General features: G+C 60.1%; 52 protein-coding genes and 5 pseudogenes (1 of these 57 cut by a window edge). 35 read left to right on the forward strand and 22 right to left on the reverse strand.

Annotated elements, in window-relative coordinates:
* Window positions 1-930 precede the first annotated feature (930 nt).
* Complete coding sequence (locus J4G43_RS12200; RefSeq protein ID WP_208089298.1) at window positions 931-1,194, forward strand: hypothetical protein; 264 nt, start codon at window positions 931-933, stop codon at window positions 1,192-1,194.
* Window positions 1,195-1,390: 196 nt separating this feature from the next.
* Here J4G43_RS12200 and J4G43_RS12205 read toward each other — a convergent pair whose 3' ends face one another.
* Together J4G43_RS12205 and J4G43_RS12210 are read right to left on the reverse strand one after the other, a co-directional pair.
* Window positions 1,391-1,585: a hypothetical protein gene (locus J4G43_RS12205; RefSeq protein WP_208084945.1), complete on the reverse strand. Its 195-nt coding sequence runs from the start codon at window positions 1,583-1,585 to the stop codon at window positions 1,391-1,393.
* A 194-nt stretch (window positions 1,586-1,779) separates the two neighbouring features.
* Window positions 1,780-2,277 (reverse strand): hypothetical protein, encoded by a 498-nt coding sequence (locus J4G43_RS12210; protein ID WP_225004817.1) that lies wholly within the window; start codon window positions 2,275-2,277, stop codon window positions 1,780-1,782.
* Between the two features lie 323 nt (window positions 2,278-2,600).
* Here J4G43_RS12210 and tnpC point away from each other — a divergent pair, with 323 nt between their 5' ends.
* Window positions 2,601-4,145 carry an IS66 family transposase gene (tnpC, locus tag J4G43_RS12215; protein ID WP_224517700.1) on the forward strand — a complete coding sequence of 515 codons (1,545 nt, stop codon included), beginning with the start codon at window positions 2,601-2,603 and terminating at the stop codon, window positions 4,143-4,145.
* 185 nt (window positions 4,146-4,330) lie between these two features.
* On the opposite strand, the gene J4G43_RS12220 is transcribed toward tnpC, so the two are convergent.
* The 3 genes from J4G43_RS12220 to lpxD form a co-directional block, all read right to left on the reverse strand.
* Window positions 4,331-4,657 (reverse strand): DUF7884 domain-containing protein, encoded by a 327-nt coding sequence (locus J4G43_RS12220; RefSeq protein WP_208084946.1) that lies wholly within the window; start codon window positions 4,655-4,657, stop codon window positions 4,331-4,333.
* Between the two features lie 569 nt (window positions 4,658-5,226).
* Window positions 5,227-6,570 carry an IS1380-like element ISBdi2 family transposase gene (locus J4G43_RS12225; protein WP_208084195.1) on the reverse strand — a complete coding sequence of 448 codons (1,344 nt, stop codon included), beginning with the start codon at window positions 6,568-6,570 and terminating at the stop codon, window positions 5,227-5,229.
* A 406-nt stretch (window positions 6,571-6,976) separates the two neighbouring features.
* On the reverse strand, window positions 6,977-7,852 hold the full coding sequence (gene lpxD / locus J4G43_RS12230; RefSeq protein ID WP_208084947.1) for a UDP-3-O-(3-hydroxymyristoyl)glucosamine N-acyltransferase: 876 nt from the start codon (window positions 7,850-7,852) through the stop codon (window positions 6,977-6,979).
* Between the two features lie 1,161 nt (window positions 7,853-9,013).
* Here lpxD and J4G43_RS12235 point away from each other — a divergent pair.
* Window positions 9,014-9,358, forward strand: coding sequence for a hypothetical protein (locus J4G43_RS12235; protein WP_208084948.1), 345 nt, complete (start codon window positions 9,014-9,016; stop codon window positions 9,356-9,358).
* Between the two features lie 423 nt (window positions 9,359-9,781).
* Here J4G43_RS12235 and J4G43_RS12240 read toward each other — a convergent pair.
* A pseudogene (locus J4G43_RS12240) lies at window positions 9,782-9,940 on the reverse strand (transposase); the annotation flags it as partial.
* A gap of 259 nt (window positions 9,941-10,199) precedes the next feature.
* Between J4G43_RS12240 and J4G43_RS12245 the strand changes: the two are divergent.
* Window positions 10,200-10,592, forward strand: a complete 393-nt coding sequence (locus tag J4G43_RS12245) for a type 2 periplasmic-binding domain-containing protein (RefSeq protein WP_225004819.1) — start codon at window positions 10,200-10,202, stop codon at window positions 10,590-10,592.
* 782 nt (window positions 10,593-11,374) lie between these two features.
* Here the strand turns inward: J4G43_RS12245 and J4G43_RS12250 are convergent.
* The 4 genes from J4G43_RS12250 to J4G43_RS12265 form a co-directional block, all read right to left on the reverse strand.
* Window positions 11,375-11,557, reverse strand: coding sequence for a hypothetical protein (locus J4G43_RS12250; RefSeq protein WP_208084949.1), 183 nt, complete (start codon window positions 11,555-11,557; stop codon window positions 11,375-11,377).
* Window positions 11,558-12,045: 488 nt separating this feature from the next.
* The gene (locus J4G43_RS12255; protein WP_208084950.1) at window positions 12,046-12,558 is read right to left on the reverse strand and encodes an Hsp20/alpha crystallin family protein; all 513 of its coding nucleotides are present in this window, start codon (window positions 12,556-12,558) and stop codon (window positions 12,046-12,048) included.
* Between the two features lie 219 nt (window positions 12,559-12,777).
* The gene (locus J4G43_RS12260) at window positions 12,778-13,449 is read right to left on the reverse strand and encodes an exopolysaccharide biosynthesis protein (RefSeq protein WP_208084951.1); all 672 of its coding nucleotides are present in this window, start codon (window positions 13,447-13,449) and stop codon (window positions 12,778-12,780) included.
* 183 nt (window positions 13,450-13,632) lie between these two features.
* A complete protein-coding gene (locus J4G43_RS12265) occupies window positions 13,633-15,387 on the reverse strand; it encodes an ABC transporter ATP-binding protein/permease (protein WP_208084952.1) in 1,755 nt (584 codons plus the stop codon).
* 388 nt (window positions 15,388-15,775) lie between these two features.
* On the opposite strand from J4G43_RS12265, the gene J4G43_RS12270 reads away from it, so the two are divergent.
* Both J4G43_RS12270 and J4G43_RS12275 read left to right on the forward strand, forming a co-directional pair.
* The gene (locus tag J4G43_RS12270) at window positions 15,776-16,825 is read left to right on the forward strand and encodes an HWE histidine kinase domain-containing protein (RefSeq protein WP_208084953.1); all 1,050 of its coding nucleotides are present in this window, start codon (window positions 15,776-15,778) and stop codon (window positions 16,823-16,825) included.
* On the forward strand, window positions 16,818-17,192 hold the full coding sequence (locus J4G43_RS12275) for a response regulator (protein ID WP_208084954.1): 375 nt from the start codon (window positions 16,818-16,820) through the stop codon (window positions 17,190-17,192). Before J4G43_RS12270 ends, J4G43_RS12275 begins: the two co-directional genes overlap by 8 nt.
* Before the next feature lie 78 nt (window positions 17,193-17,270).
* Here J4G43_RS12275 and J4G43_RS12280 read toward each other — a convergent pair whose 3' ends face one another.
* On the reverse strand, window positions 17,271-18,134 hold the full coding sequence (locus tag J4G43_RS12280; protein WP_208084955.1) for a transglutaminase family protein: 864 nt from the start codon (window positions 18,132-18,134) through the stop codon (window positions 17,271-17,273).
* Between the two features lie 136 nt (window positions 18,135-18,270).
* Between J4G43_RS12280 and ppk2 the strand changes: the two genes are divergently transcribed.
* The 3 genes and pseudogenes from ppk2 (at window position 18,271) to J4G43_RS12295 (ending at window position 20,298) form a co-directional block, all read left to right on the forward strand.
* The gene (gene ppk2, locus J4G43_RS12285) at window positions 18,271-19,059 is read left to right on the forward strand and encodes a polyphosphate kinase 2 (protein WP_208084956.1); all 789 of its coding nucleotides are present in this window, start codon (window positions 18,271-18,273) and stop codon (window positions 19,057-19,059) included.
* 404 nt (window positions 19,060-19,463) lie between these two features.
* A pseudogene (locus J4G43_RS12290) lies at window positions 19,464-20,119 on the forward strand (VIT1/CCC1 transporter family protein).
* Window positions 20,120-20,139: 20 nt separating this feature from the next.
* The gene (locus J4G43_RS12295) at window positions 20,140-20,298 is read left to right on the forward strand and encodes a baeRF12 domain-containing protein (protein ID WP_321576322.1); all 159 of its coding nucleotides are present in this window, start codon (window positions 20,140-20,142) and stop codon (window positions 20,296-20,298) included.
* Window positions 20,299-21,282: 984 nt separating this feature from the next.
* Here the strand turns inward: J4G43_RS12295 and J4G43_RS12300 are convergent.
* Window positions 21,283-22,122, reverse strand: coding sequence for a hypothetical protein (locus J4G43_RS12300; RefSeq protein ID WP_208084957.1), 840 nt, complete (start codon window positions 22,120-22,122; stop codon window positions 21,283-21,285).
* 490 nt (window positions 22,123-22,612) lie between these two features.
* Between J4G43_RS12300 and J4G43_RS12305 the strand changes: the two genes are divergently transcribed.
* Complete coding sequence (locus J4G43_RS12305) at window positions 22,613-23,083, forward strand: hypothetical protein (protein ID WP_208084958.1); 471 nt, start codon at window positions 22,613-22,615, stop codon at window positions 23,081-23,083.
* A gap of 271 nt (window positions 23,084-23,354) precedes the next feature.
* A complete protein-coding gene (locus J4G43_RS55920) occupies window positions 23,355-23,615 on the forward strand; it encodes an ABC transporter substrate binding protein (RefSeq protein WP_225005683.1) in 261 nt (86 codons plus the stop codon).
* 150 nt (window positions 23,616-23,765) lie between these two features.
* On the opposite strand, the gene J4G43_RS12310 is transcribed toward J4G43_RS55920, so the two are convergent.
* Both J4G43_RS12310 and J4G43_RS12315 read right to left on the reverse strand, forming a co-directional pair.
* Window positions 23,766-23,984, reverse strand: a complete 219-nt coding sequence (locus tag J4G43_RS12310) for a hypothetical protein (protein ID WP_166349897.1) — start codon at window positions 23,982-23,984, stop codon at window positions 23,766-23,768.
* A 430-nt stretch (window positions 23,985-24,414) separates the two neighbouring features.
* Window positions 24,415-25,692, reverse strand: a complete 1,278-nt coding sequence (locus J4G43_RS12315) for a complex I NDUFA9 subunit family protein (protein WP_225004821.1) — start codon at window positions 25,690-25,692, stop codon at window positions 24,415-24,417.
* An 802-nt stretch (window positions 25,693-26,494) separates the two neighbouring features.
* Here J4G43_RS12315 and J4G43_RS12320 point away from each other — a divergent pair.
* From J4G43_RS12320 to J4G43_RS12340, 5 genes are all read left to right on the forward strand, one after another.
* Window positions 26,495-27,226 carry an amino acid kinase family protein gene (locus J4G43_RS12320; protein ID WP_225004823.1) on the forward strand — a complete coding sequence of 244 codons (732 nt, stop codon included), beginning with the start codon at window positions 26,495-26,497 and terminating at the stop codon, window positions 27,224-27,226.
* Window positions 27,227-27,243: 17 nt separating this feature from the next.
* Window positions 27,244-27,684 (forward strand): hypothetical protein, encoded by a 441-nt coding sequence (locus tag J4G43_RS12325; RefSeq protein ID WP_225004825.1) that lies wholly within the window; start codon window positions 27,244-27,246, stop codon window positions 27,682-27,684.
* A gap of 162 nt (window positions 27,685-27,846) precedes the next feature.
* The gene (locus J4G43_RS12330; protein ID WP_208084960.1) at window positions 27,847-28,683 is read left to right on the forward strand and encodes a glycosyltransferase; all 837 of its coding nucleotides are present in this window, start codon (window positions 27,847-27,849) and stop codon (window positions 28,681-28,683) included.
* A 368-nt stretch (window positions 28,684-29,051) separates the two neighbouring features.
* Window positions 29,052-29,267 carry a hypothetical protein gene (locus tag J4G43_RS12335; protein ID WP_208084961.1) on the forward strand — a complete coding sequence of 72 codons (216 nt, stop codon included), beginning with the start codon at window positions 29,052-29,054 and terminating at the stop codon, window positions 29,265-29,267.
* A 648-nt stretch (window positions 29,268-29,915) separates the two neighbouring features.
* Window positions 29,916-31,214 (forward strand): c-type cytochrome, encoded by a 1,299-nt coding sequence (locus tag J4G43_RS12340; RefSeq protein WP_208084962.1) that lies wholly within the window; start codon window positions 29,916-29,918, stop codon window positions 31,212-31,214.
* Here the strand turns inward: J4G43_RS12340 and J4G43_RS12345 are convergent, their stop codons facing one another.
* Window positions 31,215-33,185: a 4Fe-4S binding protein gene (locus J4G43_RS12345; RefSeq protein ID WP_208089301.1), complete on the reverse strand. Its 1,971-nt coding sequence runs from the start codon at window positions 33,183-33,185 to the stop codon at window positions 31,215-31,217.
* Window positions 33,186-33,417: 232 nt separating this feature from the next.
* Here J4G43_RS12345 and J4G43_RS12350 point away from each other — a divergent pair, with 232 nt between their 5' ends.
* From J4G43_RS12350 to J4G43_RS12395, 10 genes are all read left to right on the forward strand, one after another.
* Complete coding sequence (locus J4G43_RS12350; protein WP_249814770.1) at window positions 33,418-34,104, forward strand: biotin/lipoate--protein ligase family protein; 687 nt, start codon at window positions 33,418-33,420, stop codon at window positions 34,102-34,104.
* On the forward strand, window positions 34,101-34,640 hold the full coding sequence (locus J4G43_RS12355; RefSeq protein WP_063985312.1) for a DUF6505 family protein: 540 nt from the start codon (window positions 34,101-34,103) through the stop codon (window positions 34,638-34,640). The genes J4G43_RS12350 and J4G43_RS12355 overlap by 4 nt, the downstream gene beginning before the upstream one ends.
* On the forward strand, window positions 34,637-35,644 hold the full coding sequence (locus J4G43_RS12360) for a DUF6352 family protein (protein ID WP_208084964.1): 1,008 nt from the start codon (window positions 34,637-34,639) through the stop codon (window positions 35,642-35,644). The genes J4G43_RS12355 and J4G43_RS12360 overlap by 4 nt, the downstream gene beginning before the upstream one ends.
* Window positions 35,641-36,156 carry a DUF3305 domain-containing protein gene (locus J4G43_RS12365; RefSeq protein WP_071916335.1) on the forward strand — a complete coding sequence of 172 codons (516 nt, stop codon included), beginning with the start codon at window positions 35,641-35,643 and terminating at the stop codon, window positions 36,154-36,156. Before J4G43_RS12360 ends, J4G43_RS12365 begins: the two co-directional genes overlap by 4 nt.
* Window positions 36,153-36,806, forward strand: a complete 654-nt coding sequence (locus J4G43_RS12370; protein WP_208084965.1) for a DUF3306 domain-containing protein — start codon at window positions 36,153-36,155, stop codon at window positions 36,804-36,806. Before J4G43_RS12365 ends, J4G43_RS12370 begins: the two co-directional genes overlap by 4 nt.
* 119 nt (window positions 36,807-36,925) lie before the next feature.
* Window positions 36,926-37,705, forward strand: coding sequence for a molecular chaperone TorD family protein (locus J4G43_RS12375; protein WP_063985308.1), 780 nt, complete (start codon window positions 36,926-36,928; stop codon window positions 37,703-37,705).
* A 28-nt stretch (window positions 37,706-37,733) separates the two neighbouring features.
* A complete protein-coding gene (locus tag J4G43_RS12380; RefSeq protein WP_208084966.1) occupies window positions 37,734-37,943 on the forward strand; it encodes a twin-arginine translocation signal domain-containing protein in 210 nt (69 codons plus the stop codon).
* 12 nt (window positions 37,944-37,955) lie between these two features.
* Entirely contained in the window at window positions 37,956-40,904 is a 2,949-nt protein-coding gene (locus tag J4G43_RS12385; RefSeq protein ID WP_208084967.1) for a formate dehydrogenase subunit alpha, read from the forward strand.
* Window positions 40,905-40,916: 12 nt separating this feature from the next.
* Window positions 40,917-41,513, forward strand: coding sequence for a formate dehydrogenase FDH3 subunit beta (fdh3B, locus tag J4G43_RS12390; protein ID WP_063985305.1), 597 nt, complete (start codon window positions 40,917-40,919; stop codon window positions 41,511-41,513).
* A 42-nt stretch (window positions 41,514-41,555) separates the two neighbouring features.
* Window positions 41,556-42,560, forward strand: a complete 1,005-nt coding sequence (locus J4G43_RS12395) for a formate dehydrogenase subunit gamma (protein ID WP_208084968.1) — start codon at window positions 41,556-41,558, stop codon at window positions 42,558-42,560.
* A gap of 35 nt (window positions 42,561-42,595) precedes the next feature.
* Here J4G43_RS12395 and J4G43_RS55290 read toward each other — a convergent pair whose 3' ends face one another.
* Window positions 42,596-42,718: a hypothetical protein gene (locus J4G43_RS55290; protein WP_256376430.1), complete on the reverse strand. Its 123-nt coding sequence runs from the start codon at window positions 42,716-42,718 to the stop codon at window positions 42,596-42,598.
* Between the two features lie 305 nt (window positions 42,719-43,023).
* Between J4G43_RS55290 and J4G43_RS12400 the strand changes: the two are divergent.
* Window positions 43,024-43,167 (forward strand): annotated as a pseudogene (locus J4G43_RS12400) (SUMF1/EgtB/PvdO family nonheme iron enzyme); the annotation flags it as partial.
* A gap of 130 nt (window positions 43,168-43,297) precedes the next feature.
* Window positions 43,298-46,081, forward strand: a complete 2,784-nt coding sequence (locus J4G43_RS12405; RefSeq protein ID WP_208084969.1) for a UPF0182 family membrane protein — start codon at window positions 43,298-43,300, stop codon at window positions 46,079-46,081.
* 203 nt (window positions 46,082-46,284) lie between these two features.
* On the opposite strand, the gene J4G43_RS12410 is transcribed toward J4G43_RS12405, so the two are convergent.
* A complete protein-coding gene (locus J4G43_RS12410; protein WP_063985301.1) occupies window positions 46,285-46,497 on the reverse strand; it encodes a hypothetical protein in 213 nt (70 codons plus the stop codon).
* Between the two features lie 311 nt (window positions 46,498-46,808).
* Here J4G43_RS12410 and J4G43_RS12415 point away from each other — a divergent pair, with 311 nt between their 5' ends.
* A complete protein-coding gene (locus tag J4G43_RS12415; protein ID WP_038945713.1) occupies window positions 46,809-47,018 on the forward strand; it encodes a cold-shock protein in 210 nt (69 codons plus the stop codon).
* A gap of 836 nt (window positions 47,019-47,854) precedes the next feature.
* On the opposite strand, the gene J4G43_RS12420 is transcribed toward J4G43_RS12415, so the two are convergent.
* From J4G43_RS12420 to J4G43_RS55595, 4 genes are all read right to left on the reverse strand, one after another.
* Window positions 47,855-48,586, reverse strand: coding sequence for a protein-L-isoaspartate(D-aspartate) O-methyltransferase (locus J4G43_RS12420; RefSeq protein WP_084795290.1), 732 nt, complete (start codon window positions 48,584-48,586; stop codon window positions 47,855-47,857).
* Between the two features lie 97 nt (window positions 48,587-48,683).
* Window positions 48,684-49,871, reverse strand: a complete 1,188-nt coding sequence (locus J4G43_RS12425) for a 6-phosphofructokinase (RefSeq protein WP_208084970.1) — start codon at window positions 49,869-49,871, stop codon at window positions 48,684-48,686.
* A 50-nt stretch (window positions 49,872-49,921) separates the two neighbouring features.
* Window positions 49,922-50,677, reverse strand: coding sequence for a fructose 1,6-bisphosphatase (locus J4G43_RS12430; protein WP_321576323.1), 756 nt, complete (start codon window positions 50,675-50,677; stop codon window positions 49,922-49,924).
* Complete coding sequence (locus tag J4G43_RS55595; RefSeq protein ID WP_321576324.1) at window positions 50,587-51,066, reverse strand: fructose 1,6-bisphosphatase; 480 nt, start codon at window positions 51,064-51,066, stop codon at window positions 50,587-50,589. Before J4G43_RS55595 ends, J4G43_RS12430 begins: the two co-directional genes overlap by 91 nt.
* A gap of 688 nt (window positions 51,067-51,754) precedes the next feature.
* Here J4G43_RS55595 and J4G43_RS55925 point away from each other — a divergent pair.
* Window positions 51,755-52,156 (forward strand): Arm DNA-binding domain-containing protein, encoded by a 402-nt coding sequence (locus tag J4G43_RS55925; RefSeq protein WP_408581442.1) that lies wholly within the window; start codon window positions 51,755-51,757, stop codon window positions 52,154-52,156.
* A 242-nt stretch (window positions 52,157-52,398) separates the two neighbouring features.
* On the opposite strand, the gene J4G43_RS12435 is transcribed toward J4G43_RS55925, so the two are convergent.
* Window positions 52,399-52,902, reverse strand: coding sequence for a MarR family transcriptional regulator (locus J4G43_RS12435; protein WP_085403308.1), 504 nt, complete (start codon window positions 52,900-52,902; stop codon window positions 52,399-52,401).
* 144 nt (window positions 52,903-53,046) lie between these two features.
* Between J4G43_RS12435 and J4G43_RS12440 the strand changes: the two genes are divergently transcribed.
* The 5 genes and pseudogenes from J4G43_RS12440 to J4G43_RS12460 form a co-directional block, all read left to right on the forward strand.
* A complete protein-coding gene (locus J4G43_RS12440; RefSeq protein ID WP_208084971.1) occupies window positions 53,047-54,177 on the forward strand; it encodes an amidohydrolase family protein in 1,131 nt (376 codons plus the stop codon).
* Window positions 54,174-55,277, forward strand: a complete 1,104-nt coding sequence (locus J4G43_RS12445; protein WP_208084972.1) for an amidohydrolase family protein — start codon at window positions 54,174-54,176, stop codon at window positions 55,275-55,277. Before J4G43_RS12440 ends, J4G43_RS12445 begins: the two co-directional genes overlap by 4 nt.
* On the forward strand, window positions 55,277-55,690 hold the full coding sequence (locus J4G43_RS12450; RefSeq protein WP_208084973.1) for a Rieske (2Fe-2S) protein: 414 nt from the start codon (window positions 55,277-55,279) through the stop codon (window positions 55,688-55,690). The genes J4G43_RS12445 and J4G43_RS12450 overlap by 1 nt, the downstream gene beginning before the upstream one ends.
* 182 nt (window positions 55,691-55,872) lie before the next feature.
* Window positions 55,873-56,613 (forward strand): annotated as a pseudogene (locus J4G43_RS12455) (ABC transporter substrate-binding protein); the annotation flags it as partial.
* Window positions 56,614-56,962: 349 nt separating this feature from the next.
* Window positions 56,963-56,964: pseudogene (locus tag J4G43_RS12460) on the forward strand (ABC transporter permease); its annotated part runs 640 nt beyond the window's last position; the annotation flags it as partial.

Raw genomic sequence — 56,964 nt, forward strand, 5'->3', positions numbered from 1 at the left:
CAAGCGCAGGGCGTGAGGAACCGCTGTTAACGGCTTGCCTGTGTCCAGCATTGGCGGGCGGATGCCTATAGGTTGATTTAGATCAACATCCACTCTCCGGAATTTGGGCGACCTGCAAGAGGGCGGGAGACACGGAGTTTGAGATATGGGTGAACGATCGGAATCGATGGTCAGCCGTCGAGGCGCTCTTGCTGTTTGTGGATACGCAGCCGTCTTCGGGTTCCTGGCCTCGCCTGCAATTCTGATGGTGTCAGATGCTGACGCCCAGACCTCAACCGCACCGGCCACGCCCGCAGCGCCTTCCACTGAGACACCGCAGTCGGGCACGGAGCGACGTCAGGAACGACGCACAGGGCGCACAGAACGGCGTCAGGATCGACGGACGGGGCGAACAGAACAGCGTCAGGAGCGACGGACGGGGCGCACAGAGCGGCGCGAAGAGCGGCATGACGGTGCTGCCGAAGAGAAAAAGTAGCCGCGCGTCCACCAAGCACGCCCCAACCAATTAAGAGCAAGTACATGAAAAGTACAACGGTGCTCGGGGCGGCCCTCGGGGCAGCGATGTTGTGCTTGGCGCCCGTGTCGTTTCATTGGTCACCAGCCGGGACTATCGTTATCTCCCTCGACAAAGCTGACGCTCGTGTCGGTCGTCCGCTCACACCTGGCAGCGTTGCGGGGGTTCATAGGCGAGTGCATCGGCGCGCGTATCGTGGCGCGGGTGCTATGGAGCTGCTGTAGGCGCAGCTGCCGTCGGAGCAGGGCCACGGGAGCGTACCACCGGCAATGCGGTTATTATCCAAATCGTCCGAGCTATTGAGCGCGACGTCGCATCCAGCGTTGATCTACGTCAACATCACCCACTCTACTTTCCACCCACAAGTGCTTGCCGCGATGCATCTCTATCGGTTCGCGGCGAAAGGGAGGATCACCATGCATCGGACAAAGAGTTTGTCGATCGAGTCAGCGACAGTTGCCGGGATTGCCGCCAGCGTCCTGCTGGGGTTGGGGGGTCTCACGCTCAATCCAACGCCAGCCAAGGCGGTCGTGTATTGCCAGTACGTTGAATATCCGGTGGGGTGCGTTGCAAGGGCTGGCGTCGTGCTCAGGCCTCGTCCGGTGGCGCGCGCTGCCGTCCGTCATAACGCAGGGGGCAATGCAAACGGCGGCGTCAATCGCGTTGGGGTGCGGCGGTAGGGCAGTGTGTCTGTGCCGCATTGTTGAAAAGATGCAGCCGCCTCAATTGCGGCACGGGACTCAGCCATTGATTCGCTCGGTAATCCAGCGTTCGTCGGCTTGTCCACGATCCCTTAGAACTCACACCTGGATCGGCCAACGATGGGGGTGCAAGGGCGCTTGGTCCCCATCCGGGCGCCCTTGTGCTGCGAGAGGCCTAGGCTCCGCGCCAGACGCGCAACACGCCCTCGCGAAAGCCGCCGACGAAATGATCGGACGTATCCGATGGCAGAATTTGGCTGAGATCATCGAACGAGCCGCTCACCATGGTCGCAAGCTCATGTGCTGAAGCATGCTCCGCCCATCGGCGCCCCAGCTCTAAACCCCGTTGGCGATCTTCCTCTGCGTCCATCGTCTCGGCTATCTTGCGCGTTAGCCGGCCCCGACGAAGTTGCTGACCGCGCCGGGGCCTTCTACGTTCTCGCCAAGCTTAGGAAGCTTGGGGGCTGGAAAGATCGGCGAGGCGTATCGTAGGGAAGCACAAACCCGGTGCGTGGCTAGTGCACTTTGTGCCAATGCGAAGCGGATGACCGGCATCCGTCGTTTCTATTGGCTGCCTCCAAGGGCACGCCCCAGTCGTTCCAGTTTGACGCAGAATAGCGCGAACAGCGACGCCATGAGTTGCAGCCCGCGACGGAACATGAGCCAGAGATCGGCGCCGTGATTGATCTCGGGCAAATGTCTGAAGAACACGACGCCGAACAGTGAGCCACCGAAAATGAAAGCAAGGCGCCCCAGAAACAGAAACAGGTGGCTCAGGATTGGGTTCGAGCGCTGAGGGGGAAGCGGAACGCATCGAAGGCGATACCAATAGGCGACTTGCATCGCAACGATCATGATTGGCGCTGCAAGATTGTCAGACCGTTCGAAAGGTAGCTGCTCACCGGGATAGGTCATCAAGTGCCTAAATTCGGGCAGACCGTCCAAGATTATAAATAGCGCTCCCGTCAGTTGACCCAGGAGAAGAAGCAAATAGAGGGCTCTCGATTTCAAGTTCGTCATGCCAAACACCCGTGAAAGCTTGCTGTCAGCGCGGCTGTGCACGAAGGCGTCCTGTATTGGGTCTGGTGACGGCCCGCCGCGTTAAATTGGCACAAACTGCATAGCGCAAAGTCACATAGCTGCATCGCGGCTTCCCCTGATTGTATCGTAAGCGGAGCTTTTCTCCCATTTGATCTGAACTGGAAGCGAGTGGGCGAACGGATTGTCGCGACGCCAGCTGCGGCGAACTGACTCAGACCCGACAACCTGTTTCGCGCGGGGCTTTGGGATGATAGCTTGCGGATGTGCCGCCGTCCCCCATTGATCCCGCCCGTCTTGCAGCGCTGCCCGCCGATGTGCGCGCGCTCTTCCGCGCGCAGGAAGCGATGATTGAAGCCGAGCGTCGTCGCGCAGACGATGAATGCTCGGCGCGCCTTCATGTCGAGAGTGAACTGGCTGCGTCCAAAGAGAGCGTCGAACGCCTCGAACTGCTCGTGAAGGAGTACGAGCGCGCACGTTTCGGTAAACGCTCGGAGAAGTTCAATCCCGATCAGATGCAACTGGTTCTCGAGGACATCGAGATTGCCATCGCCGAAGTCCAGGAACGCCAGGACGATCGTGCGCGCCGCGCCGGCACGGCGCCGTCCAGCCGCCGGACCAGGCGCGCTGCCCGTGCCTTTCCCGCGCACCTGCCGCGCATCGAGCAGGTGATCGAACCCGAGAACCTCGAGTGTCCCTGCGGCTGCGGCCGGATGGTCCAGATCGGCGAGGATCGCTCCCGCCGTCTCGATGTCATGGCCGCCCAGTATCGTGTGATCGAGACGGTGCGACCGCGCTACGCCTGCGCAAAGGGCTGCACCGGTGTTGCTCAGGCGCCGGCGCCCGCCCATCTCGTGGAGGGTGGCATCCCCACCGAGGCGCTGCTGGCGCAGGTGGCGGTCGCCAAGTTCAGCGAGCACATGCCACTCTATCGTCAGTCGCAGGTTCTGGCTCGGCATGGCATCTTCATCGATCGCGCCGTTCTGGCAGACTGGATGGGAACGGTCGCCTTCCACCTCGCGCCGCTGGTCGAGCGCATGAGCGTCGTGATGAAGCAATCGGGCCGCTTGTTCATAGACGAGACCAGGGCGCCTGTGCTCGATCCGGGCCGGGGCCGAACGAAGACCGGCTATCTGTGGGCTGTCCTGCGCGACGATCGCGGCCACGGCGGCGCTGATCCACCAATCGTGGTCTACCACTACGCGCCAGGACGCGGTGGTGACCATGCTGAGCGCATCCTCGAGGGCTTCGACGGCATCCTTCAGGTCGACGGATACCAGGGCTATCATCGGCTCGCACGGCCCAAGCGCAAAGGCGGCGTGCCGCTGCGGCTGGCCGCATGTTGGTCCCACTCAAGGCGCAAGATCATCGCAGCGACTCCGAAAGCCGGCTCACCCATCGCCGAAGCCGTTCTCGCGCGCATCGCCGCACTCTATGCGATCGAGAAGGAGATCCGTGGCGCCGACGCCCCGGCTCGGCAAACGACCCGTAACGAGCGATCACGGCCGCTCGTCGCTGAACTCGAGAGGTTTCTGCGCGAGCAAGCCGCTCGCCTGTCGCCGGGCAGCGAGATGGGCAAGGCGATCGCCTATCTCCTGAACCATTGGGATGGCCTCACCTTGTTTCTCGACGATGGTTGCGTTGAGATGGACACCAATCCCGTCGAAAATCAAATCAGGCCGCTGACTCTGACGCGTAAAAATAGTTTATTTGCTGGTCACGACGAAGGTGGTCGTTCATGGGCGCGCATAGCTTCGCTCATCGCCACCTGCAAAATCAACAGCGTGGAGCCCTACGTCTGGATGAAAGCGACGCTCAAGGCGATCGCAACCGGTCACCCGCAGTCCCGGATCGACGAGCTCCTGCCCTGGTCGTTCGGCCGCACCTCGTAATTCTCCGTCGTTGCCGCCTCCATACCCCCCGCCAACGATTTGCAAACACGTTGATCAACAGACTGCAATCCCCACGCCAAACCTTTGCGAGTGGGACGCGAACGTCGCTTACGATAAAGTTCGGTCGAGATGTCGTAGTGGTGGCGGGCGTGGGCGGCGGCAAGCCCGATCGGATTGGCTTGATGTCAGCGGCGCAGACCACGCCACACCCGTCGCATCAGCTTCTGTGAGCTGTACGAATAAAGCCCGGCCCGGTTGACCGAGAACAGCAGCAGAAAATCTTGGATTTCGTTACTGTCCTCCAACGTCAGTTTGCCGTCCATATAGGCTTCGGCGGCGTATAATTCCGGATTGATGAACAGTTTGTAGTAGAGCTTGCGATCGTGGAGACGGATGGCGACCTCGGGGCCGGGCTGGCATTCGCCGAAGACATGGACCGTGCCCTCAGCGTCACGGACTCGCAGAGTGCCTTGTCGTATGAAGCGTCGGAGCAGATCGGACAACAAACGCACGTGACAGCCTCCGTGGCCCCCGCAGGTCTATTCAATAAGGTACGCGAAACAGCGCACGGCGATCCGATTCAAACGGATCTTGGTTGTTGTCCAAGTCCAGTCCGTTCGTCGGGGACACGCGGGTACTGCGGCATTGCTAACGAAAATCGCAAGGGATAATCGCCTCCACGTCTAAAGCCATGCTTGCAGTACAGGCATTCCTCTCCCTTTACCTTGCGATTTTTTTGAGGGTGGCAAGTTGTCGGAAGAAGTCCAGCTTTGGCTGAGCAGGGCTTCCAAGCACTTTGGCGCCTGGGGCCACATCCGATATTACGCCCGCTTGCGCTCCAATCTCTGCACCCTGACCGATCCGGACATGGCCCGCCATACCGGCTTGTCCCCCGACGCGGACAAAATCCTCTAGCCCGTCCTATTCGTGAGAGTGCGGCTTTTGGGCCCGATTGATGCGGCCGCACATCTTGTCTGACGAGGCGCACAGGATTGCCTTCGGCTTTTCGCCGCCTGACGACCGGTACTTTGCAACGCGCTTGAGGGATGGGTTGGGCGAACGGGGGCGGACGCCCCGCCGGTCAAGGACCGAGCGGCAGCAGCGCGCCGGGCAAGCCGCAGATCAGGTCGGCTTCGGGACATGCCGCGGCAAACGCAAGGCGAATGCGGCTCGTGGTCTCGACGACACGGGCGGCGATTTTCAAGAGCCGAAGACGCAGCGTCGCGAACTCGGCAGCGGCCAATTCCCGGGCTTTGGGAATGGCGTCGCGCACGGTCAGCATCAGCCAATAAGCGGCCGTATGGAGCACGAGACGGACCTGGTTGGCGAGCGCCGAACGGCAGCTGGTGCGATCGGAGGCGAGCTGCGTCTTATGCAGCTTGATCAGATTCTCGGCTTGGCCGCGCGCGCAATACAGGCTGTCGTAGATCCACTCGGCCGAGCCGACATCGAGGCTGGTGACGACGAAGCGGATGTCGAGGCCGAGCATCGTCGCCTCAATACGGGCGACAGTGCGCCGTTCGCGATCCCAGGACTTTGCCTTGTGGCGCGTCTCGGTATAGCCACGCAGAACCGGCAGGTTCTCGATGGCGCGTCGCGTGCGGATGTCGTCGGCGACCTCGTCGACTTTTCTGGCGAGAGGCTTGGTGCCGGACAGACCGAAGATGTAGTCGATGCCGTTGGTCTCGCACCACGCCATGGCCTCCGGCCGGGCATAGTGCCCGTCGCCACGGAACGTAATTTGCGTGTTGTGCCATCGCGTCCGGATATGCCGTACCAGGCGGCGCAGATGGGCACGCACCTCGACGCCGCCCGGCGTCTTGCCGGGCCGCAGCACGACGGCCACGGGCCGGCTCTTCTCCGTGTCGTAGACGTGGATCGGCAGGAAGCAGCGTTCGTCATAATGAGCGTTGAACAGCGAGAGCTGCTGATGGCCGTGGACGACGTCGCAGGTATCATCGATGTCGAGCGTGACGGATGCCGGCTCGTGGGGGTAGCTATCCATCCATGCGTCGACCAAAATGTAGGTCAGCCGGATCACGTCGCGCAGGCGCGGAGCATTCTCCAGCCGCGACAGCGTCGGCTGGGAACACAAATCCCGGCCCGTGTCCGGCAGCCGTCCGCAGGCCAGTTTGAATGCCGGATCGGACCTCAGATGATCGAGGTCGTCGGCGTCCTCGTAGCCGCAGCAGATCGCGAACATGCGAGCGCGGAGCATATCGACCAGGCTGTGCACGACCCGCGTCGGATCGCGCCGATCCGGGAACACCCGGGCCAGATTGTTGGCCAAACCGAGACGCCGCTCGGCCATCGCCAGAAGCATCACGCCCCCGTTCGAGGTTAGGCGCCCACCATCGAAGGCAGCTGTGACTTTCTTGGCGTGAACGGCTGGAAACGAGAAGGGCGGAATCGTATCGTCGGTCATGGCGGGCGTGGCGTTCGCGGTTGGAGGTGATGGGGTTGGCTTCGCAACCGAATCCTACGCCGCATCAGCGCTTTACCCCTCAGGCGCACTCTTACGAATAAGACGGGTTAAGTTGAAGAAAGATTGAGTGACTCCCGATCATTTCTGTGCCGAAACGTGGAGTCGCGGTCGTGCCGCGTCCAAAGAAACCGGCGCGAGCGGCCTATTAGACGCGGTAGGTGATCAGCCTCCGAAACGAGACTATCAAGCATGAAGAGATCGAGCGCGAGGCAGAGGTTTTATTTGTGTTGAATTCTTGCTTCTCGATAGTGGTCTGAAATCGTATCATCGGTCATGGCGGGCGTGGCGTTCGCGGTTGAAGGTGATGGGGTGGCTTCGCAACCGAATCCTACGCCGCATCAGCGCTTTACACCACGCTCGCCAGCCTCTCAGGCGCCCTCTCGCGAATAAGACGGGCTAGCACGGTGGAGCCCGAAATGCCGACCTGAGCGACAATGACACAACACCGGCCGAGGATCACGTTGTGGCCGATCTGCACCAGGTTATCGAGACGGGATCCAGCGCCGATCACTGTGTCGCGCGATGATCCTCGATCAATCGTGGTATTGGCACCGACCTCAACATCGTCTTCCAGAATTGCCCGGCCAAGCTGGGGGATCGAAAGAAATCCATCTCCGGTGCAGGCGAATCCAAACCCTTCCTGCCCGATGCGGGCGCCGGGATGGACGTAGACGCGCGACCCCAGCATCGCGTGACTCAAGCTCACATGCGCGCCTATGCGACAATCTCGCCCGACGATCACGCCGCTTCCGATAACCGCGCAAGGACCGATCCGAGCGCGAGGTCCTATCTCTGCTCCTGCCTCAATCACAGACAACGGCCCGACCTCCGCCGACGGATCGACGAGAGCCTCCTCCGCGACGATTGCAGAACGGTGGATGCCGGGAGAAACCGGCGGTACGGGATAGAACAGCGCAGCGACACGCGCCCACGCAGCGTACGGCTCGGCCGTTACGATCGCTACCGTCCTAAAAGGCACTCGCGCTGCCATATCAGGATGCACGATCACAGCACCGGCGAGTGTCTGTTTGAGCGCCGATGCATAACGTCGGTTATCCAGAAAGCTCACTTCATTGGGGCCAGCTGTTTGCAGGGGAGCCACGCCTTCGAACAGCAGATCGCGCTCGTCAGCAATCCCACGTGCCTCTCCCGCAACGGCTGCCAGAGAATGCGGCCCACTTCGGCGAAAGAACCTCGCGTTTCCCGTGGTTGCTTCGACCATATCCCGCTCCCCGCCCAAGGCTTGGGACTATCTCTAAAGCTGCAAACTAGGCAATCGCCGATCTATCGCCGAGGCCGGCGAGCGTGAGACCCATTCAAGCTAAAACCCTCAGCGTGAGGTCGCTGGACGACATCCGCGCAGACTTTCGCACTCGCGCATTCTCGAACGAATTCAATGTTCCCAAAAGCGGCAGCCTGATGTCCGAAACGGGGTTTCGCAGACCAGATCTTAGCTTCGTCAAACGCTTCTGCCACGAAGCCAAGCAGACTTTAAGTGAACGAACGTTAGATTCACGTGACTAGGTCAGGCGGAGTTGGTCGCGTGAACCTGCATCGAAGGTACAATGCGGTTCATGATCAGAGGACGGACACAACATCTCGGCAATGCCGGATTCATAAAATTCTCTTGCAAGCTTTGATCTGGATCAGCCCAGCTAAGAGCGTGCGAAACGAGCGTATCGTGGCAGGTTGTACAAAAGGAGAAAGTCGATGACCTACGTAAGTAAGGCTGCCCTTGCTGCTTCCGCCTTCGTATGTGCGGCAATGTTCTCCCTCGGCTGGTCTGAGCAAGGCGGGGTTTCGCTCTCAGTTGAGAGCGCTCAGGCGCGGGTCGGTCGTCCGCTGACCCCCGTGAGCGTTGCGGGTGTTGCGCGTCGCCATAATCGGCGAGCTATGTACGGATACGGGTATGGCGCGGGTGTCGCAGGTGCCGCCGCGGTCGGCACGGCTACCGCTGTCGCCGCTTCCTCAAACTGGGGATGGGGCAACAACAATTGGGGCAACGCTTACGCGGCTCAAACTGATCCTCACTTTGGGCAACCGCTCTACCCTCACAGAGCCTACTATGGACATAGTCCTTACTACGGTTACGCCGGATGGGACGACTATTCGACGCGCAACAGCCTTAAGTGCCACCCGGGAGGCATGATCAAGCTTGACGACGGCCAGATGTACTACTGCCAGTAGGAGCTGTTGGCAGTTGCACAGTACGGACAATGAGACAGTCGATCTCGCCAAGCAAACGGCCCCGGACCATGCCGGGGCCGAGGTTTGCGGAGCTGATCGTCCTGCCAGCGTTGATGCGCAGATGGTAAGTCGTTCGCATCTTGCCTTGGCTGAGTTGATCCGGACATCGCCAAGGGGCGCGACTGAGGAGGAGAGAATGAAACGCGTCATGCTAACCACGATCATTCTCGTGTTTGGGACAGATGGGGCTCGCGCCGAGGTCCCGGCTGCCCAGTGTTCGTCGTACTACATTTCGGAAATCAATCTCGTATCGACGGCCGATACCGAAGCCGGGCATGTTCAGACCTTCGTCGCATTCGGCCTCTCGAGAGAGGAGGCGGAGAAGAACGCCTTAGGGTCCTGCTCGCGCATCAGCTTTGACTTGCAGACTTGCCTGGATTCAGATCGCATTTCAGGTCTTAATGTCGCTTCGGATGCCCCAGGCAATTCGCTTCATCTGAAATACATGAAGGCCGTAAAGCGCATCACCGGTTGCAGCTAGGAGCAGCCTCGCTAAAGCCTCAATTTGGACATCCGACTCAGGCCCGACGGCACAGCCGGGCTGCCGCGTGGTGCTGCGGATGCAGAAGCCGAAGCTATTGCGCCACTGGCGAGCGCGACTGAGGGCACGGCGGCAGGCTGATGTGACTTGCCCGACCAACAGGTGCCAGCAATGCAAGTGCTGGCGAAGCTTCCTGATGATCTCCCGCAGATCGTCCGCGTACTCCTCGATCAACCGGCGTCCATTCCGAGAATGGGAGAGTTTGGCGCCAGCCCTTCCCGGCGGATCAACTCGTCACTGGTGCCATAGGGCCGATTTAGAAAGAAATCTCGGTTGCCGAGAGCTGACTCGGTGTTGGAGAATTTTTCGGCGAGCTACTTCTCTCCGACGTTTGTTTCAGGCTCAAGTACGTGATGTATCGTATTAGGGCGCGGACTCATTAACGCGCAGCCAGAGCCTTATTGACGCAAGCTGGACCAAGGCCAGGTAGTTAACGGCAAGCTTGTCGTAGCGCGTTGCCACCCGGCGACATTGTTTGATCTTGCTGAAGAACCGTTCGACGCGGTTGCGAGCACGGTAGACCGAGACGACCGGAGAGCGCGTCGTCTGTATGTCACAAGGCGGGGAACTGACTTGCGCCGCCGGCTGCGCCCGGTCCTGCTTGCCGCTCAGGAACGCTTATTGGCCCCACTCTCAAAATCGGAGCGTGTTGCTCTGATGGATATGCTCGTCCGGGTAATCGAAGCCAACGATTCCTACGCCCGTCCCGGCAACGGTCGACGAAAGCCGCGCCGCAAATCAGGTGCATAATCGATGGCATAGGAGCCAAAGCGATGACTATTTGGCGACAACTGACGACGATCTTGCTTTCCGCGTCCCGGCCTTCAGATCAGCAAATGTGTCCGCCGGCAGATTGTGGGGCTACGGCTTTGCTCATTTGCTCTTGGCATTTGCTTTTCTAGTTCTTGTCTTCCCCGTTGCCGCTCATGCAGGCTGGCCTGAGCATCCGGTGAAACTAATCGTCACGTTTCCGCCAGGCAGCGCCAATGATGCCGCGGCTCGAATATTTGCCGATGGGCTTTCCAGGAAATGGGGCAAGCCAGTTGTAGTCGAGGACAGGCCGGGCGGCGAAGGCACTATTGGAGTCGGCGCTTTCGTCGCGGCCCAAGATGACCATACCTTGCTCTATACCGTTGCCGGATCAGTTAGCGTCGCGCCATTGTCGACAACCTGACCTACGACGTCGATCGGGATTTGGTGCCCATCGCGGCCACGACGGCGATCGTTCTGACCCTTGCTATCAACGCATTCGAAATACTTCGGGTTGACCAGTGCCGCACATCGGGCCGCCACCTCGGCCCTCTGATTCACCACCAGCATTGGAGCCGACCTCAAGCCCGCGTTTCGACTGGCGGGTGAGCTGTCATGTATGATGTCGTAATGGTCAGAAGATGGACTGCGCGGTACCAAGCTGCTGCATATCAAGATCGAGCGTGTATTCGCCTCCGGCAAGCCGATAGGCCATCGTCACTGTGGCGTATGCATCTGTGATGAATATCGCCAAATGATCTTTGCCGTCATTTGGATGCGCCGCTTCACAACGCCGAACGCAGTCTGCGCAGTAGCTCCGGCGAGCTGCGCGTCTTCCGCAAACAGGTCTATGGCCGATCGGCAAGCGACGGACGCGCCTTCAAGGGCTTCATAAAATCGCGGCTTGCCAGCCGCCTCTGATAATAGATAGCTCTGCAGAAAACGCCGTGCTCGGCCAACAACGTATTTTCGATCCTCTCGGATTATCTTCCGTCGGGGGTCCGTTTGTATCCAGTCAAACATGTTCGATCTCACTGATTGCTGGTCTGCTAATGCCCATTTGGCTCCAAATGGTGGATTCCCCAATGGACTGACTTCTTCCGAGGATTGCATCTCGCGAGAGCGACTGTCCGATCCACGCTGCTACAGTCGATCGTCGTCGAAAGTGCGAGCGATCCAGCGAGCAGCTATCCTAGCGAAGGATAGCTAGCGAGTCGGCGGCGCCAAATCGACCGGGGCAACACGAAGACCCGCCTCGTTCAGCGCTTGAACGATCTGCTTCGCAAGGAGCTTCGCTTCTTCAATTCCACACTGCGCGTCGGGATGTCCTTTGAAGAATTCGGAAATCGCGGTCGCAATGATGGAGTTCACCTGATGCGGATCGTCCATTTTATCTCGCAGTCGACTTCCTCAAGCACGCGAGGAGACTTTTGGGCGTGCGCGGCATAGCGGCGTTCGCTTGATTAAGCGCGGCCATGCCTCGTAGTTCCGAGTCTCGCGCTCGGGGGATACCGCGGGCGCAGTTCCATTCCTGCAGGCCGTCCAACATCTCAGGAAATAAATAGGCGTTCGATTCCGGCTTGTCGGCCAGCCAAGTCGCCAAGTATTTGCATACACTGAGTTTATCTCGAGGCTAAGCCAAGCGGTCCCATCAAGCGTACTCGAAATTCACGCCCGACCGGGAAAAATCTCTGGAAGAGAGTGGGGCCGGTCCGCGACTGGGAAAGCGTTGAGGAATTGACCACCCCCACCACTCGCTTCGCCTGCCATTGTCAGTGGCTTTTTGTATTTAATTCCAAAATGTCGCATACGAACCAGGAGACCGCGACCAGCTTATCTGGTTCGGGTCTCCGGCTTTCGACGACGACCGCACAGGGCTAGGCAGCTTTGCCAGGTGCAGCGGCCTTGTTCGGTACGGGGCTCGCGCTCGGGGGAGCGCCTGTCTTGATATCGATTGTCTTGGTAGTCTTCACGGCTTTGGCGGGCTTCTTGATAGCGAGATGCAGCACGCCCTTGTCGAAATGAGCTTCGACGGCTCCGTCTTCCGGCTCGAAAGGAAGAGACATCGATCGATAGAAAGAACCATAGCTGCGCTCCTCGACGTGCCAGTCCTTTTCATCTTTCGTGCTCTCCGCCTTCTTCTCGCCGGAGATAACCAGCTGGTTGCCGTCGAGGCTGACTTTGATGTCTTTGTCGTCCACGCCGGGAAGTTCGGCTGTCACAGCATCCTTGGTTTCCGCTACATTGATTGCCGGTGCGCCCGCCCCAATGCTGGGAGACGGCGAACCCTGATCGAAAGCGCGAAATGCGTTTTCCATTTCACGCCGCATGGCTCTGATCGGGTCGAATGCAGGCTCCAGGCTGGTGGTCCACAATCTCGGAAGGCTCATCTGGTTTCTCCAAAGGTTGAAGAAATATCGGATAGAGCCTGCTCCTTGCGCACCCGGCGGCCTTGATTTAGCGCAAAATCGGCGGGTTATTTCGAAGCGAAAAGGCGGGCAATGATGATGAATCCCGCAAGCAAGGGAGCGCGTCAACTAAGTTGACCTAATGATACTTGCATCGGTGCACTGAAAGCGGGCAGGCCGAGCGCATTCAGTCGCAGGGGGCTAATGCCAGAGGGCAAAGATCCATTTCGCGCCGAGGATGGTCTCCCAGACTACGGCCAATTCGACCGCCAGCACAACGACGCTGGCCAGCAGTGCGATCGAGAGCAGGAGTCCGTCCTCTTCGAGATAGGCTAGCGAGATCAGCGCGATCACCAGGGCGGGGACGACATTGCTGAGAGGGACTGGCGTGAAGAGCAGGGTGATGTTCAGGAGCACGACAACGGCGCCGACGAGACGCTTGGTCGCATCGAACGGAGTCGGCCAGCGGGGATGAATGAGTTTCTCGAGAGACCTCAGCACGGGCACGGCGCGCTGCACCAGAGCGGCAAGGTGCCGTGTCGGCAATGGACGGGCGGCGACGCGACGTGGGAACACCGGCATGTTGTGGCCCAGGATCATCTGGAACGCGGGGATCATGAGCAGCAGGCCCGCAACGATCGAGACACCCGGTGCAACTGCAACCACACCGAGCAATAGCATGATGAGGCCGAAGGAGCGCTTGTGCATGCGGCTCATCAGCCAGCCGAGGGTAAAATGATCCGCGGGCGCCTCGTCGTGCAGCCGCTGCAGCAAGACCGAGGCGGGGGCGAGCGCGGTGTCATCAGTGGGTAGCTTCAGGTTCGGCCTCCTCCCTTCGTTGGCGTCTCGGTCGAGCGCAATGGATGAAATCAACGAACTCCAATGCGCCACGACGAACAGACGCGGCAGAACTAATCCCCTATGGAATGAGCGGCATTTTAATATGGAATGAGCGGCATTTTAACCGGGCTCATCACCTGCTCCCGACTGCCGCTTGGTCAAAGTTGCTAGGCGAAAGCAAGATCAGCAGAATAACAATCACGGGGTGCACCCGGATCATGGCCGGATAGTCATCAACCAGTCGTCGAGCCGCTGCAGCCAGCGTCGAGACGGAGGTGGCGCAGGCGGCGGTTTGAGTTTGAGGCGGTCACCGTCACGTCCATGAACGAGCTGAAGCGTTCGAGTGTGATAGACGGCCAGATCCGGGCGGTGACCAATGCTCAACACGGTGGTCTGCTTCAGCTCATCGTCGAACAGAGCCATAACGCGGTGCTGGCTGTCTTCGTCGAGCGCGGCCGTCGCTTCGTCCAGAAAGACCCATGCCGGCTTGTGCAGGAGAAGGCGCGCAAAAGCGAGGCGCTCCTGCTCGCCAAGCGAAAGCTCCTTGTCCCAGCGCTCGATCGTGTCGAGCTTTGGAACGAGATCGCCGAGATCGCAGCGGCCAAGTGCTTGGCGAACATTCGCTTCGGGGAAGGCGTCGACGGGGCTCGGATAGCTGAGGGCGTTGCGCAATGTACCCAGCGGCAGATAAGGGCGCTGCGGCAGAAATGCCATCGACTCGAGCGGAGGCGTGAGGATTGATCCGGAACCCCGTGGCCAAAGGCCTGCCACGGCGCGAAACAGTGTCGATTTTCCTCTTCCGGTGTCACCGACAATCAGGACACGCTCGCCAGGGGTGATATGGACCGTCGCGTCATCGATGACGATATGTCCGTCGGGCAAGAGGATGCGGACGGCCTCGAAAGCGAGATGTCCCTCCGGATGCAGAGCGCGTTTGATCTCCTCCGCGCCCGCGTCGATCGCGGGGAGATTGTCGAGCGCTTCGCGAAAGCGCGCGACCCGATGGATCGCCGCGCGCCAATCGGCGAGGCGCGAGAAATTATCGACGAACCATCGCAGCGCCAGCTGTACCTGGGTGAACGCGCCCGCCACCATGATCAGGCCGCCGAGCGTCAGGCTGCCGCCGAAATAGGCCGGTGCCGCCACCAGTATCGGAACGACGAGCGACAGCCAGCCAATGCCCGATGTAATCCACGTCAGGTGAGCGAGCGAGGAGGATATCCGTCGCATCGTGTCCACAACGGCCGCGAGCGCGGCCTCGAGATGCCGTCGTTCGTCCGTTTCCCCGCCATGCAACGCAATGCTCTCGCCGGATTCGTTGACCCGAACGAGCGCGAAGCGGAATTCCGCCTCACGCGCATATCGCTGGCCGTTCAGGGCAATCAGCGGCCGCCCTACGATCCAGGTCAGTGCGGACCCGGTCAAGGCGTAAGCGAGCGCACACCAGACCATGTAACCGGGAATGGCGATCTCGTAGCCCGCGACCTGAAACGTGACTTGCGCCGATAGTGTCCAAAGCATGCCGACGAAAGCGATGAGCTGAAGCAGGGAATAGACGATGCCGCATCCGAGGTCGGCGGTGTAGTCGCCCAAGAGGCGCGTATCCTCCTGGATGCGCTGGTCCGGGTTGTGTCCATATTCGCCAGCAAAGCCGAGCTGATAGACGCGCAATGGCTTGAGCCATTCGGCCAGGAGGTGACGGGTAATCCATTCCCGCAGTCGAAACTTTAGGCGCTCCTGGAGAAAGGTGTTTGCGACCGTGAGCGCCAGCAAAATCACGACGATGACAACGAACGTCCAGAGGTCATGGAGGAAGCCCGACAGGTCCTTGCGGCCGACGGCGTCGAAGAACCGGCCGTTCCAGTCATTGAGCTGGACTTGTCCAAACATATTGGCAATGGTGATGACCGTCGAGGCAGCGAAGATCGCTACCACGCGCCGTCCGCCTTCGGCGCGAACACGCGCGAACACGCCCAGGTCCCGGACAAGATTGAAATCTTGTACTGGCGCAGCTTTGATGAGCGCGTCCGCGAGAGGAGGTCTCGCCGTCGCGCCCGGCATGATTGGCAACAGAGGATCTGCGGCCTGCGGCAGCTTCGGAATTGCCTCCGCCGGTTGGGGAACGGCCTCGGGAGCCGTAGGTGATGCAACGTCAGCCTTCATGCGCCGGCGTCACCCTGTTTCATCAGCCGGGAGTTACTGAATTAGCTAAGCAGGCCCGGGCGATCGGGATCTTGACCCACCGCAAATGACTTCCCCGGCGGCATGACTATTATGCTATCATCAAAACGCTTGATTCAGGAAGAAGCAGGACCGTGATCACGGCATTGCCTGCAAAGCGCATTGATCGACCGGGGACATGCCAGAGATAACGGAAAAGTCTGACCGGCAGAAAGGTGCCGAAGCCGAAGTCGAAGGCTTTCGGAAAGACCTCGGCCCGTTTGTCGTCGCCGCTGAAACAACCCGAATGCCCATGCTGTTCACGGATGCGGCAAAACCCGACAACCCGATCATCTTCGCCAACGACAGTCTTCTCGCTCTGACCGGGTATGACCGGGAGGAAGTGCTCGGAAATGACTTCAACTTTCTGATGGCCAGCGGTTCGGATGTCGAGGCCTTGACGCGAGCCAAGGCCGAGTTCGAGGGTTCGTCTAACGGCGCCGAAGTGTTCTGCCGCCGCAAGGATGGCAGCGAATTCTGGGCCGCGCTCTTCGTCAGTCCGGTGCGCGATGAAGGTGGCGACATCGTTCAATATTTTGCATCCCTGATTGATCTCACCAAGCTCAAGGAAGATGAAGCTCGATCCAGGATGCTGATCGACGAGCTGAACCATCGCGTCAAGAATACCCTTTCCACGGTGCAATCGATCGTCTGGCAGACGTTGCGAACGACGACCGATCCCGAGCAGATTCGACAATCCATCGGATCCCGGTTGTCCGCGCTTTCCCGGTCGCACGACCTGCTGACCCGCGAGAAATGGGAGAGTGCCGGCCTGCTCGATATCGTTCACGATGCGCTGGAACCGTTCGGGGTCTCCGGCGGACGGGCGGATCGTATTGTGATCACGGGGGAGAACGTTCGCTTTCCACCGAAATCAGCTTTGGCCCTTGGTATTGCGTTCAACGAACTTGCGACCAATGCCGTGAAATACGGTGCGTTGTCCAACGCGGTCGGATCAGTCCAGATCTCGTGGACGGCGGAGACGCCGGCCGGGAAAAGGCTCGTGCTGAGCTGGAGCGAGAGAGGCGGTCCCCCCGTCGCGCCGCCGGCACACAAGGGATTTGGCTCGCGGGTGCTCGAGCGCGGCCTCGCTCATGAGCTGGAAGGTGAGGTGCAACTGGACTATCGGCCGAGCGGGCTTATCTGCACGATGGACATTCCGTTACCAAGAGGTGCCCCTGGTGGATAAGTTGCTCTGCGGCCGGCGCGCCCTCGTGGTCGAGGATGAGATGCTGATTGTCATGATGATTGAAGACATGCTTGCCGACCTCGGCTGCAATTCGGTGACTTCGGCCGCGACGGTCGACAAGGCGCTCGCGCTGATCGATGCGCAGGCCTTCGACGTCGCGCTGCTCGACATGAACCTGAACGGCGACGATAGCTATCCGGTAGCGGAGGCGCTCTTTGCGCGCGGAGTTCCGTTCGCCTATTCCACCGGCAACACCGGTCAAAGCGTCAGAGACAGCAACCCCGACAGGGTTGTGCTGAAGAAGCCCTTCAAACTTGAAGACCTGGTCGCGATACTTAACCGCCTCAAGCTCGCGCCGATCGAGTGAAAGGCTCGATGATTGTCAGGTTGCCGTTGGCGGGGATCAATTTGGCTGTGGCCGACCGGCAATCCGCCCAAGGTCGATCTAGGACGTGACAAAAACTTCTACGAACATCCCGGCGAAAGCGCCGGTGCTACCGACGAAGCTGCCGGACACCGGGATCGTCTGGCGGATATCGCGCGCGACCGCGACCGGGATCAGATTGAAGCCGCCGAGGCTGCGATTCGTCGGGTCGAAGGTGATCCAGCCGGCGCCCGGTACGAAGACTTCCGCCCACGCATGGGTTGAACCCGCACCGCTCGATCCGATGCTCTGTTGTTCCGGATTGTAAAGATAGCCGGAAACGATTCTGGCTCCGAACCCGAGCATGCGTGCTGCTTCGGTGAATAAGACCGCGAAATCCCGGCATGACCCCCAACCACGATTCAGGGTCTCTACCGGCGTTTGGGTGCCCTCATCCTCCCGGCTCTGATACCGGATAGCTTCGGAAACGCCGACGCTGAGGTCCTTTAGGAGCGACAACGTGTCGGTCCGACTTCCTCGAACGAACATTTGTGCCCAGTTTCGCAGGACCCCCGCCGTGTCCGAGAACTGGGGGACGGCCAGGGCGCCGAGATCGGTCCAATCGTCATCGGAATAGCGGAATGGATAAGATAGGGCCGAAACAGCGATGTCGAACACCGGCCATGCAACCGCGTCGAGCTGAAGCTCCGCGACGCTGGTGATCACCAGGTCGGAGGCTGTCATCTGAAACGTGGCTGTCGCGATCGCATTGCCAAACACATCGTGCGCCCAGGTCAAGGCAGCCTGCGGCGTCACCGTGACGTTGCTCGAAATCAAGCGAAGCTCGCGGCTTTCGCGCGGACGAAGCATCAAGCGGTGCGGCAACAGGTGCACGTGTTCGTTGAAGCGATAAGTCGTCGTGTGAAGAACCTTCAGCGTAATCAACGAAAGCTCCGATCGGTCAGCCTCTGGCCATGCCCCTTGTCCGGCGGTCCCCTTCGGGAAGTGTGGCCGAGTTGACGAGCCCATGCAATTGTCGCTCCAGATGACTGAAACCAGAGGCGACTAGGAGGAGCACACCATGAAGAACCGGCCGCCGCTTCCGAAGCATTTGAGCCGCCATAGATACCACACGCTGCTGGTCCGTCTGCAGATCGAGCTCGTCAAGCTGCAGCGCAGTGTGATTGAGCGCGGCCAGCGTATCCTTGTCATCGTCGAAGGTCGTGACGCCGCCGGCAAGGATGGCACCATCAAGTCGATTGTCGAACATCTAAGCCCGCGCGATACCCGCGTCGTGGCGCTGGGGCCGCCAAGCAATCGGGAGCAGAGTTCATGGTATTTCCAGCGTCACGTTTCGCACTTGCCCGCGGCAGGAGAGATCGTGCTGTTCAATCGCAGCTGGTACAACCGGGCCGGAGTTGAGCGTGTCATGGGCTTTTGCACCAAGGAGGAAACCGAGGAATTTTTCGAGACCGTGCCGGCGTTCGAGGCAATGATCGAGCGTTCAGGTATCACCCTGCTCAAGTACTACCTGGATATTTCGAAACAGGAACAGAAGCGACGGCTCGCTGACCGCCAAAGGGATCCCCTGAAGCAATGGAAGTTGAGCCCCATCGATGCCAAGGCGCAGAAGTATTGGAAGGCCTATTCCGAAGCACGGGACAAGATGCTGGAGCGGACGCACACCGTCACCTCACCCTGGACCTTGGTCCGAGCCGATGACAAGGAACATGCGCGACTTAACATTATTCGCGATGTGCTGTGGCGGCTGAATTATCCGGGCAAGCACCGTCGCCTCCACAGGCCGGATCCGGCGGTGGTGTTTCCCTACGATAAGGCCTGTCATGAGCGCGGCCTGATCGAGGCTTAGACGGAATGCTGCCATCAGGGAATTGCAGGTCTTAGCAGCTGAGCACGGCTCTCAGCGGCTTCTGCCGTTCGTGCTTTCGTCTGGAAGACCAGTTGTCAGAAAATATGCCGCACCCGACGGGTGATCTCTGAGCGCCTAGTTCGCTCAGAACCGCCGTTATGCAGTACCTTGTTGATTTAGATCATTACGGGTGGCTCCCGGTTCCAGAGATTAAGATCAAGGAATCGATCGTGATGCACCTGCGGGGTGGTCGTGACCGAAAATCACGAAGTGTGAAAGAAAGTATCACGTCGGCTGTTTACCGTTAGCAAGCTCTTCAACCGGCCTCCGCAGGGCAGGAAAGGGCGGTTGAGAGAGTATTTGACAGAAGCCGCCTCCACAAAGAGACCCACCTCGTTGCGCGCATCGGCTGGTTGAGAGCGGCTGTGCTTGGCGCCAATGACGGAATCATATCAACCGCAAGTCTTATCCTGGGAGTGGCGTCGGCTGCCGTCTCCCGAAGCGATGTTCTCTTGACTGGGATCGCCGGGCTGGTTGCCGGCGCCATGTCCATGGCGGCTGGCGAATATGTTTCAGTCATTCGCAGTCGGATACGGAGCATGCCGACCTCGCGCGAGAGAGGCGCGAACTGGCAGACGACCCGGTGTTTGAGAGGGGGGAACTCGCGCAGATTTATGTCGCGCGAGGCGTCGAGGCCGGCCTCGCTCGCGAGGTTTCTAAGCAATTGATGGCAAAGGACGCCTTGAGCGCGCACGCCCGGGACGAGCTTGGCATTTCGGAAATCAGCACCGCTCGTCCCGTACAGGCCGCGTTGGCATCGGCCGCGACCTTCTCCGTCGGAGCGGTAGGGCCGCTTGCGCTTGTCCTGGTCTCCCCGTCCAACGTGTTGATCCCGGCCGTCGCTGCAGGTTCGTTGCTCTTCCTGTCACTGCTCGGCGCGATCGGTGCCAAGGCAGGAGGCGCCGGCCTGTTAAGGCCAACCATACGAGTGGCATTCTGGGGCGCCTGTGCGATGGCACTGACGGCCGGAATTGGCGCAGTTGTTGGCAAGGTTGTGTGAGCGCCCCTTTGCGGGAGCCCTTGCCACAGCAGGGCAGCGACCTGCGACGCCTCACGCTGGCGGAGCTTCGCTCGGCCGTTCATGCCGACGTGAGGCATCGGATCGTCGCCGAACTCGACAAGGACCTCACCAAGCACCCTGTGCGCGATATCGAAAAGCATCTGCGAGACGCGGTCTGAAAACAAATGCCCGCATCCAATAGAGATTTGCCGGGCGACAGCCCGCCTTTCTCGGTGTAGGCATTTGAGATATCGAATCTTTTTCTAGAGGGCGGCGCCATAGCTTCTTTCGATCGAGCCGAAATTCGCGCTGCGCGAAAAAAAATCCGTGAATGAGAGTGGGGCCGGTCCGCGACTGAGGAAGCGATGAGGAATTGACCACCCCCACCCCCTCGCTTCGCCTGCCCTTGCCAGTTGCTTTTTGTATTCAATTCCACAATTTTGCATATGAACTAGGGACACCGGTCCCGGTCAATCCATAGAGTTTTGACTACCCCCTCCGTCGATAACGTCTTTTCCTCTACTTCCTCCGTGGCGAGCTCTAGCAGCGCGGGCGATCGAGTGGTGGTGGTGCCGGCTGCGGCTGCCGCCGTAAAGCCGAACTCCGACGCAATGGAATTGGCCAAGGCGCTTTCGCAGGTGGAAGGTGGCCTGACGGACGAGGACGAGATCCCGAGGTAGCCGAAAGCGCCGTGTCGCAGCCAGGCGATATCTGGCAGTTGGGTACCCATCGGATTGCATGTGGCGACAGCAGCTCCGCTGCACCGCGCGCACAAAAAAATAATCTCGCGGAATTTTGCGGCAAAAAATCCGTCACTGGACTACCGGTCCGTGGGGAGATTTTAGACTTTGACGTGCTCCCACCTACCTTTCTCTTCGATCGTCCCTAGGTTCATCCGACCATGCACGGGTTCCGTGAGGAACGGCCGATGAACAAGTCGGGGCATGCTCGAGTTATCACCCCATTTCGCTTACGTGATGCGGCTCAGATTCGAAGGCGTCGTTCTCGGCCTTGTCGCGGCCGCTCATCGATGTTGAAGCCGCTTCGTTGCGACAATTGCGGTCCGCGCTGCCAAGCGAGAACCCGGCACACTGCATCGGTGCCGTTCCACAGTCAGACGTCGCTCCGTCAGCCTCATCCAATGCGGAGACTTGCAATACTCGTCAGAAGGCATTTCGGTCCCTTTTCCGTACTGCTTGCTGTCGGTGGTGTTCCGCAGCATCTCCGCGTGTTGCCCGCATAGCCCTGACGTGCCAGCCGGCTGGCACCCGGGCCAACTGGTTTGCACCGTCTTCTTCTATTTTTATATCTGTATTCTTTGAGGTACTCATATTTGCGGACGATTTGGACCCTGTGCCGACAGCGAGGGTGCCCGCCGGTCGGCATCCCGTGGCCGCCGACGGTCCGCGCTTGATCCAGACCAGCCACTCGGTCGAGATCACCCGGACAACATTGGTCAGGTGCTTCGCTCCTCGTTGCGGCCTCTCCTTGATCTGGATGTGGCCAAGAAGCCGAGCTTGGTGCATTGCGTTCTGTACCGTGGTTCTCCCGACGCCGGCACGATCGCCGATCTCGTCGATCGAGAGGTCACAGATGCCGTGACGTTTGACCTCGCCGGCAACGATGCAGAGCACGGCGCGCTCACCCTCGGTGTAGTGATGGCGTAGCTTGTCGGGCATTGCGCTAGAGCCGCCGAGCATCCGTTTTCGCTGCCGGCGCCTGGTCCGCTCTTCGTCGGTTAGCCGCTTACGGCATGGGCGCGGGACAAATCGCGACAGCTGGCGAGCGACCCTTGCGATCGGAACTCCAGTCGTGAAGCTGGTTGCACGCTGCGGCCGGCGCTTTTCGATCGCTTGGCTCAGGAACGTCGCGTCGTCATCGCCGATGGCGCCTTGGCCCAGGAGGTGCCAAACCGAGCGACTGAGGCTATCGAGCTGGTCGGGCGACAGGGCTGCGTTGATGCCGTTATAGAGGGTCGCTGCGGCGGGTGTCAGGATGTGCATCACGCACCGCCAGTGCGAGCTACCGCAGCATAGGCGGCTCGTATTGCCTCGAATTCGCCGAGCGGACGATTGTCGGCGTCGTAGGCTGCGTATAACCGCTCTCCGACGCGACTGTAATGCCCCAGTCTTTCGCGGCCAAAGTAGACAGAACGTTCGAGCGGTTCGAAATCCGGTTTGGGGGCAGAGCCAGAAACACTTTGAGTTTCAATGACCGAACTTTGCCCCAAATTGTCCGCTAAGCCGTTGGTCTTGCAGATATGACGCTCTCCCCTAGGGAGCGCCAGCAAGTATTTTCAGTCACTTACATCAACAAATAGCGGCGCTAGCGGCATTCGATAGCGACAATTCGCGTGGGCGTCATGCTCGCCGGGCGAGTGCTTCGTGAAGTTGAATTTGGATATGGAAATCGACGAAAACCTGATCCGCCGCGACCTGTCGTCGGCGCAACGGGCGAAGCTGATCCCCAAGCGGAAGGCGGCTTGACGGCCTTATGGACAGTTTCGCTAAGGACACGGCGGCAAAATCTGGCAAGTCCGAGCGATCGATTGAGCGCGACGTAACCCGCGCCAAAGCGCTAGGCTCCGACCTTGATCGCGTGGCCGGGACGTCGCTGGAGAAGGAGCGCTTAACTGGACGCGCGGGCGTGCTGCAGACCACAGTAGCGCTTGTTCCAGATTTAACCTTCCGCGACGACATCAAGCTTAATCCGCGTCTTCGATTGCACCCGAGCTGCGGAGCGCTAACCTCTCTGCACCGGACATTGCCCCGTCCGGGTTCACCATGGCGAGGTCGTCGCGCCAAGATATTCGGCGCGGCGGCTTCGTTTATCTACCGCAACGGTATGAGCTTCATTTGGCGAATAAGCCCGACGATGACCGGTTCGATCTCGTTGAGATGCGACGACAGATCACGAACTTACGCTCGCAACACTCTGACAATCTTCTCGTCACATCGCGATTGAACCGCTTCTTCGTGAAGATTGCATTTTTATCTGAGCCGAAGGATGCAGCACACGCGCAGCACCTGCGGTCAGAATTCGCGCGGACGCTGCAAGGTATTGAAACGATCGTCACCCGGAGGCCATCTGCGAAGCGATCTGGTATCGTTAAGCGGCCCAAGTAATACTAACGCGGGTGCGCTCTTGCGCTCGCCGGGTCCGGGGCCGATGGTCGATGGAGTCGCGAAGTCGTCCTCGTTTCGCGTATCGAAGCCGCATCGCCGCGTTGGCGTTGATGCACCGCATTCCGAGCTTCGCGACATCGCCGGATTTCGTCGGGGAAGGTGGTCTACTCGCTTACGGTGCGTCGAGACGGCGTCTTTTTATTCGATCAGATTACTACGTCAAAAGAATCCTTGAGGGTGCACGAGCCAGCGACTTGCCCGTCGAACAGCCGACGCGGGTCGAGTTATGGATCAACGTTAGAACTGCAAAAGCGCTCAAGCTCGTAGTTCCGACGACACTACTCGCACAAGCTGACCAAATAATTGAGTAGACGCAAAAGACGTCTATTGGCACGAGCCCGACCAGTCGCGTTGGTCTGGCAAATTCCGTTCACGCGAGTAGACCGGAAGTCACCGGCTCAAAGGTAGACCGGTGCGTACGACCCGGACATTGGCGCGGGACTTCTGTCCTGGGCTTTTCGTTAGGACCACGGCGGCTCTTCGCTCGCCCCGATTGCCTCGTGGTGGATTGTGAAGCCCGCCGAACGCAGACCTGTCAGCAACACAGTTCTTACAGAGGCAGGATCGAAACCAATATCCTTGGCGTTTGGTGGATGTGCCTCGCTGCCCTTCAATCGGAGCGTCAAGTGCAATTGCTCGCAAAGGTGCCGAACCACGAGATTGACCTGATCGTCAGTCATGATCTGCTTTTCCCGCTACCATCTTGCGACCCAACTGGTAGCACATCTGATAGCCCTACACACAGCGACGCCGCCTCGCGAGTCGCGTGGTAGGGCCGCCTGCCGTCCGGACTTGGGCTGGATGAGTCGAGCCGGCCAACTCAATTTATTCCCGGTCAAAGTGAATAGGTGACTGCGCAAAAGGAGCACTCCGTTGGGTATCCTAATGTGACAGATCGATTGTCCTAATTCGGACAGCTCCAGGCGGCTGGCCGCACGCTAAGGGTTCACTCGGGAGTGTCATTCCCCTTCGGCTCTTGTAAAAACTTTGGCGGATGAACTGACCCCTGAGCTGCGACCATCGATCTATCGGGCCTAGTGCGCGACCTCGGAGGTAAGCCGCTTCCCGACATCAGTAGTCACATCGTGACACGGTAACGAAGTCTCAACCCTACCTGGCTCGACCCTTATTTGTGTTTTGAGTTTCCTCGTTTGTATGCTCGAGCATCGCTTTGAGTTCTTCTTCGAGCGATCGCGGCGAAATTCCGAGTGAACCGAATCCCGGCCGGCTGCCCGAGACCATCGTGTCGATCTGCATAAGCTCAACCTGATTGCGCGTGAGCGGCGGGTGCGGCAGGATCTCAGCGAGGCCGGCGGCGGTATTCCAGAAAGCAAAGGGTACTCGCACCAGCATTGGCCGCAATCCGGCGGTGCGCGCAATGGTCCGCAACAGCTCGCCGTATGAGTAAACGCGCGGGCCGGCCAGTTCGTAGATTGGAAACGGTCTTTGTGTTTGCCGCAGGACCTGTGCGATCGCCGCGGCGACGTCGTCCACGTACACCGGCTGAAGCATCGTCCTGCCGTCGCCGAATAGCGGATAAGCCGGCAGGGTCCGAAGCAGCCCAAGAATTGTCGTGAGAAAGGCGTCGTCCGGCGCGAACATTACCGCCGGGCGGATAACGACTGCGCCAGGGAATGCCGCTTGCACAGCCACCTCGCCCTCGCCGCGATTGCGAATATAGGGCGAAGGCGATGTGGGGTCAGCGCCTATGCCTGATAGGTGCACAAACCGTTTGACCCCGGCCCGCCGTGCCACTCCAGCGATCCTGGCGGCCGCTTCGACGTGCACCGAATGAAATGTGTCGCCTCCATGCTCGGTGTAAAGGCTGATCGCGTTGACGACGCCGTCGGCACCCATAACGGCGGCCTCTACAGAGCGCTCGTCATGGGCATCAGCGATGACCTGTTCCGCGTTGTCGCCCTCGGCCCGCGCAGGATGCCGTGAGGCTATACGCACCGTAACGGTGGAGGCGCTCAAATGGCGTACAACGCGACAACCAACGAAGCCGGTCCCCCCAAACACGGTCACGCGGTTCATTCCCCGGTCCATCCCACGATCCTGCGCAACGTTCTGTATTGACCCGCCGAGCGCCGCGCGCACTGCCTCAGTGGCCTCCGCCGGCGAACTGCCTTTGTTGAGATGATGTGAGATCACATCAATCAAAATGTGCGCTGCAGGGCCGACCGTTTGCCACTCTTTCCTAGCTTGATCGATCAGCGGCTGCGCCTCATTATAGAGCGTTTCCGCCTGTTCGATGATCGGATGTGCCTTACTGAGAAGATCGATCAGCGCCTTGGTCGCGGGCAATGACCGCTCAATTTGTTCAAGCTGCGCGTCGCTGAGACCGGAAACGTGACCAATGACTTCAATGAGCAAGTGTTTCAGCATAGCGCAACCTTGCTGGTAGCGACGCACTAACTCAGGGCAACCAAGCGAAAGTAGGCACGGGCTCGGGGGGCGTCAGTTGTTGTCTCAGCCGACAGGGCCCGGCCGCCAAGCTCTCGGAGCTTGGAACAATCGCGCGCAATGGTGGATGATATTTGATCCACATCGATTATGTCCAGCATTTGGACCCAAAATTTCGTTAGCTGCCTTGGGCAAGGCCTTTGGGGAGTGCAAGGCTGACAAGTCTTGGTACGTCCTAGAAAACACGATGTCGGGCCACTCTGTTAGGACACATCCGGCGGGGCCGCCTTGCCGAAAGAGGCGCGGTATTGAGAACTGTCCTGATGGACGGTGATGGGCTCAGTGCCCAAGTCGAACGGCTTGAAGCGGTGGAGACGGGTCGGCGGCACCGCTGGTCCGAGGACGTGCGTGTGGCCATTTCCCGGCGAAACCGGTACGACACTTTCATTCAGGGATTATTTTTCGGGTCGACAGAACCTTTAGCGTTACCCAGCCGATCTTGTCGTGACCGCCAATCTTCCGCCAAGAAAAACGATTCTTGTATCGAATACTTGGAGAGCTGTGAAAGGCGATGAGCGGAGAGGTACGTGGGCAACCGCGTGCACTGGCCTAATCTCTGAACCTCAGAGACGCGCTGGCGCGTGGAAAAAACGTCGCGAAATTCGATAGGGGTGATCCAATCTTTGCGCGGACCGCAAGCAGTTCTGGAGCTAGATGCATGAAACTATCCGACGGAGCGAAGCGAACATCAAGCCACCGCTCATACAGCTGCCGTCGCACGTAAATGCGCAACAATCCGACCATCGTGCAAAAATACGGCGGCGTCTGTCTAGAAACCCCGGAAAAAATCCGCGCGGTTGCGAGGAGCCTCGCCGATTTGCACAGCCGTGGTCATCGCGTCGTGGCGATCGTTTCAGCGATGGGTAAGACGACCGACGAATTAATTAAGGCGGCTTATCAAGTAAGCCCGCATCCCAACCGCCGCGAACTGGATATATTGCTAACGACCGGTGAGCGCATCAGCATGTCGTTGATGAGCATGGCCCTGTCTGATCTCGGTGCGCCAGCCATTAGTTTTACCGGGAGTCAGGCCGGTGTAATGACAGACGAATCTCATTCTTCCGCGCGAATTTTAGATGTGCGGCCTGCGCGCGTGCTCGAAGAACTCGGTCGCGGACGCATCGTGGTTTTAGCGGGCTTTCAAGGCGTGAATCCGCGAACCAAAGAGATCACCACACTAGGCAGGGGCGGCAGCGACACCACTGCAGTCGCCATGGCTGCGGCGCTAAAGGCCGAGCGCTGTGAAATTATCAAAGAGGTCGACGGAATTTGCTCGGCCGATCCGCGCGTCGTGGCGACGCAAAGCCATTGCGCCGGCTGGATTTTGCATCCTTATCCGAAATGTGTTTTTGGGGCGCCAAGGTTTTGCATTTTCGGAGCGTGGAGCTGGCACAAAGCCAAAATATCCCTTTGTATTTGCGAAAATGGGGCAATTCCGAACACAGCACGCGAGTGATGAAAGAGATTATCGGAATGGAAAGCAAAGTCTTGGCCGTCAACTCGATGGCTCGTATTGAGCATGTGGAGATCGCTTCGACGAATCTCAGTCACGGTTTTGAGAAATTTGCGCAGCATCTCAAGCAAAACGGCCTATCTTGGCCGCAAGTCCTCGCCTCGGCTTTCACCGCCGGAAAAACGCGCATCATGATGACTTGCGAGTCGGAATCGCTCGATACTCTGCTGCGCACGCTGGAAAGGAGCAAGGACTTGCGCAAAGAGCGTGAGACTTTAAGTTCGGTGAGCCTTACTTGCTTCGGCGGCGTTTCTTCAGACTTGCCATTTCGGGCGATACAAATTCTGCAATCCCGCGGGATTGTCGTTGAAAAATACGTTCTATCACCACATTCGATAAATTTGTTCGTTCCTGTGGAGACCCGCGAGGCCGCGGTCACGGCCTTACATTCGCTGATCTAACAACCTCTTCGAGAAGATGTCACGAAATCGCGTAAGGGGAGGGATGGTCAAGAGGGGCGGCTCGCCGGCTCGATGCGGCGACAACGAGAGTTCTTAATCTTGCTGATACGCGCCCGTCCGCCATCGTTGGTGTCAATTTTTTAAAGTCGGGAGGCGTCGATCATGCCGGGCACCATTGGTTGGCTACTTCGCGAGGGCGAACGAATCATTGCTTGCAACACAGGTCTATTGGGTGACAAGCACCTTCTAATCGGCGCTACCCGCGTTCGTAACGAAGCGCTTATTCTCAGAGACACAATGGATTACGTGGGCAAGCAGGTCGATGCGATTGTCGCTTATGATGACGCGAGCACGGATCGTACGCTGGAGATTCTATGCGAACATCCGAAAGTCGCTCTGATTGTGACAAATCGGTCGTGGGAAGCTGACATCGAGGCGCGCCGGATTGCTGAGGGTCGGCATCGCGGCCTCTTGTTGCAGACGGCGCGCGAGCATTTGCAGTTCGACTGGATGTTTTGCTTCGATGCGGATGAGCGCGTTACCGGGGATTTACGCGGATTCATAAAAGGAACGCATTCTAGCGAATGCGACGGCGTGCGGGTTCAACTGTTCGATGCCTATATGACTCCTGGGGACCACGCACCCTATCAGGCCGATCGCGAACTGTTGGACTTTCGTCGTTTCTTTGGTCCGGAAAGGCGAGACATTCTGATGTTGTGGCGAAACCGGTTGCAGGTCACCTTCGCAGAGCACCATGCGCGCGAGCCGGGTGGCGTTGAACGCGTGGCGACTGGCCTCTATTGCCAGCACTACGGCAAATCGTTGTCGGTCGACCATTGGGAAGATACCTGCGACTACTACATGCGACACTTTCCGTTCGATACCTACGGACGAAAATGGCGTGAACGCAAAGGTCGAGCAATCCACACCCAATCGGACTTCATGCGGCCGTTGTACGAGTGGGGTGACAGGCTCTTCGCGAATGCGATCAAGATGTGATTGTCCGAAAACTGAGCCGCCCCCGTGCCAATGCGGCCGCTTCGAAGTCGGCTTCGTTGATCTGGACGCGTTTTGGTCTGCGTTCGGTCGTGTTCGTTGTGTTCCGGTGAGATCGTTTCTGGTGCGAAACTGGTGCGGTAGATGGTCTGAGAGCGCGCCAAACAAATCGCGCCCAACAAGCCTTGCCGCCCCGCGCGGTCGACGAACCTCGCTCCGGGGGATGAAGTCGGCTCTGACGGTTCCAAACTAGGAACCTGACAGGCGCTGAGCGCAAGAATCCCGGGAGGTGTGAGGCGGCTCACACCCCCACGTCAGGCTTCGCGCTAATCAGATCGCTGCGGGGATTTCTGGCGGACAGGAGATTTCGCATGAAGCCTTTGATCATTTGTTCCATCGCCGCTGTTGGTCTGCTTGCTGCTGTGACCGGCATCCCGCGATCACACTCGAACGCAACGGTCGGGCGCGCCGGAACATCAAGCACGTCGACATTGCAGGGCATGCAAGGCGGTCGAAGCGCAGACAAGCTGCCGGTCGACGATTTTGACGATCGGTCATTGGTCTTTCCGCGGGATTCCAAGCGCTAAAGCATGATCCGGAAAAGTGCGCAGCGGTTCTCCGAAAAGATCATGCTCAAACAACAACCTAAAGCGCGATGACGATTCATCCCAATCTCATCGCGCTTTAGGCAGAAGGCCGCGCAGCAGACCGTTCAGCCAGGGCTCGCAAATTGATGCGCTTGAGCCTGCGAGGTCGAACGAAATCGTGGTCGAGAGGCGGGGCTACGGGCCCAGGAAAGCGGGCGGAATCGGGTAGTCGTTCCCCAAAAGGCCGAGCAATTCCAGTTCGCCTCGATGAGCGTCCAGTTCCAGAATGGCCAAGAGAAGCATCAGTACGGCCGCGGTATAGATGAGGAGCGGTGACGTTTCAGCGGGCACATCGTCATGGTGTGGCGGTATCGCATTGCGAAGTGATCGCCACAACGAAATGAAATGCAGATACGTTTTAGGTCGTATTTGCATGACGTCGTCCTCGACGTGTCAGATCAAGCATAGGTTCAGGCTATGCCCGGTTCAAGCCGACAACAGCCGTTGCGGCATTGAGTAGCGGAGCCATGCCCGTCCTGCGGTGCAGCATGGAAACCGGATAACGGCTTCAATCATTGACGAGACCGAGCGAGTGCACGTACGCCGTGTCAACACCGACGACATGCTCGAACGACCTGTAAGCCGCAGATGAATTGGGTCCCACGTCTCAGCACCAGTCTCTGCATCGTTGCCGCTCTGTTGGCGATGCATTCAGCGCCGGCGCCAGCGCAATTGACAGGTCACGGTGGGCCCGTGCGGGCGATTGCGATTTCCAGTGATGGCAACAATGTTCTGTCGGGCAGCTTCGACACCGCCGCCATCCGATGGTCGCTCAAGACCGAATCCGCCGAGCAGGTCCTTCGCTTTCACTCCGATGCGGTGAACGCGGTGTCCTTCCTGAAGGATGGGCGGATGGTGACTGCCGGAGCGGATGCGAAGGTAGCGATCTGGACGCCTGGCCGGCAGCAGCCGGATCAGGTTTTCGAGGGCCATGGCGCGCCGATCGCTTCACTTGCAGTCTCGCCGGATGGCGCAAGATTGGCTTCTGCCTCCTGGGACCATACAGTTCGTATCTGGTCGCTCGGCGATGGCGCGCAGCAGGTGCTGGAAGGGCATGCGCAGAACGTCAACGGCGTCGCATTCACGCCGGATGGACGATCGCTGGTGAGCGTGGGTTACGATCGTGAACTGAGGATCTGGCCATTGGCGGGTGGCACCCCAAATGTCATCACGCTGGGCTCACCCCTTAATGCCGTGGCAGTCGCGTCTGACGGCGAGATCGTAACGGGTGGTGCGGATGGCAAGCTACGCTTTCTGATGTCGGAGGGCCGGGAAAGCGGCGAGGTGCAAGCTGGCCAGACGCCGATTGTCGCGTTGTCGATCTCTCCAGACGGCACGTCGGTCGCTGCTGCAGGAATTGGCGGTGTCGTGGCGGTCATCGACCGAAAGGCGCGAAGCATCGCGCGAAGCCTGTTCGATACAGGTTCGCCCGTGTGGTCGGTCGCTTTCCTGCCGGACAACGCAACATTGCTGACGGGTGGCGTCGAAGGCAGGATCCGGCGTTGGAATGCGCTGACCGGCGCCCCCATCGGCTCATCGTTGCAAGCCACGCCGCGCGATCCGCTTGCAGCCTATACGGGAGATCACGGGGCCGAGGTGTTCAGGGCGTGCGTTGCCTGTCATACCCTGTCCGAGCAGGACGCACAGCGCGCCGGCCCCACGCTTGCGGGCTTGTACGGCCGCAGGATCGCGTCGCTGCCTGGTTATCGCTTCTCCGACGCACTCAAAGCGATGGACATCGTGTGGACGCCCGAGACCGTGTCAAAATTGTTCGAACTCGGTCCGAACGCCTATACGCCTGGCACAAAAATGCCAGAGCAGCGGATTGGATCCGCGAAGGATCGCAAGGCGCTTACGGATTTCCTGGCGCGCGCCACCGCCAAGTAGCTAACGCTTGGTCTCACGCTCACGGAGATAATCATCGGTCGCGCGAGGCGAAGCGCGTTCGGGCACGCCGGCGAACGGGTCGAACTGTTGTTCACTCATGGCGGTGACGCGGCAGTCCGCGCACATTCTGACCACGTCCAGCCGCTTGTCGCCCGCAGGATACATCCAGTGTCGGCCCTCGAGTTTCGCAGCGATCTTCTCGATCGTGCTCTTTACCCCAAAGGGCTTATTGCAGCGGATGCAAAGCGCCGGCTCTTCCTCCTTGATGATCCGTGCCGGAGCCCTTGCGGCCCGGAAATCGATCTGCGGCCTCAGAGTGATCACCTTTTCCGGGCAGGTGCTCTGGCATAATCCGCACTGCACGCACGCATCTTCGACGAATTTAAGCACGGGACGTTCGGGATCGTCGCGGAGAGCCCCGGTGGGACAGGCCGACACGCAGGCCAGGCACAAAGTGCATCCGTCCGTATTGACGGTAACCGTACCAAGCGGCGCGCCCTGGGACAGCGCAATGACGTCGGTCGGCACAGGCGCAACGCGGTGCAGTTCGTGAAGAGCGAAGCGAAGCAGGTCGCGCCGCTTGCCTACCGTCTTGAAGGTTGCGGGACGCTCCACGGCCGGCGCGGGTTCAATCGACCGCAGCACTTCGTCCAGCACGTCCGGGTCGTCCGTTTCGATAGTCGCAACCCGGCGCCCCGAAAAACCTAATCCGGAAACAATGGCATCAGCCATCGTTATGGTTTGAGAAAGCCCGGAGATGTCGTGCAGAGGTCTCGCGCGGAGGAGAAAGCGTATCCCCGCTGCGCCATAGGCGAAGGATGCCACGACCGCTTCCAATCCAACCTGTGTCACCTCGTTGACGGCGAACGGCAGCACATTGGCGGGAAGCCCGTCGCCGTGGCGGGCGAGCGCATCGATCAGCGTGCTGCCATGTTGGGTGTCGTGCAGCAGCACGACCGCACCGGAGCCGCCGGCTTCGCGGTAGGTCAAAAGCATTGCGCGCAATTTGTGCAGCAGCGCATCGGGCGGCGGAAGGGCATAGGTTGCTGCACCCGTCGGACAGGCCGCGGCGCACTGGCCGCATCCGGCGCAGACCTCGGCGTTGATCTTGACGTGATCGCCATGTGGCGTGATCGCTCCGGTCGGGCAGAGATCGAGACAGCGATGGCAACCCGTCAGCCTCGAGCGCGAATGGACGCAGATCTCTGCGGTGAAATTGACGTATTTCGGCTTGTCGAAGTTGCCGACGAGGTCGCGTGCCCTGAGCACCGCACGCAGCATCGCGGCCGGGTCCCGCGGATCCGCGCGGAGATAGCCGTCGCGCAAGTCATGCGCAGGAAAAAGCGGCTTCCCGCCGGAGAGATCAAGGACGATGTCGCAGCGCGAAGTCAGGCCGTCGCACGGAGCCTCGAAGACGAGCGTATCGCGCGAGGAGGGGCGGGGGGCCGCATAGTCGTCGACCGTCAACTCGAAGGCCCCCAAATGGCCCTTGGCGTTACGGATCGTTCCTTGGACGATCGGAAAGGATGTCGTCGCCGGCGGCATAATCTGTGACGGCTTTGTGATCATGATCGTCACGTCGAGATGATCGGCAAGCAATCGACCAGCTTCGACCGCAAGTTCGTCGCGGCCATAGATCAGGATCACCCCTTCGCTCGATAGGGTGACAAACGGAAAAGCAGGCGCAGCCTCGGACACAGCGGCGAGCAGTGCTGCCATTTTTGGGCCTGCCTTGGTTCCCTCCACCGACCAGCCGGCCGTCTCGCGAAGGTTGATGAAATCCAGTTTCCCCGAACGCCCCTTCGCCTCGTCGCCAAACAGTGGGGCCTCCTGGGTGCAGCCGACGATGAGCGGTCCTTCCGCCTTCGCCGCGTTGCGAAAATGATCGAGCTCGGCCCTGCAGAGCTGGCGGAACTCGGCGATTTCGCTTTTGCGGCATCCTCGCTTCACGGCGGCCGTATCGAGGCGCATCGTGTCTTCGCACGAGCAGATCAGGATCGTGTTCGGCGGATCAGGCATGCGCAGCCCTTCACCTCCTGAAGAGGTCCGGGAACGACGGCGAGCGGACTCGCGTCGCCCCTCCTGGTCGATTAAGTTATTCTCACGAGAGAAGAAAAGAAAGCTGGAGGTCCGCCTGAAACCGACAGCCCCTGGGCACTCATCGGTCACGGAGCCAATCAATCTGCCTCCGCCATTCACGCTGGTGAGGCTGCGCGAAAGTCGTGACTCTTTCGCCCATGCCATGCATATCGCCGAAGAGAGTGGGGCAGGTACGCTGACCTACGTGGGGCGGTTCGATCTTGCCGAGTTCGCAGTCGTCCTTGAACCTGGCGAGCCCTTGCGTACCGCGCGCCGCGCTTTCTATGCGGGGATGGTGGCGCTGACCGACGCCTTGCGCGCGTATGCGCCGCCGAACAAGGAGATTGCGATCGACTGGCCGGACGCGATCCGTGTTGACGGCGGCCTCGTTGGTGGCGGGCGGCTCGGCTGGCCTTCGTCCGCAAAGGAGGACGAGTCGCCGCGCTGGCTGGTGTTCGGTGCCATGATCCGGACGGTTGCGATGAGCGACAGGGAAGCCGGCGTTTATCCGCTCGCTTCCGCCCTGGATCAGGAGGGTTTTGGTGAGGCCGGCGCGATTCAGGTGACGGAGAGCTTTGTGCGGCATCTGATGCGCGCTCTCGACGCCTGGCAAGCCTATGGATTCGACGGCATCGCACGCGAGTTTCTAAGTCGGTTGCCGCGTGCGCGGCAAACCACATATGTGATCGCTGACAACGGTGACCTTATTGCTCGCCGGATTGGGACAAACAGGACCGATCGGCACGACCTGAAGAAGGGCTTGCTATCGCCGTCATGGTTCGATTCAATACTCGGAGGACCGCGTCTGTGAAGCTCTTGCGCACCATCGCGCTCGATCCATCCGACACGTTCGTGTTCGACGTGCCGGCGCAGCCCGGCGATTGGGCGGTGTCGGGCGCCTTCCGCTTTTGTAATCGGGATGCAGCGAAGCTGAGCGGCAAGGACCGTTCGGCGTTTCGAAGCGGTTTCCTCGGCGTGCAATCCTGGGGCTGGTCGACACTGGTGCAAATCGTCCCCGCGACTGAAGGCGATCGCCGGACGTTGGTGGAGCTCCTTGCGAAACAACTGGTCGAACGGTTCGGGGCGCCGGACCTTGCAACCGCGCGCCTTGCCGCTGAAGAGGAAGTCGCCTTTGCGCAATCACTCTGCACGCATCCCATCAGCGCGCTGATCGCGGTCCACCGCTCGGCGAGCAATGGCGAGGTCCGCGAGTCATTCCGCAGATTGCAACTGCGCGAGGGCCAGCGTCACGGCAAGGCGTTCTCGTTCATGGAAGTGGAGGACGACACCGAGCCCGACAAGGATCTCAATCTTGCGAATATGAGCGAGGAGCCGTCGCGCCGATGAGGGATTTCTGGATCGCCTGCGGCCACCATCTGCTCGATCACAATGCGAGCGGCGGGCTCGTGGTCACGGATGAGTTCCTGAAGGCCTACTTCGTGCGCCCCGAGTTGATGCCGCCGGACGACGCTTGCGCGGTCGAACGCAGGTTGCACCAGGAGCTGCTCGCTGACCCGGGCCGAGCAGTCGCTGCGGAGGAGGTAGCTGCGATCGCCGATGCAGATGCGCGGGAGAACTGGCAATTCGTACTGGCATTTCGGAAGCTTCTGCTGCGTGAACCCACGTTGGAAGCGGCCTACCTTGCATTGGTTCGCTCACGTCACGTCAACCTGCCGCCGCTGTTTGTGAACCACCTTGTTCACGTGATCCTGCGAAATGCGCTTGACGGCTGCGAGGACCCGTTCGTGCTGCGCGCGGCCGAACTGTTCTTCCGGCCGCAGCGTATCGTGCGGCACGAACACTTGCTGCTGTTGGGCGACGAGGAAATCATTGGCGGGCCAAGCCAAACGCCCGTGTTGTCGCTGATGTCCATGTTGGGGGCAACAACCGGCGCGGAGGTCGACGTCCTCAGCGAGGGGAATGCCGACAGCTACTGGCAGCGCAGCGATCAGTTCGATCTTGCGCTCGATTTCACCGGCGGAACGCGGGGCCCCGCTGCGCTGGCAGAGGCCATGGGGCGCTGGATTACTCATTTGCTTGGATTTGCCGTCGGAATTGAGCCGCTCACCGCCCTGCGCGATGCGAAGCTCACCTGGTATGTTGGGCTCGATGCTGAAGCCACCCGGATGGGCGACCAGCTTTGGCATGGAGAGGCGCTGGACGACCGCACCGCAAGCCGTGTGCTGGCGCTGTTCCGGCTCGCTTTTCCAGATTCCAACCTGGTCGTTGATGCGGTCGGGCGCGAGCCGGTCTACCTGATCCTTGCAACGACCTCCGATCAGCTGGTGCAGATGAAGCCGCAGAATCTGTTGACGGGGTTGCCGATCAAGCACCTGGAGGCTGCAACGTGAGCCCCGGCGCGCTGCCATTGTTGCGCATTCCGGTCGGCGTTGTCGTCGAGCGCCGCAAGGCGGATTCCCCATGGATTGATTTTGTCTGGCGCGGCATCGGCGTCTTGCCGGATGAGTCGGAGATGATGCCGTGGACTGTCCTACGGGCGCAGGAGGGATTGACGCTCTTTTATGCCGGGAACGCCATGGTCGATCTCTATCGCTCGGAAACCGAGCGCTACCGCGACAATCTTGCCACGGGCGCTCCCCGCATCTGGATCGTATTGACTCCCTCCGAGGGCGCCTGGCCCTATGCCGTTTCGGCCGTCACCGCAGATCCAGCGGAAGGCGAGGCATTCACGGAAGCGGGTGCCAATCTGGTCGAAGCGGTGCCAATGCCTGAGATACTGCATAAGGCGATTGAAAATTTCATCGCCGAGCACCACGTCGAGAGGGAATTCGTCAAGCGCGAGCGACGCCGCGCCGATCCTGAGGCGCTTGCGCGGCGTCACCACGACGGTGAGCACGAATGAGCGACGAGCAATTCCTGGCGCGCTGGGCGCGCCGCAAGCTAGAGGCGAAGGCCGGTCACGCTGAACCAGCCCCTGAAGAAGCCGCTGAGGCGCATGGGCCGGCGCTGTCCAACCGGGCCACGGCAGAGCCGGCTCCCCCGGAGACGGAGCTGTCGAACTTGCCCCCGATTGAATCGATCGATGCTGCCACCGACATCAGGGCTTTCCTGCGCAAAGGCATTCCGCAGGAGTTGAGCCGGGCGGCGCTCCGTCGCGCCTGGAGCGCCGATCCCACCATCCGCGATTTCGTGGGGTTGGCGGAAAACGCCTGGGACTTCAACGACCCGAACGCCATGGCTGGCTTCGGTCCGCTGGACTATTCGGCCGAGCAAATTGACGCTCTCGTCCGCCGCGTCGTCGGGGGCGTGGTAGAGGCCGCCGAGGGCCTCCCCAATCCGCGCGAGGCTGCTGAAGACGCCGCGCGATCGGCTCCCGCGGAGGCCGGTTTCGAGCAATCATCAAATCCGGTGAAGGCGATCACGGAACCTCGACCACTCGGCGAGTTCGCAGCCGCGGAATTGCCGTCGAATTCTACTGCATCGCAACCCGTAGCTGCGAGTGAAGAGACTCCCCTTCGGCGCCGCACCCATGGCGGGGCGTTGCCCCGGTAGACTGCGACTAAATGCGATAGCCTCAGGCTATGGCTATCAATTGACCGCTCCCGGACACGCGGCTAGTCTTTGTTACGCAAACGCAATCAAGCGCTTGGCCCCCTGGATGGGAGGTCGGCATGCGCGATGCGGGCCTTGAACGAGCCATCGATGCGGCGGGCGGCGTTGCCGAGCTTGCCCGAAAAATCGGTATTGCCCAGCCCTCGGTGTCGAACTGGAACAGGGTGCCCGCGCAACGTGTGATTGCGGTCGAAGGCGCAACGGGTGTGTCGCGCAAAGTGCTTCGTCCCGATCTCTATAGCGAGCCGGCCGCGCCGGACGACGCGGTTGATCCGACCGATGCCGCGCGCGCGCAGGAATACGCGCTGCTTGCAACCTTGCTCTCGTCCGCGCCGTCGGCCGCATTGCTCGAGCAGATCGCGCAACTGCATGGCGATGCGACGCCGCTTGGACGCGCCCACGCAACCCTTGCAGAAGCTGCATCGGTAGCGGCCGTATCCGAGGTCGAGCGCGAATATTTTGACCTCTTCGTCGGTCTGGGGCGCGGCGAGTTGCTGCCTTACGCATCCTATTACTTGACGGGCTTTCTCCACGAGCGTCCGCTGTCGCGTCTGCGCGACGATCTCGCCGCGCTCGGCATTGAGCGGGTCGAGAGCAATTTTGAGCCCGAGGATCACGCGGCGACGCTGTGCGAGATCATGGCGGGCCTTGCGGTGGCACGCTTTCCGGTGCCAACGGAAGCACAGCGCACATTCTTCGAGAAGCATGTGTCCCGCTGGATGGGACGTTTGTTTGCCGACATGGAGAAGGCGGAAAACGCCAAATTCTACCGGTCGGTCGGAACACTTGGACGAAATTTTCTGGAAATCGAATCCGAGGCTTTCACGTTCGTCAACTGACCAGCGCCGCTGGTCCAGGAGAGATGCGATGAAGGACGAGCAGAGAACGACAGTCGGACGCCGCGATTTCCTTCGCAAGGTCGGCATCGGCACGGTCGGTGCGGGCGCGACGCTGGCAACGCCCTTGATCACGCCTGCTCAGGCGGACAGCGAGACCGACGATGAGAAACGCAAGGCGCGCTACAAGGAGACCGATCATGTGAAGGCGTACTACCGTGTCAATCGCTATCCGGGTTGAGAGGAGGCGGCCGTGCTGATCAGGAGAACACAACAGCGTTCCGAATCCGCTTCACGCGGATCAATCGCGGGAGGTTTGTCCGGGCAAACCAATGGTCTCGACCGCCGCACCTTCCTGCTCCGGTCCGGCCTTGGTGGCGGCGCTCTCGCCGCAGTGAGCACCCTGCCGGTCGGCGGCATCCGCAAGGGGAAAGCAGCAGTGGCAGGTCCCCTCACATCGGGAGCAACCGTTCGCAAGAGCGTCTGCACGCATTGTTCGGTTGGATGCACCGTGACGGCGGAGGTGCTGAACGGGGTGTGGATCGGCCAGGAGCCGAGCTGGGAGTCCCCGATCAATCGCGGATCACATTGTGCCAAGGGCGCTTCGGTGCGCGAGCTCGTGCACAGCGAGCGGCGGCTGCGCTATCCGATGAAGCTTGTGGGCGGGCAGTGGACGCGTGTCTCCTGGGATACGGCGATCAACGAGATCGGCGACAAGCTCCTGGAAGTCCGCGAGAAATCTGGGCCCGATTCCATCTATTGGCTCGGCTCGGCCAAAATGACGAACGAAGGCGCCTATCTGTTCCGCAAGCTTGGCGCGTTCTGGGGAACCAACAACACGGATCATCAGGCGCGCATCTGCCATTCAACGACCGTTACCGGCGTGGCCAACACCTGGGGCTACGGCGCGATGACCAACAGCTTCAACGATATCCGCAATGCCAAGACCCAGGTCATCATGGGCGGCAATCCAGCCGAGGCGCACCCTGTATCGTTGCAGCATCTGCTTGAGGGCAAGGAGCTTCAAAAGGCCAACTTTGTCGTCATCGACCCGCGCCTGACGCGAACCGCGGCACACGCGACCGAATATGTTCGGATGCGGCCGGGCACCGACATCCCGGTGCTGTACGGCATGATGTGGCACATCCTCCAGAACGGGTGGGAAGACAAGGAGTTCATCCGACAGCGGGTCTATGGATTCGATGATCTCCGGAAAGAAGTGGAGAAGTGGAATCCGGCAGAAGTCGAGCGTGTCACCGGCATTCCCAGCGAGCAGCTCAAGCGCGTCGCCAAGATGTTTGCTACCGAGAAGCCGGCAACGCTGATCTGGGCCATGGGCCAGACCCAGAAGACCGTTGGCACCGCCAACGTGCGGGCCAGTTGCATCGCACTGCTGATGACCGGCAATGTCGGCGGAGCGGGCATGGGCGCCAACATCTTCCGTGGCCATGACAACGTGCAAGGCGCGACCGATGTCGGGCTCGATATCGTCACGCTGCCGTTCTACTACGGGCTCGCCGAAGGCGCGTGGAAGCACTGGTCGCGGGTTTGGGAAGTCGACCATGAGTTCCTGAAGTCGCGCTTCGACTCCAAGCAGATCATGGAAACGCCCGGCATCCCGCTGACCCGCTGGTTCGAAGCGGTGACGCTGCCGAAAGATCGGATCGCGCAGAGGGACAATGTGCGGGCCGTGTTCGTGCAGGGGCACGCCAGCAACAGCATCACCCGCATTCCTGAATCCCTTAATGGCCTGAAGGCGCTCGAGCTGCTCGTCATCGCCGACCCGCATCCGACGACCTGGGCCTCGCTCTCGGTCGAGGCGGGACGCAAGGATGGAGTCTACATTCTCCCGGTTGCCACGCAATTCGAGTGCAAGGGTTCGCGCGTTGCCTCGAACCGCTCGTTGCAATGGGGCGAGCAGGTCGTGAAGCCGATCTTCGAATCGAAGGACGACCTCGAGATCATCTATCTCCTGGCGAAGAAGTTCGGCTTCGCCGACAAGATGTTCAAGAACATCAAGGTCGAGAACAATCTGCCCGAGGCGGAGGATGTGCTGCGTGAGATGAACCGCGGCAGCTGGTCGACGGGATATTGCGGGCAATCGCCCGAGCGCCTCAAGGCGCATATGAAGAACCAGGCGAAGTTCGACATGCTGACGATGCGGGCGCCCAAGGACGATCCCGAGGTCGGCGGCGACTATTACGGTCTGCCTTGGCCGTGCTGGGGATCACCTGAAGTCAAGCATCCGGGCACGCCGCTGCTCTACAACACCAATCTGCACGTGATGGACGGTGGCGGCACGTTCCGTCCGCGCTTTGGCGTCGAGCGCGAAGAGAAGCTGCCCGACGGCACCACGCGCAAGGTCAGCCTGCTCGCGGACGGCTCGTACTCGAAGGGTTCGGCGATCGAGGACGGCTATCCGGAATTCACGCTGGCGAGCCTGAAGAAGCTCGGCTGGGACACGGAGCTCACGGAAGCCGAAATGGCTGTTATCAACAAGATCAACCCGGCCAAGCCAGACGTGGTGTCGTGGTCGCTCGACCTGTCGGGCGGAATCCAGCGTGTCGCGCTCATGCATGGTTGCGTGCCCTATGGCAACGGCAAGGCGCGGATGAATGCGTTCGGCTTGCCCGACCCCATTCCGGTACACCGGGAGCCGATCTACACGCCGCGCGTCGACCTGGTCGCGAAATATCCGACGTTGCCCGACGCCGAGCAGTTCCGGGTGCCCAATATCGGCTTCTCGGTGCAAAAGGCGGCGGTCGAGAAGGGGATCGCGAAGCAATTTCCGCTCATCCTGTCGTCCGGCCGTCTGGTCGAATATGAGGGCGGCGGCGAGGAGACGCGCACCAACCCTTGGCTCGCCGAATTGCAGCAGGACATGTTCATCGAGATCAATCCAGCCGATGCCGCCGAGCGCGGCGTCACGGACGGTGGCTGGGTCTGGGTCACGGGCGCAGAGAACAATTCGAGGGCCAGGATGAAGGCGCTCGTCACCGAGCGTGTCGGCAAGGGCGTTGCCTGGATGCCTTTCCACTTCGGCGGTTGGCTCGCAGGCAAGGATCTTCGCAGCAACTACCCCAAGGGCACCGATCCGATCGTGCTAGGCGAAAGCGCGAACACGATCACCACCTACGGGTATGATCCCGCGACGAACATGCAGGAGACGAAAGTCACTCTCTGCCAGATCGCGGCGGCATAAGGAGCAACGACGATGGCACGGATGAAATTTCTCTGCGACGCCGACCGTTGCATCGAGTGCAACGCCTGCGTGACGGCCTGCAAGAACGAGCACGAGGTCCCCTGGGGCATCAACCGGCGTCGTGTCGTCACCATCAATGACGGCAAGCCGGGCGAACGCTCGGTCTCGATGGCCTGCATGCACTGCACCGATGCGCCCTGCGCTGCGGTGTGTCCGGTGAACTGCTTCTACACCACCGCCGACGGCGTGGTGCTGCACTCCAAGGACCTCTGCATCGGCTGCGGCTATTGCTTCTACGCCTGTCCGTTCGGCGCGCCGCAATATCCGAAGGTCGGCAATTTCGGCTCCCGCGGCAAGATGGACAAATGCACCTATTGCGCCGGCGGTCCCGAAGCCGACGGCAGCAAGGAAGAATACGAGAAATACGGCGCGAACCGGCTTGCCGAAGGCAAGCTGCCGCTCTGCGCCGAGATGTGCTCGACAAAATCGCTGCTCGCCGGCGATGGCGAGATCATCGCCCAGATCTACAGAGAGCGCGTACTGAAGCGCGGCTACGGCTCGGGCGCATGGGGCTGGAAAACCGCCTATCGCGAGACGATCGAGTCCTGAAGCAGGCCGCGGCCACGCGGCGTAGATGCCGAGGAGGAGTTCATGTCGTCATCCGGAAGGTTCATTCCAGTCACCATCGGCGCGTGGGCATTGCTTCTGTTGATCATTGCGGCGCCGGCACCGTCACCGGCCCAGCAGGTCAATCCGACAGCGAGCTCGGTTAGCGAGCGGCAGCTGCTCCAGGAAACGGACCGGATCCAGGGGCGCGTCAGCATTCCCGACCAGCGCTCCAGCGTGCTCATGCAGCCGGCTGGCCGCGAGTGGCGTGAATTCCGCAACGTGGCGCTACGTTGGATTGGCGGGGTTGCCATCCTCGGCATGCTGGCGGTTCTCGTGATCTTCTATTTGACGCGCGGCATGGTCCGTCTGGAAAGCGGACGATCCGGCCGCACAATCGTGCGCTTTTCCTTATTCGAGCGTTTCGTGCATTGGATGACTGCGACCTGCTTTGTCGTTCTGGCGATTTCCGGATTGAACATCACGTTCGGCCGTCCGTTGCTCCTGCCGCTGATTGGCCACGAGGCGTTTTCCGAATGGTCGCAGTGGGCGAAGTACGCGCACAACTACCTCAGCTTTCCGTTCACCATCGGAGTCGTGCTGATCTTCCTGATGTGGATCGCTGGCAACGTCCCGAACAAGGCGGATGTCGATTGGATCAAGCGCCGTGGCGGTATGGTGGGTCACGATCATCCACCGGCCTATCGTTTCAACGCCGGCCAGAAGGCGATCTATTGGATCGTGGTCATCGGCGGAGGCCTGGTGGCGGCCACCGGATATGTGCTGATGTTCCCGTTCTATCTGTCAGGTATCGAAGGGATGCAGTTCGCGCAGATCGTTCACTCCATCGTGGCGATGCTCTTCATCGCGGCGATGCTGGCGCACATCTATATCGGGACGATCGGTATGGAAGGCGCGTTCGAGGCAATGGGCAGCGGCACTGTCGATGTCAACTGGGCCAAGGAGCACCATGGGCTCTGGCTTGAAGAGCAGAATGCGCGCGCCGAAGCGAATGCACGGCCCCGGCCGGCGGCCACCGCGGCGGAGTAGGGATCGCGCGGCCCATAAATGTGCCAGGCGCTTGGTCAGAGCCGCACGCCCGTCGTCGCAAACGCTTGTTGGACGGGTTCCTGGATCTGGTCAAGGACGACAAAACCGGCCGCCGCGATCACAATTGCGGCTGCGCAGGCGAGCAAGAAGGCTTTCATGGCAAGGCTCCGCAGGAGATCGGGGGGTAGTTTATATGAGCGAGCAACCTGCGGACAACTGAATCAGCACGTACCAAAATCCGATCGTTGGTTGGCCGGTTGGCACGATAGCGCCGCCGAATCTACCACAAGAACGGAGAGACCATAGTCAGCTGTCGAGCAGTAGTTTGACGAAACAACATAGGCAATCATCGCGACTCCTTGGCGCAATTGCAGAGCCGTCAGGAAGAAACTGTCCGCAGATCATTTAGGTCGCGCCGATGATCGGCACATCGCGTGCCTTTGAATTATGACAAATTTTCTGCTGGCGGCGGCCTTACGGACCGGGCAGCTCGATCCGCGGGCTGGACGAGCACCCGGTCGTGCATGTGGCGTTCAACGACGCCGAGGCTTTTGCCAAGTGGGCAGGCAAGGAACTTCCGACCGAGGCCGAATGGGAATTCGCGGCGGACCTCGCCACTTTGCGCTGTTTCGCGATCCTGGCGACCCAGGTTCGAGCACCCGTGCCCCCGCCTTGAGGCGCTATTCCGACCGCGAAATCGAGCGGCGGGCGTCCCTCATTTCCGCTATGATCAAGCCATGACGATCGGGATCACCGGACCCGAACGGAAGGTACCAAGGCAGAGTGCCGTGGTCGGGCTCACTATTGCGGCCGCTGTCATTGGGGTTTGCCTGATCCTGCTCTGGCTCGCGACCGACCTCCTCGTCGACTGGCTGTGGTTTTCCTCGATCAATTCTCCGCAGGTTTTTTGGACGACAATCGGTGCGAAAACCGTCATCTTTCTTGCGGTCTGGACCGGAACCGCCATCATCCTTTGGGTGAACGGATGGTTCGCCCTGCGCTTTGCCCGACGGCGGTCGACACAGCTTGTCACCGCTTCGGTGTGGAACTTCGCGGTCAACGCGCCGCCAGATTTGCTTGCGCTTTTACGCGGTCGACTGCCATGGTCCCGGTTGACCGTAGGTGGGGCAGCTTTGCTTGCTCTGCTCGTCGCCGCCGCAGAAGTCGGCAACTGGGGTGTCTTCCTGCGGTTTGTCTATCAGGTGCCATATGGCGCAGACGATCCGCTCTACAACAAGGACATCGGCTTCTATCTCTTCTCGCTGCCCGCCTATATCCTCATCAAAAACTGGATGATGCTCGCGCTCGTTCTGAGCGCGCTTTTCGCCGCGGCGATCTACTGGGTGCACGGCGATATCGAATACGACCTTCATCATCGATCAATGTCGTCGATGGCGATTGCCCACGGCTCGGTGCTGCTCGGTCTTTTCTTTGCGGTGAAGGCCTGGTCCTATGGTCTTGATCGCTATCTGCTGCTTTACGGCGACAACGGTGTGGTCGTCGGCGCAAGCTACACCGATGTCCACGTGAGGCTCCCGGCCTTGTGGTTGATGATCGGACTTTCGGTCATCGCGGCGTTCGCCACGTGGGCAAATTTGCGAGTGCGCACCTACCGGCTTCCAGCCGCCGCGTTCCTGCTTGTCGTGATCGGGTCTTTCGTGCTGGCCAGCGTGATTCCCGTGCTGTTCCGGGAGTTCTTCGTCAAACCAAGCGAATTGGAGCTGGAAAGGCCCTATATCGAACGCAACATTGCGCTCACCCGGCAGGCTTACAATCTCGATCAGATCGCAGCCAAGCCGTTTGCGGCGGAACAGAAGCTTAGCTTCAAGACGCTCGACGCCAACAAGGCGACAATCGACAATATCAGGCTGTGGGACTGGCTGCCCTTGTCGGACACCTACGCGCAGCTGCAAGAGATCCGCACTTACTACAAATTCCATGATCTTGATGTTGATCGCTACTGGCTCGATGGCTCCTACCAAAGCGTAATGCTCTCGGCTCGCGAATTGCAGCCCTCCCTGCTGCCGCCGAATGCCCAGACATGGGTCAACCGCCACGTGCTGTTTACTCACGGCAATGGCGCGGTGATGAGCCCGGTCACGCGCAAAAGCACCGAGGGGCTACCGCTGCTCTATTTGCGGGATATCCCTCCGGTTGCGGATGGAGGCCCCAAAATCCACGAGCCGCGCCTCTACTACGGCGAACGGAGCGACAACTACGTCATCGTCAAGGGGAGCACGCCGGAGTTCGACTATCCGAAGGGAAAGGACAATGTCTACGCGGCTTATGACGGTACGGGCGGCGTTCCGATAGGAGCGATGGTGTGGAGAGGCCTGTTCGCTTACTACTTCAACGACCCGAACCTACTGCTCTCAAGTTACATCACGACCGACAGCCGTATCATGATCCGGCGCAATATCGGGGAAAGAGTACGAACGATCGCCCCGTTCCTCAGGCTCGATCACGATCCTTATCTGGTCATCAGCAATGGGCGGATGTTCTGGATGCAGGACGCCTACACGGTGAGTTCCTACTTTCCCTCCGCGCAGCCGGCGCAAGACGAGGATATCAACTACATTCGCAATTCAGTGAAGGTCATCGTCGATGCCTATAACGGGACCGTCGACTTTTACCTGATGGAGACCGGCGATCCGATTGCAGCGACCTATCGGCGTATCTTTCCGAGCCTGTTCAAGCCATTCTCGGCCATGCCGGCGGATATGCAGAGGCACATTCGCTATCCGGAGGACCTGTTCCTGATTCAGGCGCAGCTCTATCAGAGCTATCACATGGAGGCCGCTGACGTTTTCTATAACCGCGAGGATCTCTGGCAGTTCCCGCGCCAGCCGGGCGGCGGCGGCATTGCGACGATGGCCCCATATTACATCATCATGCGACTGCCCGGCGAGCCGCAGGCCGAGTTTTTCCTCATGCTTCCCATGGTGCCAAGCCGCCGCGACAATATGATCGCGTGGCTCGCCGCGCGTTGCGACGCACCCGACTACGGCAAGCTGATTGTCTACGAGTTTCCCAAGGAGAAGCTCGTCTACGGGCCGTTCCAGATCGAAGCGCGGATCAATCAGAGCACCGATATATCGCAGCAGATCACGCTGTGGAATCAGATGGGCTCGCGGGTGATACGCGGTGCGAACCTGCTTGTGATCCCAATCGAGAACTCGATCCTCTACGTAACGCCGCTCTATTTGCGAGCGGAGCACGGACACCTGCCGGAGCTGAAACGCGTGATCGCAGCCTATGGTGAACATGTGGTGATGAAGGAGACGCTCGACGAGGCCTTGTCAGCACTGTTTATCGAGCCTGGCGCGGTGCAGCCGGTCTCGAGCACGAAGGAGGAAATGCCTGTCGCACGCCCGTCGGCAAGTCAGGCACGGGAGGCGCTCGACCGCTACAATCATGCCGTTGAACGATTGAAGTCCGGCGACTGGAAAGGCTTTGGCACGCAGTTCGACGCAATGCGCGAGCTTCTGGAGGAAATGAACCGGCACGCCACGGGCCACTAGCGTCGCGGCTCCTTTGGCGCTCATTGGAGAACACAGGGGCTGCATAGTTCGGGCTGAACACGCAACGAAGAGAGGCCTTGAGCTTGATCCGATACAGGCGGTGTTTGCACTCGCGGTACGAATGCCGCTGAGACGCGAGGTGGACCGCAAGCAGGTCGAGCTGGATCTCCTCTGTGAACCAACCGACAGGCCCACTGTCGCGCCTACTGCTGTAGCCACTGACTGAGTTCATCTTCAGTTACAACACGCTCGAAATTCTCGGTTTTGCTTTTGATGCGGTATCGAATGCGTCCGTCCGCCTCAATCGGGAGGCATGCAACAATAGTGTAGACGGTCCGTTCGCCATTGTCGGCGCGGCCCTGCGGTCGCTGGGCTTGATGATGAACGTCGTCGTTGATCGAGAAGATGTAGGGCATTGTGTTCCTTACAGCATTTGGGGCGCGTGCGCCGCACAGAGAAGCCCGCCGGCCCGCTGATTGCAATCAAGGTTTTGCGGGCCGTGAACAGTCCCTTCGAGAAGGCCGCGGAACCCGAGGCCAGCCGCGGCGCCCTCTCATCTCATTCCCGTGGCAACCCATGCCACCGGTGGTATGGTGAAGGGGTTCGACCTATTGAATGACTTGATGGCCGCGCCCCGAGGGGGCCTTTCCAAGACATCGCTGGATCGAATTTGCTCACACGGATTGTGGGTAACGAACCCTTTCGTGGGTATTGTTGGAGACGGATAATGGCAACGGGTGTCGTGAAGTGGTTCAACGGCCAGAAGGGCTTTGGCTTTATTCAGCCGGACAATGGTGGGCCGGATGTATTTGTTCACATTAGCGCCGTCGAGCGTGCGGGCCTTCATGGACTAGCCGAAGGGCAGAAGGTCTCCTTCGAGGAGAAGACCGATCCGAGGCGCGGAAAGACGAGCGCTGAAAATCTGAAGACCCTATAACATCGGTCGACGCTTCGGTTTCACGGATGTACTGAGAAGCAGGCTACAGGGGGATATCATCGCCGACCTGCGGCGGAGATGCCGCACGATTGTTCGTTAAGTTTTATCGTTCATCCGCTAGGTCGTGGAACTTAGCACCAGCGGCACCGTCCCCAGCGTGCGCAGCAGCCGCCGCAACCCCCGCAGCCACCGCAACCACGCACAGCTCGGCAACCACGGCAGCCACGGCAACCACCGCAACCTCGGCGAACAACAACGGCGGCTAGCTGCACGTCGCTTCCAGCATTTTCCTTATCGAAGAGATAGAACGTGGCGAGACTGACGTCGGCCATTTCCTCTTCGCCAAGAACGAAGCGCTGATTGGGCGAGATGTTGTCAGAATGCGGGATATGAGCAGTGGGTATCGTGTGCGCGGATGCGCTCCCCGCCAGCGAGAGACCCAGTCCGGCCGTACCGAGTGCCGTCACGGCGGCGGCTTTGGTTGCGCGTGCGTGCTTCGCAGCTTGCTTCACCCGTGGCATGGTCGCCATCCTTTCGGAAGTTGTCGTGAAAGGGTCAGCTTGACGTAGCAAGTGTGCCTGTACGTCTAGAAATGCGACCTAGCGCATTCGGTTCCCCTTCGCGCGCGGGTCTTTTTGAGTTGCAACTGGTGGCGGACCCGACTGACCGTCTGACGATGTCCGTTAACAGGGGCAGAGCGGAAGTTGGACTTCGCGGCGGTCAATGCGGATTTTGACCCGAAGCCGACAGGTTCGAACAGCTGGCGCTTTCCGCAAGGCTCCAGCCAGCGAGGCGACTGCGCAAGTGCTGCTCAAGAATTAAACGTCGATTGGTTTTTAATCTGGTGAGCGCGTAAAGGGTACAAACCGCACGAGGCTGGCGGCGCGCGTTGTTGTCTTGCCCGGGCCGGTTTTTTCCACCACCGTGAGCTGCTGAGTGGTGTAGGCAGGTCCCACCGGCATCACCAGCCGGCCACCCAATTTGAGCTGCTCAATCAGCGGCGCCGGTACGTGCCCGAGCGCTGCGGTGACGATGATTGCTTCAAAAGGACCGCAATCGGGCCAGCCAGCATAGCCGTCGCCAAGCCGAACGCTCACATTGTCATACGCGAGGTCCTTGAGCGTTTTGGCTGCGGCTGCGGCCAACTGCGGGATGATCTCGATGGTGCAGACCTTTCGCGCCAGGTGCGCAAGGATGGCAGCCTGATAGCCCGAACCCGTACCGACTTCGAGCACAACATCATCGGGCGCGACGTAAGCCAGCTGAGTCATCAAGGCCACGATGAATGGCTGCGATATGGTCTGGCCGGCGCCGATCGGAAGCGGCATGTCTGCGTATGCGATGGAGCAAGATCGCTCAGGGATGAACAGATGGCGTTGTGTTTGCCCCATGGCCTCAAGGACTCTCCCCGACAGCCCCTGCTGTCCCAAAACACTGACGTGGGACCGGGCGTAGGACCGGATGGTTTCGACCATGGCGGCGCGTTCGAGGACGCATTGCGCGTCCTGTGCGGTCACTTCGCGCACGACGGTCACCATAGAAAGCACGAGCAGCAGCAAGGTCCTCATGAGCCGTCTCCCCGATCTCGGTGGCGCGGCGGCGACAAGGCCGGTTGCGACGCACCCGCAGCAACCAGTCATGCCGGCGCTTTGGGTCACCATCTATCTATGACGCGCGGTTGAGAAAGATCGGCAACCCCTGCTTGTTGCCGTAGATGGGGCGATAGCGCTCCGTGTTGTAGCTGCTGGCGACGTCCAATTTGCGCGGGCCGAGCTTGGCGTCAGGGATGGGCACGAGGTCGTAGCAGCCCTCTACCAGCGCCGACATGAGGCCGGTCTTGCCTTCCAGGATGGCATCGTAGGCCATGTTGCCGAAAGTCAGGGCCACAAGCTTGTCGATGAAGTCCGGATCGCCCGATCGCAGGTCGTAGGTGAGGTCGGAGGTGATCGTCTCCTCGCCGGCGCGCCGCTTGATCTCGTCGGCAAGCGATTCCGCCACGTTGGCCTTCTTGCGGTGACCGTAGGCGTCAGGCTCGCCGTATTCCTGCAGGTTGAAGCCCTCCCACTCGGCACCCTCGCTGAGCACGATCAGCGCGTAGTTGCTTGGGTTCGCTCGCTTCTCCTCGAGGAGCAGCTGGATCAGTTTGTCGAGGTTGACCTTGTACTCCGGTATGACGCATCGTATCGAGGTCGCATACGCGGCGTAGAGCGCTGTGAATCCAGCATCGCGGCCAAAGACGCGAAAAATGCCAATTCGCTCATGCGAGCCGACAGTGGTGCGCTGTCGCTGGATGGCATCGCTGGCGCGGGTGATCGCGGTCGAGAAGCCGATGCAGTACTCGGTGTTGCGGACGTCGTTGTCCATCGTCTTCGGGATGGCGATGATCTTGACGCCGAGTTCGTTGAGCTTGGCCGCATAACTGAGCGTGTCGTCGCCGCCGATGGCGATCAGGTGTTCGATTCCGAGCCCCGAAAGGTTCGCCAGCACCTGGCCGGTGAGGTCCCAGGTCTTGGTTACGATGCCGTCCTTGGTACTCGGGGAGACTGGAACGTCCCTGCCGACGAGATGATCGGGCAGCTTTTGTATTTTGGACGGATTGATGCGGCTCGAGTGCAGCACGGTGCCGCCGCGCCGGTCGATAGTGCGAGTGTTTTCACGGTTGAGCGGGATGACGTAGTGAGACCTGCTGGTCGGGTCCTCGAGGTTCAAGTGTGTGAGGGCCTCCCAACCACGGCGGAGACCGACGACCTCGATGTCGTTCTCACTGCCGCGATAAGTCACGCTCTTGATGACTGCGTTGAGGCCGGCGACGTCGCCGCCGCCCGTGAGAATGCCGATGCGTCTTTTCGCCAAGCCAAACCTCCCAGCATTGGCAGGTCGTAATAATGCACAGCGCAGCTTCGCTACTCGGCTGCTTCCGGCTTGCGCTCCTCACGCAGCCGAAATCGCTTCACGAGTGCGGATACGGTGTCGCGGAAGCCGCCATATTCCAGCTCAGAATAGGGCAGCATCGCAGCGCCGGACCAGCCCTGGCTGCGCATCTCGATTGCCTTGCGTTGCGCGCGCCGGCGCACCTCGTCCCACGCCGGGTTGTCGAAGAAATCGGTATAGGACTCGGAAAAGCGGCCGTCCTTGTCGACCGAAAAGCCAGCGCAAGAAACGATCGGCAGGCAGTACATGCCAGTGACCGGTGTATTGAGCGGCACGGGCATCAGCGGCATCACATGCGAGCCGCGCGCATCGCCGCCCACGAAGTGTGCCTTGGCGAAGGGCGAGATAATCTCCTCGGGCGCCGGGAAAATTCCCTGGTTTCTGATGATTGCGACCGGATCGTCCTTGCCGGTGTACTTGCCTGCGATTGCGTGAAGACGTTGCGCCGACACGGCGACGGCAACCTCGCCATATGTTTGAGAAACGATGCGATCAATGCCAAAGCGCTCGTTGTCGCGGAGCAGCGCGGCCATGTGGTAGTTGTCCTCGGGCGCATCGAGTTCGATCACGCTGTCGCCCGCCGTGTGGTCCATGTCGATGACATGGAAACGGAATCCCTTGATCATCGGGGGTAGCATCAGCCCGGCGCAATACATGGGATCAGCGAAGGCGAGGTAGAGCGGCAGGTTATAGGCGCCGGGGCCGCATTTGTCGGCGGCGAACACCATGAATGATTCCGCGGGTCTCGGCCCCGAGAGGCTGTGGTCGAAGCTGAGCAGGCGACGCCCGGGCCGGCACCGCGAATGTTTCCGGAAGGTGCGTCTGCGAGAAGATCCTGGCCGGCGCCGTAGAGACCGGAAGTCCTTGCAACCGAAGTGGCCGCAAGAAACGCCTTCCAGGCGAGTTGATGGATCTCGGAGCTCCCCTCGCCCCGAGTGTGCGTCATGATGATCGCAATGTCGTCGCCGGTGTGGCAGACAAAACCGTCGATCAACAGACCTTTGCAGATCGCCTTCGCGACCTCGCCCTCGACAGCTGCCATCATGCGTGAAGATGGTTTCGTATGCCCGCCGACTGAGCCAACGTCAGCCTTGATGACCGAAAGAGTGAGTCTCATGAGCTTTCTCTCCGACCAGCACAGCGCGACGCCTCTGCGCAGGCTGCGCCGGGGCGACGGCGCTGCTCATACGCCGGAAGAACGTCTGATGTTACGTTAGGTTCCGCAGATGCCCTTCCTGCTCGAAAAATTCGGGCTCATCCGCTTCCCGAGATGTTCAACCACCTTAAGGATCATCCCAGAACCGATAGGATAAGTGGATCATGCGCCATCATTTTCTGCGGTGCAAGAGTCCGGTTTTGGCCCGCGTGATACATGCCGGTGCAGTCTGACGATTTCCGTTTACAGGGGTAGACCGGAAGAGAGCGGCATTTTCCGCCGCTTGTCCCCGCACTGTAGGTAAGAAGGTGTCGAAACCACTGGAGAAGCGGCAGCCCAAAGAGCTCAGCAAGCGCCAGCTTTACGCCATCCTAGCTGAGGCGGTCAGGAATACGGACTAAGAGCTAGCCCGCGGAGTGCGCCCGCCCTCCATAGTCCTGAAACGGGAAATGATATTGCCCGTCAGAATGCGGCGTCTATTGCAGATCGTGCCAAGATCGGGAAAGTTCGGCAATCCATGACGGCGTGTTCCGCCCGTGAATACACCGTATGGTCGGCCCAGAACAAAACGGGCCACGTTGTCATTTCAAACTAGGCCACTGTCGCCGGAAACAGGCCAGTGCCAAGACTTTGACTTGCCGCTTGGCCTATCACACAGCGCCTCAAAAGTGACCGACGGAAGTTATTCGCATTTTCGCAGTGCCGTCATCATCTTCTCAGCCAGCAACAACAACGGCGACGGTCTCTACCTCGTCATTGCGAGTGCAAGAACTGGTGCTACCGGTACTGGAAAGAAGGTAAGCCGCGCTGGCTCGGTCTAGGATCGCTCAAGGACGTGTCGCTAAAGGACGCGCGGCTTGTCCGCGACGCAGCGCGTCTTCGTGTCAAAGGCGATCGCAGCGCCCCCGGCGTCGACATCGTGTGGAGAAGCGAGCGGCGCGCGAGCACTGGTCGATCTGGAGCACGAAGCATCGCGGTCAATGGCCGTCGTCGCTCAAACTGTACGCTTACCCGGCAATTGGAAACTCACGACCCCCGAGATCAAGCCTAGCCACGTCTACGAATTGTTGCGGGCGATCCGGGTTTGAAAAGCGAGAGACGGCTACAACTTTCAGAACAATGCACCACCTAGCAGGACCTTGGGAGCGATCCGAAACCGCCGGCCGTCTCCCTAAGGAGGGCAAGAGCGTCGCGCGTGCCGTGAGTGAGACGGGGACATCCTATCGAGAAACGTTCTGCGGGTTGGACTTGAGCATCGTAGCTCACTTGATCCTTCCGCTGCTGTGTGATCCGTTAGTGCTCCCAATCAGCATGATCCAAGGCATTAGAAAGCTGAAGTAAAAGTTGCGACAATTGTTTTTTGTCGGCGATTGGGAAATCTTTGAATAGCCGAGCCTCGCGCTTACGCGAGGCTTCGGCCATTCTCGTGGCGAAATCTCTACCTTCGCGGGTAAGCTTGGCGATAGCGGCTCTGCCACGGGAGCGAGTCTGCTCGATCGAGATCAGCCCTCGATCCGCCAGGATGGCGAGACTGCGACTTGCTGCAGCCTTGTCGACGTCGGCAGCGTCGGAAAGTTCACTGACATTGAGGGATTCGATGCTCTTGAGCGTCATGAGAAGACGCCATTCCACGATGCCGATGTTCCAGGCCGCGCGGTAATACGCAGTCGCGCCTCTGTTGAGGCGCATGCCGAGGGTCGACACCAGCACGGCCACATGTTCACGGGCCAGCATTCCGGCATTCCGGGAACGTTCGTCCGAAGCTTTCTCCCTCTCGAATTTCTTGGTCGCCGGCATTTTCGAAGATCTCCAATGGACTTCGTTCCAAGTCCCGCATTTTGCAGTGCATTGATCCAGATCAAATTTCTTGACAAAACATTTATTGACATATCAACATAGAGCCCAATCTCCCAATTCCAAGAAAAAAGTGGCGAGAGTGACATGGAAGGAAACGGCTTGGTCGCCGGTCTTGATCAGGCGAGGACGTATGCCGGCGCAATCGATTGCGACCTTCATCCGGCTGTGCCCGGGATGGGCGTCCTCCTGCCCTATCTGGACGATTATTGGCGCGAGATGGTCTCCGTCCGCGCGCTCGACCGTCTCAATCTGAGCCTGACCAGCTACCCGCAGAACTCGCCACTATCCTGTCGTCCGGACTGGCTTCTCCCGGGTGGTGCGAAGGCGGGCTCCTCGCTCGAAGCGATGCAAGACCATGTGCTCGATCGGCTTCGACCGCGTTATGGAATTCTAAACTGTCTCTACGGCGCGCAGGTCCTTCACAGTGAGGATATGGCGGCAGCGTTCTGCCGAGCGACCAACGACTGGATCAGGGATCACTGGCTCAATCGAGATCCGCGCCTCCGCGCCTCGATCGTGATCCCGTCGCACAACGCGGAACTCGCCGTGGCGGAAATCGACCGCCGCGCCGACGACTTCCGGTTCGTGCAGGTGCTCATGCTGGTGTCCGGTGAAACGACGCTAGGCCGGCGACATCTCTGGCCCATCTACGAACGCGCCGAGCGCCTCGGCCTGACGATCGGAATTCACGCAGGAAGCGCCTATCGATATGCGCCTACCGCCGTCGGGTGGCCGTCATACTATGTCGAGGACTATGTGGCGCAATCCGCCGCATTCGAGAGCCAGCTTCAAAGCCTGATATCGGAGGGCGTGTTCGCGAAGTTCCCCGGGCTCAAGGTCGTTGCAATCGAATCCGGGTTGACGTGGCTGAGCGGGTTCATCTGGCGCGCCGACAAGACATGGAAAGGCGTGCGAGCCGAAGTTCCGTGGGTCACGCGCACGCCGTCGGAGATCATCCGCAACAATGTGCGTTTCACGGTGCAGCCGGTCGATGCGGCGGACGAGGGTGAGGCCATCATGCGGCTCGCCGATCACATCAAGTCGGACGAACTGTTCCTGTTCTCGACGGACTATCCGCATTGGCATTTCGACGGGGACGCGGTCCTGTCCGGCGGGCTCTCCGATACGCTCTTCCGCAAGATCGCCAGTGAAAATGCGCTTGCGACTTACTCGCGATTGGCCAAGGCCGATCAGATCATGGAGGTTGTGCCATGAGCACCGTTGAACTCGAGCGGCCACGGGCCTCGAACTACAAGCTGAGAGTGATCGATTGCGACATCCATCCGGCGATGACCTCCTGGACCGAGGTGCATCCCTATCTGGAAAGGCAATGGATCGAGCATCTCACGGTCTACGGCAGCCACCTGCGCCACGCCTTCTCCGAGGCACTGTCGCATCCGCGCATGTCGCCCGACGCTGCGCGGATCGATGCCTATCCGGAGGAGGGCGGGCCGCCGGGATCGAGCCTTGAACTGATGAAGAAGCAGCACCTCGATCCGAACGGGATCGAGGTGGGCATGTTGATACCCCTGCGCTGGAATCCGGGCAGTCAGAGAAATCTCGACCTTGGCGTCGCATTGACCCGCGCGATGAATACCTGGCAGGTCGAACGCTGGGTGAAGCAGGAGCCGCGTTTGAGGGCCTCGGTGCTGATCGCCCAGGAGGACACGGTTGCCTCCGTCGCCGAGATCGATGCCAGGGGAGGGGATCCCAACTTTACCCAAATCCTGATCCTGCCCAAAACGGACGAGCCGCTCGGACGCCGGCGCTACTGGCCGATCTATGAGGCGGCAGTGCGCAACAATCTGCCGATCACGATTCATGTCGGTGGCACCAACGGCCATCCGTCGACCGGCGGCGGATGGACATCCTATTACATGGAGGAACATCACTCGGTCGCCCAGACCATGCAGGCGGTCGTGGCCAGTCTCGTGTTTGAAGGCGTCCTGGAGCGCTTTCCGGAGTTGCGCGTCGTGATCATGGAGGGCGGGTTGGGCTGGGTGCCGTCGCTCAATGCGCGCATGGACAAGCACTGGGCACGCCTTCGGAGCGAGGTTCCCCACGTGAAGAAGCCGCCGTCGGAATACGTGCGCGAGCAGGTGTGGTTCAGCACGCAGCCGATGGAAGAGCCGGCGACGTCAGCCGAATTGATCGATCTGTTCGACAGGATCGGATGGGACCGGCTGCTGTTTTCCACCGACTACCCGCATTGGGATTTCGACGATCCGCGCTACGCGTTTCGCGCCAACCTCACGAAGGCCCAACGCGAGCAGCTTCTCTACGAGAATGCGCGCAAGTTCTACAGGTTGGACTGATGGCCCGGCATGTGGTTGCGACCGTGGATCAGATCCCGCTGGACCAGCGCCTGCTGGTCCAGGTCAATGGACGCGAGATCGGCATCTTCAATGTCGGGGGCGAGTATTTCGCCGTCGGCAATCGTTGCCCGCATGAGGGGGCGTCCTTGTGCAAAGGGCGCATCGTCGGGCTCGTCGAGGCGACGGGGCCCGGTGACTATCAATACAGCCGTCGTGGTGAGTTGTTGCGCTGCCCGTGGCATGGCTGGGAATTCGATCTGCGAACCGGTCGGTCATGGTGCGAGCCGGATCGCACCAAGGTCCGAAGCTATGATCTGAAAGTCGAGCCCGGAGGCGCGCTGATCGAAGGCGAGCTGCGCGCCGAAACGTTTCAGGTCACGATCGACAAGCAATACGTTGTCTTGGAAGTCTGAAGACCAGTGAATCAATTAAGCAAATAAAAGCGCATTGGGAGGAGTAAGTGTTGTTCAAGCTAGGAATGTCGGCGGCTGTCGCCTGTTTCGTGGGTCTGTTGAGCTCCGCGCAAGCCGAGGACGGTTCTTGGGACAAGGTCGTCGAGGCCGCCAAGAAGGAAGGCAAGGTCGTGGTCTACAACATGGCCTTGGGCGCTCCCTACTTCACGGCTGTCCTCAAGTCGTTCGAAGCGAAGTACGGAATTCCGGTCGAGAGTCTCGACCTCCGTGCCAGTGAGCTCTCCGAGCGCATCCGCACCGAGCAGGCGGCCGGCCGCTTCCTGGGCGACGCGGAAATGGTCACGACGACCATGATCGAGGAGCAACTCAAGAACGGCGATTTCGTGCAGAAACTGCCGCCGATCCCGAATGCCGCCCATTTGCGACCGCCGTTCAAAGCCAATGAATACAGCGTGCCGGCCTTCATGCAGCCGATGGGCATCCTCATCAACACGCGGCTGGTCAAGGAGCAGGACATCCCGACGAGCTGGAACGATCTCAACGATCCCAAATGGAAGGGCAAGATCCTCTCGGACGACATGCGGCCGCTCGGCAGCGGGAATACCATGTTCGCCATCCTGGAAAAGACCATGGGGACCGACTTCAATCAGAAGCTCGCCGAGCAAAAGCCCGTGTTCAGCCGCGATATGCGAAACGACGCGCGGCGCGTCGCTCGCGGCGAGTACGCCATCTATATCCCGCAGATCTTTGCCTTCACGTCCGATCTGAAGGGGCTGCCGGTGAAAGTCGTGATTCCGAAGGAGGGTGCACCTTTCGCGGAGATGGATCTCGCGGTGCTCAAGAACGCGCCGCATCCCAACGCTGCGCGTTTGTTCATCGACCACTTCCTCAGCGTCGAGTCGCAATTGCTCTACGCGAACGCCTGGATGCTTCCGGTGAACGCCGCGGCCGCCGAGCGCGCCAATCCGGACGCGCAGCAGTTCGTGAATGCCAAGATCATTGGTCCCGCCAAGCTGGCTGAGCGCTCCTCGATGATGGATCTCGCCAAGAAGCTTTACCCCAGAGAGACCCATGAGCGTTTCAGCCGGAGAGGGAGTGAACAACCTCGTCGAGAGGCGTACGACCGGCCTGAGCGGGATCGGGCGGTGGCTGCAGGCGACTGCGGCAGGCCGCCTTGCGGCGCTCGCTCTGCTCGTCGTCGTTCTCGCCTTCCTTTCCGTCTATCCGCTGTCGATGCTGCTCTATGGAAGCCTGCATTCGACGCCGCCGGGAAT

The sequence above is a fragment of the Bradyrhizobium barranii subsp. barranii genome (assembly GCF_017565645.3).
Lineage (GTDB): Bacteria > Pseudomonadota > Alphaproteobacteria > Rhizobiales > Xanthobacteraceae > Bradyrhizobium > Bradyrhizobium barranii.

What these genes read in the sequence shown, in the direction of transcription:
- lpxD (WP_208084947.1), bottom strand. Translation starts at nt 7,852, where the DNA reads ATGGTCGAAGCAACCACGGGAAACGCGAGGTTCTTTCGCCGAAGTGGG.
- J4G43_RS12415 (WP_038945713.1), top strand. Translation starts at nt 46,809, where the DNA reads ATGGCAACGGGTGTCGTGAAGTGGTTCAACGGCCAGAAGGGCTTTGGC.
- J4G43_RS12310 (WP_166349897.1), bottom strand. Translation starts at nt 23,984, where the DNA reads ATGACTGACGATCAGGTCAATCTCGTGGTTCGGCACCTTTGCGAGCAA.
- J4G43_RS12270 (WP_208084953.1), top strand. Translation starts at nt 15,776, where the DNA reads ATGCCAGAGATAACGGAAAAGTCTGACCGGCAGAAAGGTGCCGAAGCC.
- J4G43_RS12320 (WP_225004823.1), top strand. Translation starts at nt 26,495, where the DNA reads ATGCGCAACAATCCGACCATCGTGCAAAAATACGGCGGCGTCTGTCTA.
- J4G43_RS12205 (WP_208084945.1), bottom strand. Translation starts at nt 1,585, where the DNA reads ATGGACGCAGAGGAAGATCGCCAACGGGGTTTAGAGCTGGGGCGCCGA.
- J4G43_RS12325 (WP_225004825.1), top strand. Translation starts at nt 27,244, where the DNA reads ATGGAAAGCAAAGTCTTGGCCGTCAACTCGATGGCTCGTATTGAGCAT.
- ppk2 (WP_208084956.1), top strand. Translation starts at nt 18,271, where the DNA reads ATGAAGAACCGGCCGCCGCTTCCGAAGCATTTGAGCCGCCATAGATAC.
- J4G43_RS12225 (WP_208084195.1), bottom strand. Translation starts at nt 6,570, where the DNA reads ATGACCGACGATACGATTCCGCCCTTCTCGTTTCCAGCCGTTCACGCC.
- J4G43_RS12430 (WP_321576323.1), bottom strand. Translation starts at nt 50,677, where the DNA reads ATGGTGTTCGCCGCCGACAAATGCGGCCCCGGCGCCTATAACCTGCCG.
- tnpC (WP_224517700.1), top strand. Translation starts at nt 2,601, where the DNA reads ATGATTGAAGCCGAGCGTCGTCGCGCAGACGATGAATGCTCGGCGCGC.
- J4G43_RS12200 (WP_208089298.1), top strand. Translation starts at nt 931, where the DNA reads ATGCATCGGACAAAGAGTTTGTCGATCGAGTCAGCGACAGTTGCCGGG.
- J4G43_RS12450 (WP_208084973.1), top strand. Translation starts at nt 55,277, where the DNA reads ATGGCCCGGCATGTGGTTGCGACCGTGGATCAGATCCCGCTGGACCAG.
- J4G43_RS55920 (WP_225005683.1), top strand. Translation starts at nt 23,355, where the DNA reads ATGCACCGCATTCCGAGCTTCGCGACATCGCCGGATTTCGTCGGGGAA.
- J4G43_RS12440 (WP_208084971.1), top strand. Translation starts at nt 53,047, where the DNA reads ATGGAAGGAAACGGCTTGGTCGCCGGTCTTGATCAGGCGAGGACGTAT.
- J4G43_RS12410 (WP_063985301.1), bottom strand. Translation starts at nt 46,497, where the DNA reads ATGCCCTACATCTTCTCGATCAACGACGACGTTCATCATCAAGCCCAG.
- J4G43_RS12370 (WP_208084965.1), top strand. Translation starts at nt 36,153, where the DNA reads ATGAGCGACGAGCAATTCCTGGCGCGCTGGGCGCGCCGCAAGCTAGAG.
- J4G43_RS12435 (WP_085403308.1), bottom strand. Translation starts at nt 52,902, where the DNA reads ATGCCGGCGACCAAGAAATTCGAGAGGGAGAAAGCTTCGGACGAACGT.
- J4G43_RS12315 (WP_225004821.1), bottom strand. Translation starts at nt 25,692, where the DNA reads ATGCTGAAACACTTGCTCATTGAAGTCATTGGTCACGTTTCCGGTCTC.
- J4G43_RS12405 (WP_208084969.1), top strand. Translation starts at nt 43,298, where the DNA reads ATGACGATCGGGATCACCGGACCCGAACGGAAGGTACCAAGGCAGAGT.
- J4G43_RS12335 (WP_208084961.1), top strand. Translation starts at nt 29,052, where the DNA reads ATGAAGCCTTTGATCATTTGTTCCATCGCCGCTGTTGGTCTGCTTGCT.
- J4G43_RS12420 (WP_084795290.1), bottom strand. Translation starts at nt 48,586, where the DNA reads ATGAGGACCTTGCTGCTGCTCGTGCTTTCTATGGTGACCGTCGTGCGC.
- J4G43_RS12255 (WP_208084950.1), bottom strand. Translation starts at nt 12,558, where the DNA reads ATGAGCCTTCCGAGATTGTGGACCACCAGCCTGGAGCCTGCATTCGAC.
- J4G43_RS12235 (WP_208084948.1), top strand. Translation starts at nt 9,014, where the DNA reads ATGAAACGCGTCATGCTAACCACGATCATTCTCGTGTTTGGGACAGAT.
- J4G43_RS12375 (WP_063985308.1), top strand. Translation starts at nt 36,926, where the DNA reads ATGCGCGATGCGGGCCTTGAACGAGCCATCGATGCGGCGGGCGGCGTT.
- J4G43_RS12300 (WP_208084957.1), bottom strand. Translation starts at nt 22,122, where the DNA reads ATGCACATCCTGACACCCGCCGCAGCGACCCTCTATAACGGCATCAAC.
- fdh3B (WP_063985305.1), top strand. Translation starts at nt 40,917, where the DNA reads ATGGCACGGATGAAATTTCTCTGCGACGCCGACCGTTGCATCGAGTGC.
- J4G43_RS12345 (WP_208089301.1), bottom strand. Translation starts at nt 33,185, where the DNA reads ATGCGCCTCGATACGGCCGCCGTGAAGCGAGGATGCCGCAAAAGCGAA.
- J4G43_RS55290 (WP_256376430.1), bottom strand. Translation starts at nt 42,718, where the DNA reads ATGAAAGCCTTCTTGCTCGCCTGCGCAGCCGCAATTGTGATCGCGGCG.
- J4G43_RS12395 (WP_208084968.1), top strand. Translation starts at nt 41,556, where the DNA reads ATGTCGTCATCCGGAAGGTTCATTCCAGTCACCATCGGCGCGTGGGCA.
- J4G43_RS12340 (WP_208084962.1), top strand. Translation starts at nt 29,916, where the DNA reads ATGAATTGGGTCCCACGTCTCAGCACCAGTCTCTGCATCGTTGCCGCT.
- J4G43_RS12330 (WP_208084960.1), top strand. Translation starts at nt 27,847, where the DNA reads ATGCCGGGCACCATTGGTTGGCTACTTCGCGAGGGCGAACGAATCATT.
- J4G43_RS12360 (WP_208084964.1), top strand. Translation starts at nt 34,637, where the DNA reads ATGAGGGATTTCTGGATCGCCTGCGGCCACCATCTGCTCGATCACAAT.
- J4G43_RS12305 (WP_208084958.1), top strand. Translation starts at nt 22,613, where the DNA reads ATGGACAGTTTCGCTAAGGACACGGCGGCAAAATCTGGCAAGTCCGAG.
- J4G43_RS55595 (WP_321576324.1), bottom strand. Translation starts at nt 51,066, where the DNA reads ATGAGACTCACTCTTTCGGTCATCAAGGCTGACGTTGGCTCAGTCGGC.
- J4G43_RS12380 (WP_208084966.1), top strand. Translation starts at nt 37,734, where the DNA reads ATGAAGGACGAGCAGAGAACGACAGTCGGACGCCGCGATTTCCTTCGC.
- J4G43_RS12250 (WP_208084949.1), bottom strand. Translation starts at nt 11,557, where the DNA reads ATGGACGATCCGCATCAGGTGAACTCCATCATTGCGACCGCGATTTCC.
- J4G43_RS12445 (WP_208084972.1), top strand. Translation starts at nt 54,174, where the DNA reads ATGAGCACCGTTGAACTCGAGCGGCCACGGGCCTCGAACTACAAGCTG.